Here is a 57,671-nt window from a genome sequence, read left to right as displayed (position 1 = left end):
ATGTCGTTTTCACACCCCTACGCCGCCTCGCCGCTCCGGTATGAAAGCGGCATGCCCTATCGACGCACCGGCCGTAGCGGGCTGAGGCTGCCGGCCATCAGCCTGGGTCTGTGGCAGAACTTCGGCGGAGCCGATGTGTTCGAAACGGGGCGGGCCATCCTGCGCCGGGCGTTCGATCGTGGCGTGACTCACTTCGATCTCGCCAACAATTACGGCCCGCCATATGGTTCGGCCGAAGAGAATTTTGGACGCGTCCTTGCAGCCGATTTCGCGGCCCACCGCGACGAACTCGTCATCTCGACCAAGGCGGGCTGGGACATGTGGCCCGGGCCGTACGGCGATGTCGGCTCATCCAAGAAATACCTGATCGCGAGTTGCGACCAGAGCCTCAAGCGGATGGGCCTCGACTATGTCGACATCTTCTATTCGCACCGCGTGGATCCCGCGACCCCGCTTGAGGAGACGATGGGCGCGCTGGTGCAACTCCATCGACAGGGCAAGGCACTCTACGTCGGCATCTCTTCCTACGAGCCAGGGCTGACCCGCCGTGCGGCCAAGTTCCTGACCGAGGAAAAAGTGCCGCTGTTCATCCACCAGCCCAGCTATTCGATCCTGAACCGGTGGATCGAACGAGACCTGCTGGCGACGCTGGAGGAACTAGGCGTCGGCTGCATCGCCTTCTCGCCATTGGCGCAGGGCATGCTGACGAACAAGTATCTAAACGGCGTCCCGCAGGATGCGCGCGCCACCCGTGACGGGTCGCTGTCGCAGACCTTGCTCACGGATCGGAACCTCGCCGCCATTCGTATTTTGAACGAGATCGCAGGTGCGCGCGGGCAAACGCTCGCCCAGATGGCGATCGCATGGGTCTTGCGCGATCCGCGAGTCACCTCCGCACTGATCGGTGCACGCACAGTCGAACAGCTCGACGACTCCCTGGACGCGATACAGATGCTCGACTTCGCCGCCGACGAACTCGCTGCGATCGACAAGGCAGCCGACGACGGTGGCATCAATCTCTGGTCGGAATCGTCTGACATCGCGACGCTGCCCGCAGCACAAGGGGCGCCTGCATGATATGACGTTCACCGACCAGTTCTATGCTCGGCGAAGTCATTCGTGCAGCAACCCACTTTACAACTCGAGCCGCTCGTTCATCACACGCCAGGATCGTCTTGGGCCTGACGCACTACAGTACGTCTCGAGTTCGAGTTTGTAGATTGACCGGTACGCATCGAAGCCAGCGGGCTTTTCCGCCCGCTGACGACATTCGTCAAATTTGAGCCAAGCCCCCATCGGTGAACAGCTCGCTGCCCGTCATGAAGCTGCTATCCGACGATGCAAGGAAGGCGGCGGCGGCCGCGACTTCGGACGGGTCGCCGACATGCCCGATCGGGGTGGTAGACCCCATCTCGATCATCGCGTCGCGGCCGACGACTTCGGCCGCCAGTTCGGTCAGCGTCGGTCCCGGCGACAGGACGTTGACGCGAATACCCGTACCGCGCAGATCCTGCGCCCAACTGCGCGCGAGGTTGCGAACCGCAGCCTTCGAAGCGCTGTAGACGCTGAACGCCGGCGTTCCCATCACGCCGGTGGTCGAGCCGGTGAGGATGACCGAACCACCCTCGCCCATCAGCTTCAAGCCCTTCTGCACCGTGAAGATCGTGCCCTTCACATTTATGTCGAAAGTCTCGTCATAATGCTTCGGCGTGATTTCGGTAAGCGGCACCAACGCGCCCATTCCGGCATTGGCGAACAGGATATCCAGCGTACCGCGTTCCTTCTTCACCGTATCGAACAGCCGGTCGAGATCGCCGGCATCGGTGACCGATCCCACCATCGCACGCGCGTTCGCGCCGAGCGTTGCCACTGCCGCGTCTAACTTCTCCTGCCTGCGGCCGAAGATGTAGACGAACGCCCCTTCCTCGATGAAGCGCTTCGCCGAAGCCAGGCCAATGCCTGTGCCACCGCCGGTGATGATCGCGGTCTTGCCTTCTAATCGTTTCATACATGCCTCCAGTTCTTGGTTGCATGTAGCTGGCTCACGACATACCTATCGACAAGTATGCACCTTTTAGTAAGTATAGAGAATGTCCGACGAGCTTCAACCCGCCATCTCAAATTCCCCTCCCATCGCGCCCGCGTTCACTTGCGGCCTCGACGCGACCCTCAAGGTGATTTCCGGTAAATGGAAGCCGCTCATCCTGTACTTCCTGTTACGCGGACCGACGCGCTACGGTGAGCTCAAGCGCGCTGTACGCGACGTCAGCGATAAAATGCTGATTCAGCATTTGAAGGAGCTGGAAGCGGACGGCGTGTTGCGCAGGAACGACTATAAGGAGGTGCCGCCCCGCGTCGATTACACGCTGACGCCGCTTGGCGAGAGCCTCGCCCGGGCGCTCGAGCCGTTATGCATCTGGGGAACCGAAAACATGGCCGAGATGCAGAAGATTTTCGTCGAGCGCGACAGCTGGGTTCGACAGAGGCAGGCATAACTGCCGACGCAGAGCAGGTAACATTCAACGCGGATTCTCGACTTCGAACAGCGGTTCGCTGCATTAACGGAAGAGATTGCACGAGCTATCTTCGCCGTCGTGACGCTCTGCGGCACCCGCAGGATCGACGGGCGTTGCATAGACGTAACTAGGGGAATGCACTTGCGCGGTCTCGATTTCAGTTCTTGGCAGAGCCTGCTCGTCACCATCCTAGGGCTGACGCTGGTTACGCTGTTGGGGGTCGGCATCCGTCTGCTCACCCAAATGACGTTCCAACAGCGCCGCGAGCGCATGAACCGGCAGATCAATGAGCGCCTCAAAACCCTCATCGCCGCCTACAAGGTGCTCGGCGGATCGTTCACGGGGGACCTGACCGTCGATCCGGCCCACCTGCGCGACCTGCGGCGGCGGGAGCAGGTCGGCGGCGCAGAGGAGCCCATGGCTGCGTTGGACCTCAGTGCGGAGGGCGCGGCGCGGTCGGACCGCACGCGCCGCATCCGCGACGCGGTCGAGGCCGCGCTGTCGGACATCATCCTGCTGGGTACCGAGGAGCATGTTCGGCTGGCGGACAGGGCGGTTCGCGAGCTGGTCGCGGGCCACCCGGTCCACACGCACGAGCTGGTCGTGTCGCTGCGCGCGTTCGTGCGCGACGCGCTCGACCTCGAACCGATCCCGACCGACCTGACCATCGCGATGCAGGGGCCCACGCGTCCGGCGTCGTCCGGCGGCGGCAGAGGCGGTAGCAACAAGGACAATGCCGGCAGAAGCGGCGGCGGCGGTGGTATGGGTGGCGGCGGCGGGCTTGGTGGCGGCGGCATGGGTAACGATGTACCTCGCGACGATCCGCACCATGTCGCGACGCAGAACGCGGACCGATAAGCTAAGCCTCCCCAACCTGGGTCGTGACGGAACGATAAGTCGCCGGGCAACTGGACAGGCTATGGAATGCATCGTGAACTGCGTGGCAAGGCGAGAGACATTGCCAGCTGTTCGAAGCGCATACGTACTGTCGATCAGGATCAGACCGTCGCGCCTAACACTGCCGCCCTCAACTTTCCCACCGGTTGCCCAGCGGTCTCGGAAGACAACACTACGAACAGCCGGCCGTCGGATGCCCAGACGGCCGGTGCCATTTTTTAGAACCGCATCGTCGCGCCGAACAGGACCGTGCGCCCGCTGACGGTGTTGGTCATCATACGCTTGGCATCCTTGTCGGCATATTGGACGATCGGTTCGTTGCCGATGTTGATCGCCTCCAGCGTCAGCTGTAGCTGCGACGTCACGTTGACGTAGGCCGAGGCGTCGAAATTGGTCGTGCCCTTGATATATTCGCCGATGTTGCCGTTGCCGCCGCTGCCCGAACGATACTTGCTGCGCATCGCCGCCGAACCCCGCACGCCCCAGCGACCGGTATCGTAATAGATCGTGGCGTTGGTCGACACTTTCGAAAGGTTGGTAAGCGGCAAGCTTACCGGAGTGCTGGAAAACAGCACGTCGGTCTTGCCCTCCGCCAGCGTCACATTGCCCAGGACGCCGAGGCTATCGAACGGCGCGGGAAGGAAATCGAAGTCGCGCTTGCCGGCAATCTCGATCCCCTTGATCGCAGCGCCAGGCCCGTTCACCGGCCGCGTATAATTGAACACGATCGCCGGATCCTGTCCCGGGAGCAGCAGTGATAGCGGAAAGCCGGTGGTGTTGTACGGTACCGGCGTCGTCTCGGTGGTGATGAACGACTTCATCTTCTTGTAGAACACCCCCACCGCCAATGATCCGCGCTTGCCGTCATAATATTCGAGCGATCCCTCCACCGAATCCGCGATGAACGGTGCAAGGTTGGGATTGCCCGCGCTGATCGTGCCGCCAAAAGCCGCGGTGTTGATCGTCGCTGCCGCGCGCATGTCGTTAAGCGCCGCGCGATTGACGTTGCGGTTGGCGCTAACCCGCAGCACGAGTGAACGATCAAGGTCGAACGCCAGATTGGCGGCCGGCAGGAAGCCGTCATAGCTGTTGGTGATATCCACCGGCGTCAACGTCGTGCCGGTCAGCGCCGTGCCCGACGAATTGAGCGACGTCCGATAATAACGCAGCCCGAGATTGGCACGCACGCCCACCTCCCCCAACCGGGTGTTGAGATCATATTGCGCGTAAGCGGCGAAGGTCTTCTCTCGCAGTTGGTAATCGGCGCCGGCTATCGCATTGCTCGCATCGACAATACCGCTGAGGCCGAGCGCGTTGTAAGCCCCGTCGATATCGGCAATGATGTAGGGTATTCGGCTGCTGTACGGGATCACGCGGGTCGGCACCACCGGCAGGCCAGGCTTGCCGTCATAGTTGAACTGCGCGCGGCGCTGTAGCCCGCCATTCTGGAAATTCTTGTAGCTGGCCCCAGCCTTCAGCGTCGATCCCTCCGCAACGCGCCAGGCAAGCTCGCCCTTGGCATTGTAGAATTCGCTGTCGATGCCGTCCTCGCGTGTCTCCGCGCCCTGTACGCCCCATTGCGCCGGATCAGCCGGATCGAAGCCGTAACTGTTGGTCGGGTTGTCGCCGTCGATTCCGGAAAAACTGTAGCTCTGTCCGCGACCACGGCGTGCAGCAGCTAGAAATGCGGGCTGGCGAGGTGATCGTAATAGACGCCGCTGGGGCCGGTCCCTGCAGTTAGCAACGATAGCCATCGCAGATGGTGAACTGGTCGGCAAGTGCGTGATAATAAGGAAGGTCGGCGCGGGTCAGGTGCGCCATGATCAGCGGGCCCTTCTGGTCCGCCCAGACGTCCCAGTTTCGCCAGCGCGCCCGGCTGGCCTTTTCAGCTGTAAACAAGGCCAGTGAAGCAACGCGCGTTGCTGCTGTATCACGTTGTGCGAGAACCGAATTGCGTTGCAGCCAAGATCATTGAAACGCCGCAGCCGCTAGTCCTACAGCGTATAGGACACCGCGACGCCGACTCCCGCATGATCCTGATGGTTACACGTCCTGTTGATCTTGAGCGGGCGGTCGTTGAGGTAAAACCCCGTATCGGCACCGGACCTCAGTATCCGGAAGCCGATCCGGAGCGTCTGCTCGTCGACCGTCTTTCCCGCGCGGATCAGCCTAGTCCGGAGGGTATAGAGCGTCGGCGTCTCGACCGACCAAAGCCGGGGAGCCGCTACTGGGATAGTAAGCGCTACGTCGGCCGGCTTGAGCGACGGCACCGTCCCGCCAGCGGTTTGCGTCGCGATCGCGCGCCCGTCGGGATCGTTCAGCGTCGCTTCGATCGTGACCGCGGCCGAGTCCTTGCCGATATTGCCGAGCGTCCCGGTCACCGGGGCGGACCACGCGCCGTCGGGTCCGCGGCGCGGATAGACGCAGTTACCATCGGTGGCGATGTAGGTGGCATCGCGCTTCACCAGCCAGACATGACGGTACAGGCCCGCGCCCTCGTACCACCAGCCTTCCATCGTTTGCGCATCGACGCGCACGACGATCGTGTTCAGGTCGTCGCCATAGCGTGCAAGGTCGGTGATATCGACATACACCGAATTGTAGCCGCTCCAGTTGTGCGCGACGACCGATCCGTTCAATCAGATCGTCACGTTCGTCGCGATCCTGCCGAACCGGATTTCGAGATAGCGCCCACGATCTTGCGGATCGAGCCGCAACGCACGCCAGTACCAGCCGAAACCGCGACGGCGATAGCCCCACGATACGTTGGCACTCTCGGCGACGGGCATGGCCATGGCCATCGCCCAATCGTGCGGCAATACGACCTCGGGCCAGTCCGAATCGTTATAGTATATGGCCGCAGTACCCTGTGCCTGTCCGGCCTTCGCGCTGTTGTAGGACCAGCCATGCTCGAGGATCTCGGGCATCGGTATGTCGCCGACATGAAACCGCCAGCCCCCGTCGAGCAACAACCGGCTGGGATCCTCGACCGGTGCTCGCAACGGCGGGGCGTCGCGCGTCGCGGTCATCGGCAGCGCCCCCGCGGATGCTTCTTCGGACCGCGTTACCGCCGCGCGCGCGACCGGCGCCGGTCCTACCGCCGCGCCCAGCGCCGCACATTCGCAAGAAACAGGCGGCGGCTTATCCGGGTCGTCGGCTGGTCCTGCTTCATCGTATCCCTCTCCGAAGCACGCATATAGCGGCCATGCTTACGCGGCGCGGTGCCGGGCTCGGTGATCGTCAGGCTCGGATTGAGCTGGTTGAAATCCGGGCGCGAGATGTTCTTTGACGCGGCGAAACGCAGCTGGAGCCGGTCGGCCAGGCGCCCGCGCAGATTGAGGTCCGGCAGAACCGACGTGTACTGGTTCGCCTCGTTGACCAGGCCGACGACGTCACGCCGTTCGCGCATCGGCAGTCCACCTGCCCGGCTTGGCCGGTGCGAAAGAGATCAGACGCGGCGTCATCAAATCACCGAGCCATCGCGGGATCGCCATAAAACAGGCCGCGTCCGTCCGTGCCGAGATAGACACGGCCTTCGCGCCGGGGATCGCCTGAGACCACGCGGTAGCGCCCGCCCCAGCGATGCGCATCGTCGTCGATACGCGCCCAAGCCTGCCCCCTGTTCATTGAGCGCCACACCCCCCTGACGCCGCCGCGGGTACCGACTGCAAACACTCCGTTTCGACCGAGACCGAAGAGTTCGACCTGAAGCTCTCGGCTAGCCTCAGCGAAGGTCGTGCCGCCATCGGCACTGTAGAACAGCCGTGTGCCTGCCTGCAGCCACAGGGTTCCCATCCGATCGGGATCTGCCAAGAGTGCACTTTGCGCCTCGCGGCCCTGCCGCCCGGCTGGAGCAAGATCAGCCGGCAGGCCGCGACCTGCCACGGGGACGAAACTCACCGCCGCATCGCGCGATACCAGTACCTTCCCCCGCGCTACATCCACGGCGTAAAATCGGAGTGGATCCAGCTTGTCGGCTACGACACGGGTCCTTCCGGGCAAGCCGCGTACGACCGACCAGTGACGTCCGCCGTCACGCGAGACGTGTGGAACCGGGGTGGCCACGACCATCGTCGCGCCGTTTGCCGAGACACTGATGGGCCAATCGCCGTTCAAATCTTCACGCTTGGCCGGGTTTCCCATCGGCGGCAAAACGATCTCGGCCCACGTGCGACCGCCATCTTCGGAGCGCCCCATGGACGCGCTTCGAGGCCGGTCGAGGTACAAACTGCCGCTGCGCACGATGACGTTTGGGGCAAGCCCCGCATAGTCGATCGAATTGGTGTTCGACATGTACGGATTAACGAAGGTCGGGCGCGGCGAGCGATCGAGATCGTCGTGAACGAAACCGGCGAGGTCTCCGAACCCGGAGATCAACGGCGCGCCGCCGGTAGGCGACGCAAGCGTGATGATCGCCGTCTGTTCGATACCGTCGGTCCAGGGGGCCCAATTCACGCCGCCAGTGGCGCGCAGGGCCTGGGTTGCATAGACCGTCGCGCCGGTCGTGTACGCGACGTGCGTCGGATCGAAGGGGTCGATGGCCAGCCCGGAAATCCAGTGCCCGAAATCGGCACCCTTGCCCTCGTGCAAGAGAAACGGCGTCTTCGATACGTCGCGGTGGCTACGCGGCCCCGCGTCACGCCAAGTACGGCCATCGTCCCGGCTGATCCAAAGCGAATCCCCATGCTGATAGCGGTCGACGGTCGTCACCGCGACGGTCCCCGGCACCATTGGCGATACCGCAACGCCGAGGAATGCTCCCTCCGCTCCGGTCTCGCGCCAGTCGGCCGGTGTTACGTCGCGGCCACGCCCATCGGGTTCGTAGCGCCATACAGCACCCGTCTTGATGCCGCTTGGCCCCAGACCGCTCGCGTAGCCGACCCACAGCACGCCGCGTCGATCGATCACGCCCTTGGCCGCGAGCAGCGCCGGGCCCGAGACGACCGCCCACGTCTCGCCACCGTCGTCGGAGCGGTAGAGGTGCGAAGCGCCGGGATCGGCGACCCCTGCCCATATCCGGCGGGACGGGGTACCCGAGCTGCCGCTGCTGGCGTCGATTGCAACGAAGGCGACGCCGCCATGCGTCTTGCGCCCGACCGGTTGACCTAGCCCAAGCACCGGAAAGCCCGCGACCTTGACCCAGGTTGCGCCCGCATCGTCGCTTCGCCACAGTCCGTCGTGGCGTGAGCCGAAGAACAGTCGTCGGGTCTGGTTGGGATCGATCGCGAGCCGCTCCCCAAGCCCACGGCCATCCTCGTTACCACCCATTGCGAACGGTACCGACGTGGTGCGCCAAGTCCGTCCGCGATCCGCCGATCGCAAGATTGCCGCGGGCTCGCGGGCATTCATGCCAGCCGCCATGTAGACGATCTCGGGATTGCGTGGATCGGGGGCGATGCTCTCGATTCCCATATAACTTGGCGTCGCGTTGCCGTCCTGAAGCGGCAGCCAGCGGCGCTTCTGGTCATCCCACCGATACGCACCACCCATATCGGTCCGCAAATAGGCCAGGCCACGCTCGGCCGGGCTGAAGACGATGTTGGGGGCATACCCGCCCGCCCCCACCTTCACATTGGTCCAACGATACCGGACCGCGTCCTGTGACCAGGCTGGCCCCTGAACCGCCAGCAACGCCATCATCGCTGTGATGGCGATGATCTTTAGCTGCTTCCCCGGCATCAGCCTTTTGATCCCTTACAGTGAACCCAGTTCATACCGGCTGACCCATCATTGACGCGCAGTGCTCTGCAATAAAAGCCTCATGCGTCGGCATCGCCGTCGCGGTCTTGTCGATCATGTCGCGGACATGCGCCATGAACCGTGCGGACTCGCCGGGGGGTAGCGTGGCCGCGAGCGGATCGATCGACGTTGGTCGCACGCCTTGGCCGAGCAGCACCGCGATCCAGCCGTCGGGGGTGAACAACTCCCCCTGCTCGCGGAACACCCGCGCCTTCCCCAACCACAGCGCCAGCTTAGCCGACAACGACGCTGGGATCGACATGGTCCGGCACTGGTCCCAGAATTGCGAGCCAGACCGCTTGTTCGCGTGATAATGCAGGATGATGAAATCACGGACCTGGTCGTATTCTCGCAGCATGACGCGGTTATATTCGTCGATCTCGGTCAAGCTGAACCCCAGGTCGGGGAACAGGCTCATCAGCCGCGCGATCCCGGACTGGATCAGGTGGATGCTTGTCGATTCGAGCGGCTCTAGGAAGCCGCCAGACAGTCCGATCGCGACGCAGTTCCGGTCCCAGAGACGGTCGCGGCGCCCTGCCTCGAAGTGCAATTGACGGGGCTCGCCAAGCGCCTGCCCCTCGAGCCCGGCCAGCAGCGCCTGCCGGGCATCGTCGTCGTCGATATGCGCGCTCGAATAGACATAGCCGTTGCCGACCCGGTGCTGGAGCGGAATGCGCCAGCGCCACCCTGCGGTGTCCGCGGTCGCCCGCGTGTACGGGGTAAGTATCCCTTCTCGCGCGCTCTGTACCGCCCAGGCCCGGTCGCACGGCAGCCAGTGCTTCCAGCTCGTGAACGGAACATCCAGCGCTTCGCCGAGCAACAGCGACCGGAAACCACTGCAGTCGACGAACAATTCTCCATCGACGCGGCGATCGTCCTCGAGCCGTACCGCCTCGATGAAACCCGTTTCGGCATCTTGGTCGACCGCGACCACGCGGCCCTCGATGCGGACTACGCCGCTCCGCTCGCTCAAGTCGCGGAGGAACCTCGCATACAGCGCCGCGTCGAAATGAAACGCGTAGAACAAGGACGACAGGACGGACTGGGGATTGGCGCTCGGCCGGGTGAACCGACCGCGCCGCGCCGCGACTGCGGACAGGCAATAGTCGCCGATCGGCCCCGGATCGGGGTTGCCCAAGGCTGCCTGACGGAGCCAGAGCTGGTGGAAGGATACGCCGTCGACATCGCGCCCATGCGTACCGAACGGGTGTAGATAGGAGTCACCCGGCCGCGTCCAGTCGCGGAACTCGATCCCCAACTTGAACGTCGCGCCGGTCGCGCGGACGAACGCATCCTCGTCGATCCCGAGCATGCGATTGAAATCGAGCAACGACGGGATCGTCGCCTCGCCTACGCCGACGGTTCCGATCTTCTCGGATTCGACCAGCGTCACCGACACGCCGCTCGGGACGAGCCGCGACAGCGCCGCCGCGGTCATCCATCCGGCAGTGCCCCCACCGACGATGACGACCTTTGTCACTCTGCCCGGTTGTCCGTCCCTCACGCCGCGGCCCGCGCGCCGAAACTGCGGGTCTGGGCATAATCGACGAGATCGCGGTTCGACGGGAGGTTGGCTATCGCATACGCGGCTTGCCGCCGCACCTCCGCGAACGCCTGGCGTGCCTCGTCGGCGTAGCGCAGCGCGCCTGCCTTCGCGCTCAGGTCGGTTTTCCAGCCCATGCCGTACAAGACGTATTGCCAGCTAGCTTCGGTGAAGATGTCGATCTGGCCGTCGATGTCGAGTTCGTTGGGCGGCCGGAAACGCCAGCGGTCGAGCATCTCCAGCAGACTGTCCGGCACCGATGCGTCGGCTACATTATCACGCCAGAACGCGGTGTCGCGCCGTTCCGAGATGCAATAATGCAGCTTGATGAAATCGAGCGCGCGTTCGTAGCGGCGGAGCATGTTCGCGTTGAACTGGCGCGCGGACGTCTCGTAGTCGCCGCCCCACGGGAACAGGTTGGCGATCATCCCGGCGGACACCTCGGCAAACGCTATGCCGGTCGCCTCGAGTGGTTCGAAGAATCCGCTCGACAGCCCGACCGCGACGCAGTTCTTGTACCAGTTGACCTCGCGGTAGCCGGCCTCGAACTTGAAGTGTCGCACGTCGGCCGTCTCGCCCGCCGCGCCCAGATAGCCGCGCAATACGCGCTCCGCGGCCTCGTCGTCGCTGTGATCGGACGAATAGACATGGCCGATACCGCGTCGGCGATCGAGGCCGATATCCCAGATCCAGCCCGCCTCATGCGCGGTCGAAATCGTATAGGACGCGATCGGTTCGTCGGGGCGGGTGTAGGGCAGTTGCGCGGCGATCGCGCGGTTGCAGAACAGCACGTCGCGGCACGAGCGGAACGGGATCTTCATCGCCTTGCCGATCAACTCGGCGCGAAAGCCCGTGCAGTCGATATAGAGGTCGGCGTCGAGCATCCCGTTCCGCTCGGTGCGCACGCCGCCGATCGCACCGTCGGCGTCGAGCAACACCTCGCTCACGGTATCGGTCAGGTGTCGGACGCCGTTCTTCACGCCCTGCTCGCGCAACAGCGCGGCCAATGCCACCGCGTCGAAGTGGAAGGCGTAGTTGAGCGGCCCGACATAATCGGGGTTCGTGGGCAATTTGGGCGCGCGATGCCGGTCGGCCGCCTTCTTCTGCGGATTGGAGACCTCGTCCCAATTCTCCGTGCCGCCGTGTCCCAGCAGCCAATAGGGCAGCAGGTCGAGGCCGTCGCTCGCGTCGGCGACCTGGAACGGGTGCGAATAATGATCGGTCGCGCCCTGCCCCGGCGTGTGGCGCCAGTGCACGAACTTGGCACCCTGCTTGAACGTCGCGCCGCAGCGACGGATCAGGTCGGCCTCGTCGATCCCGATCGTCGCCAGCGTTCGCCGGATCGTCGGGAACGTCCCCTCGCCGACACCGAGAATCCCGATGCCGCGCGATTCGACGAGCGTGATCGCGACGCCGCCCGGAAGGTCCGCGCCGAGCCGCTTGGCGAGATAGCCCGCGGTCAGCCACCCGGCGGTGCCGCCGCCCACGATCAATATCCGCTTGGTCATCACAGCCTCGCTTCGCCGCTCGCCGACTGGTGTCGACGAGCGGCGCATCATCGTCAGAAGGCCAGGTTGATACCAGTGCTGATACGACGATCGGCCTGGAACCAGCTACGCCCGACCAGCTTGCCACCGGGGTAACCGCCCATCAGCGTGCGCTGTGTGGAAGCGGTCAGGTTGGTCCCCTGCACGCCGAACGACAGATAGTCGGTCACCTTGAAGCGGACACCAGCGTCGATCGACCCGTAGTTTCCACCATAGATCGGCAGCGCGATCTGGGTGGTGGCATCGGGGCCGCCATCCTGGTTAACGACGGTGCCGGGGGCACTGTAATAGGTATACGTGCCGTTCGTGCCGTTGCTGTTCGTCGACAGCAGATATTGCGAACGCCACGAGTAAGCGATCCGCAGCGAGATCGGATTACGCTCGTAGAGCAGAGTCGCGTTCAGATTGTGCTTCGACAACCCCACCAGTGGCGCATCGCTCCTGCTGGCACCGGTGATATCGCGGTAGACGTCGCCCGGGTTGCTGCTCTTGATGAACGTGTAGTTGCCCTCGAACCCGATCCCGGCAAGTGCGCCCGGGAGCATGTCGAAGAAAAAGCGACCACCGACCTCGACGCCCTTGACCGTCGCCGCCTTCGTCGCGTTGCTATAGTCTGTAGCAGACGCCGGTACGTTCTCCGTCGTCCCATCGGTGAACTGGACGGTTACCTGGCGGCTCGTGAGTGCATAGATCGGCAGGTTGGTCAGCCGCTTGTAGAACGGCGCGATGTGGAAAGACGTACCCGCACGCCCGTAATATTCGAGCGACAGGTCGACGTTGTTCGACAGCGTCGGCTTAAGCAACGGATTGCCGGTATCGGCCGTGAAGTTGTTGAACGTGCCGATTCCGCCCGGTGTCGGACTGGATGTCGTCGCTACGCCAATCGAACCGGAGGCCCGCAGCGCGTTGAACGTCGGCAGATCCATCGTGATGTTGTAGCCGCCACGCACCTTGATCCTGTCCGTCGGCGCAAATTCGAGATTGATCGACGGCAGGACGCGCGTGAACTCGGCCTTGCCGCCGCGCGCAAGGAACGTGTTGGCGAGGGTCTGCTGAACGCCGTTGCGGATGAAGACGGTCCCGCCATTCTGCTGGATGAAACCGCTGCCTTCGTTCTCGATGTGCACGACGCGCACGCCCACGTTCCCGGAGATACCGCGCGCGTCCCCCTGGGGTCCGAAGCGAACCAGCGCGTAGCCCGCCATATTCTCGGTGCGGTTGTCGACCTGGTCACCCGGCAGGACGAAGCCCGGCTGGCGGATTGCCAGCGTGCCGTCCGGATTGAACTGACCGCCATAACCGGTCTTGGGGAGAGGGCCCGAGGCCGAGCAGTCGAACTCACGGCCCGTGCAGAAGCCCGCAGGCGGCGCTGTCACCAGTCCGGTGCGATTGACGTTGAACCGCGACGCCAGATCCTCCGATGCGAACAACAGGTTGCCAGGCAGTGCCGTATTGCCGCGGAAGAAGTCCTTGAACGCGTGGCTAGCGACATCGCCTGGTGCGGCATTGGCGTAGGTCAGCTGCGGATCGCCGTTCCATCCGCGGCCGAGCGCGGCCCAGTTATAGCCGTTAGACAGATCGCGCTCGGTCCGCTTGGCATAGCGGCCGCCGACCTTGACCGACCGGAAGAAGCTGTTGTCGAACTTGTATTCGGCATCGAGCTGCCCGGCGTCGAGCCGGCCTTTGTTGCGTTCGTTGTGCGGCATCGACGCCGTCCAGAAATAATTCGCCGGATCGGCGAACGATGCCTGGGTCGCCGGATTGACGCTGATCTGTGGCAGGTCACCCGTCAGGTCCATACCGAAGCTCTGGCCGAACCCGATATCGCGGAAAATGTCGATACGGTCGTAGATCTGACGTGAATCAACCCGCTGCAGTGATCCCTTGAGGGACAAATGGCTGTCTTCCGGCGCCCAGACGAACGACAGCGAGTAATCGCGCGTTCGCGTATTGCTCTCCACGAAACCCTTGTTGCCACTGCTGTTGACCGCGCCACCCGTAGGCAGGAACGTGCCCGTATCGCGATTGAACAGCGCGCTCGTCTTCGTCAGCAGGCCATTGCTGTCGAACGTGCTGCTCGCCGGATCGACCGCCAGCGTCTGCGAGTCCAACTGCGTGCCGTAGTCACTCGACTGGCTCTTGTAGCGCGACTGGAAGAAGCTGCCGGTAAAAGTCAGCGAGTCCGCCGGCTGCCACTGCGCCGCACCGTAGATGCCGTAGCGCTTGTACTGGAACGCCTCGTCGCCATACGCAAAGCCGCTGGGGACGTACCGCTCGTTGCCGTCGCTGAGCTTCGTCTTGAAATACGGGCTGACGCGGATGAACTGCGAGAGCGAGCTGAACTGGCTGAACGCAACGTCGCCGAGCAGCCCAATCCGACCGATCGGCGTCTCGAAAGAGTCGGTGACCAGCACGGAGCCTGAGGGATCGGCCTTGTTCGCCATGTCGCCAAGCGCGAGTTCGCCCGTGCCCGCGACGTGGAACTTGCCGTTGAAGTCGAACGGCAACTTAGTCCGCAGATCGATTTGGCCGCCGGTACCACCCTCGATCAAATCCGCCGTAGACGCCTTGTAGACGTCGACCGCCGACATCAGCTCGGGCGTCACGTCACTCCAGAGAATCGCGCGACCGTTGTTCGCGCTGAAGATCTCGCGACCGTTCAGACGCGATGCAACGCCAGTCAAGCCACGCACCTGTACGCCCGAACCCTGGACCGAGTAATGATCGGGATCGCCAAGTGCTGCAAAGCGGACGATCGAGACGCCCGAGACGCGCTGCAGGACTTCGGTGATCGAGTTGTCGGGCAGCTTGCCCGCATCGTCGGCAACGACGGAATCGACAATGGTCTCGCTACGGCGCTTGCGCTCGTCAGCCGCCTCGAGCGCGGCGCGACGGCCGGTAACGACGATATCGCCGCCGGTGTCGCTGGCCGCTGGCTCGCCGGCATCCTGCCCAGGCGCCGCTGCCTGCGTAGTGCTTGGTGAAATCGCCTGCGTCTCGGCTTGCGCCCAGGCATTCCCGCTGACGCTGGCAGCGAGCAGCGCCGCGAACGACACACCCGCCCGCATTGCAACTACTACGTTACGACGATGTTCGAAATTCAGTTTTAGCGCGTCCATAAAACCCTCCCCTTGCAGCAGCGTGTCCCGGGCCACCGCATTTTTAAAACCGCACCTTATCAACCTGGCGCTTGCCCCTCCGTTACTCTCCTCAAAATTATAGGACAATTAAATTCTTCGTTAGATTGATGCCCGCGCAAATGGAACGCAGCAACGGCTAATCCGCCGATGTGGCATTCCCCATGTCGGGCCTCAGGTTGGGCCCCATGTCGGACCATGTTGGTGCGAACTACTTGAACGGCCGAACGCCGTGCTGATTGGCCTGTCTCTGCCTCTTGAGGGGAATGCAATCAGCTCTCGGAGTTAGTAAGGATTGCTGTCGTAGGCATATACGATCCAAATATTCGGGACGGCGCTATTTCGTTCGTAGATATGCCGGACTGGCGCATCCCGTTCGCGCTTGCGTTTCGAGAGCTAGGCGCGGGCCATCGGTTGTACCGGTAGGACGATTATCATACACCAAGCGGAAAAGGAGCGATTGCGGCATGCATTTTCCAACACCAAGAATGGCTGCCGCGTTCGGAGCTTGCGCCGTCCTCGTCGGCACGACATCAACAGTCGCTGCTGCTCGGACCGCTGAAAGTCCTTTCACCGTAATAGACGTGCAAGGCGAAACCAAGCCGCGAACGCGGATGGCGCAGCAGTCGATCGGCGCGGATTTTCCTGGTACGCTCATCCGTCAGGACAGTTTGGCGCAATTACGGATTGCCCAACGCGAACTTCGTTTTCGCTACATCCGCTTCCACAACATCTTTGCCGATCAACTGGGCGTGTATCGGGAAGTCGAAGGCAAACCTGTTTATGACTGGCGCCGCGTAGATTATTTATACGATCAGCTTCTCGGCATGGGGCTGAAGCCCTTTGTTGAACTTGGCTTTACACCTGACGCGATGAAGCAGTCCGATCAGACGATCTTCTACTGGAAGGGTAACACGTCGCATCCGCAGCCCGACAAATGGGAGGCTTTGGTCGACACGTTCGTTCGTCATCTGGTCTTGCGGTACGGCGTGCAGGAAATACGCAGTTGGTATTTCGAGTTTTGGAACGAGCCCAATCTCGACGGCTTTTGGGAAAAGGCTGACCAATCAGCGTATTTCGACTATTATGGCCGCACGGCGCGGACGATAAAGGCAGTCGATCCCCTGCTGCGCGTCGGCGGCCCCTCGACAGCGGGTGCTGCATGGGTCCCCGAATTTCTGGCATACAGCAAGAAGCAGAACGCGCCGGTAGATTTCGTTACCACGCATACGTACGGCGTCGAAGGCGGCTTCCTCGACGAGAAAGGCGAAGGCGACAACAAATTGTCCCGCAATCCGGACGCCGTAGTGCAGGACGTCCGCAAGGTCCGCGCAGAAATGGACGCAGCAGGGCGACCCGGACTTCCCCTGTTCTTTACTGAATGGAGCACCAGCTACAATCCCCGCGATCCAATTCACGACGATTATCTGAGTGCAGCCTATATCCTGTCCAAAATACGTCGGACCGAGGAATTGGCGCAGGGAATGAGTTATTGGACGTACAGCGATCTCTTCGAAGAGCCAGGCCCGCAAACCAAACCGTTTGAAGGCGGCTTTGGCCTCATGACTCCGCAAGGGGTGCGCAAGGCGGCGTGGTTCGCGTACAAATATCTCGCCGATTTGGGCGATCGCGAATTGCCGACGGGAGACGATCAGAGCATTGCGGCAGTGAAAGGCGGAACGGTGCAAGTGTTGGCGTGGCGAGACGTGTTGCCAGAGCAACCGCTCAGTAACCGGCCATTTTTTACCAAACTCCGTCCGCCGGCCCAGGCCGCTCCCCTTAAACTTAAGCTTGCCGGTCTAAAGCCGGGACCATACACATTACGAGTACGCCGTACCGGATTCCGCCAGAATGATGCCTATTCCACCTATCTGGACATGGGCCGGCCTGCCAAGTTGACCGACACGCAACTTCGCAAACTGCAAGATCTTACCGCCGATGCTCCGGCGATAAGCAGCTTGCAGGTCAAAGCCGGGAAGCCCTACGAGCTGATACTTCCCATGCGTGAGCAAGACGTCGTGATGGTGGAACTAAGCAGTGGTGGATCGTAACGGCTTCCGTACAGATCGGCGGCCCGTATTTATTGCTTTCGTACTCATGACCGTCGCTACCGCATCTAGGAACAGATCGTAAGGTTAAATCTTTTCTGCTGTCGTCGAGAGCAAATGGAGCCGGCATATCGACTTCGCTTTCCAGTTGTAGAATGTCGCGTCACTGATCCCGTGCTCCGGCACAGCTCGGCGGTCTTCACGTCAGCCCCATGCTCGCGCAGCACGCCAATGTTCCGATCCTCGGTAAATCGGCCTCGCTGCGTCACTCGTCCCCATCTAACGAGCTAACTGAACAACGGCATGAATTCTGGGAGTACGTCAGCACCGACGCAAGTGCGGGTTTCCAATGGCTTGGATCGGCAATAGTGTGATTGACTGATCCGCTCCAGAAAGCCCACTTTGAAAGATTATTCCAGTTCCTTGCGTCTCCCTGCTTCGGACTCTCATTCGTATCCGTTCGAAAGCTGACGTCCTTGAGTAATCGGCCACTATTTCAGGAGGCGAGCAGGATTGCCCGCCACGGTCATGCCATCCGGAACATCGCGCGTCACGACACTGCCAGCGCCGACGATCGCGTTGCCGCCGACAGTAATGCCGGGCAGGATCAGCGCCGCACCGCCTATCCAGACGTTTCGACCAATGGTGACCGACCGCCCGAACTCGAGCATCTGGCCACGCTGAGCCGGATCGCGCGGATGATCGGCGGTGAGAATCTGCACTCCAGGACCGATCTGCGTGCCCGCACCGATCCGCACTGGCAAGACATCGAGCACCGTGCACCCGAAATTCAAAAACACGCCCTCGCCCAGGTGAATGTTATAGCCATAGTCGCAGTGGAACGGCGGTCGGATTGTCGCACCACTCCCCGCGTGACCAAGCCCTTCCACCAACAGCGCATGGCGCTCCGCCACGGTAGCTGTCGAAGCACGATTATAGCGATCGAGCCACGCAGCCGCGCGCGCGGCGTCCGCGACGAGTTCCGGGTCGTCGGCGATATAGAGTTCGCCTGCCAGCATCCGTTCCTTCTGCGTCATTGCCATCAACTCAGGTCGTGGAGGTCCTTGCCCAGCGGCGGGGTAATACTGAGGTCGGAGAAATGCACCTCCAGTCCGGCGCGTTCGGGCGTGCAGGCCATCGGTCCGACCTGATAGGAAGACGCGATCGGAAAAGGCGCGAGCCTGACGAGCGGCCAAACCTTGCCGTCCGCCGAGACCTGCAACCGCAGGACGCCCTTGGCGACGGTCGCGCGCATCCAGAAATCCTGCGTGTCATGCTCGTAGGGGCCGGTCGCCCAGTCGGACTTGCCGTCGGTGAGCACGCTGCTCAGCATGGCGCGTCCGTCGGACAATTCGATCCCCGCCTTGACCCAGCGTCGTTCGTCGACCCGCACCATGATGCCGGCCTGATCGTAGAGTTTCTGATACTGGCCGCGGATGCGCAGTTGGGCGGTAAACGCGGCAGGCGCGGTGAAGCCGAGGAAATGGCCGCTGTCGCGGGTGAAGCCGTAATGCGTCTCGCGCCAGAAATCGCTGCCCTTGTCGGTGACGAGCGTCAGGTCTCCGCTGGGCGCGACCTTCCAGGCCTTGGGCGCATTCAGCCAGCGACCGTCACGGCGGCCAAGTGCCGCGGTTCCCGAGCCCTGCGCGGCCGCGACGCTGGCATTGCCCGCGATCGCAAGCGCCGCCGCACCACCGATCAACGTCCGCCGGCTCACCTGATCCTCCGCCATATCCGCTGCCTTCCAATCACCATCAATGCTGTGTACATATGTACACATGTCAAGATCGAGGTAAAGAGGTGATGACCCAACAGTCCCGGCGCAACGATCCGGCACGGCGGCAGCGCATTATCGATGCGACGCTCGCGGTCATTGCGGATCATGGAACCGCGGCAACGACCCATCGTCGCATCGCCGAGGCGGCTCAGGTTCCGCTCGGTTCGGTCACCTATTATTTCGCTACGCTGGAGGACCTGCTCACGGCGGCCTTCCTCCAATTGGCCTCGGAATCCTCCGCTGCCTTTCGCGCGCGTCTGGAGGTCGCGACGGATCGCGCAACGGCGTGTACGGCAGTCATCGACATCATCGCCAACCGGGTCTGGGCGGAACCGCGCACGCTGTTGTTGAGCTACGAATTATACGCCTTTGCGGCCCGACACCCACCGGTCGGCGCGGTCATGCAAAATTGGATGGACAGCAGCCGAAGCGCCTTGGGCCGCTTCTTCGACCCGCTCACAGCGCGGGCGCTCGATGCGTTGATCGAGGGTATCGGCATCCACAATTCGATCGATCGCGCGCCCCTCGACCGCGATGCGGTCAAGGTCATCGTCGAGCGGATTGCCGCGTGTTAGCCGGTCCGATCTACCGGGCTGCCCCAGCGCATACGGCACGACTGGCAGGATCATGACCATGCCGAAAATATGCCTGCCGAATGATCGCAATCGATGCGCCATTCATGTGCGCGTCGAATTCCACGGTGGTCGGTCACGCGGCTACGGGGACGGAATAGTCCATCGCGGCAAGGTCGCTGAGGAGATCGGGACCAGTGGGCTTCCAGCCCAGCCGCGCCTGCGTCCAGCTACTCGAGGCGATCATATCGAGCGAGGCAAAGGGTGCCATCCAGCCGAAGTGATGCTGAATGTCATCGTCTCCGACCGAGCGGACCGGCAGTCCGGTACCTTTACCGATCGCCTCGGCGATGGTGCGCGCATCGACGCCCTCTTCTGCCGAAGCGTGGTATCTCGCGCCTGGCTCTCCGCGCTCGAGCGCCAGAACGTAGAGCTTGGCGACGTCGCTGACGTGTGCGGCAGCCCAGCGCGTGGTGCCCTCGCGTACATATGCCATCGCTCCGGCGCGGCGCGCCTCCGCGATCAGTGGCGTGATCAACCCGGCCTTGGTGGTGTCGTGCACCTGTGGCAGCCGAATGGTGCGTACGTCGATGCGCCGGGCGATCAGCGCTGCGGCGGCGAGCTCGGTGACGATCCGCGGATTGGCGTGGAGCGGGTTGAGTGCGTCCTCGGTCGCAGGACCGCCATTCCGCGGCGTGCCGATGCCGATCCCCGAGGTAATCAGGATCGGCTTGGCCGTCCCCGCCAGCGCATCACCCATCGCCGTGATGTTGCGTTCGTCCTTCGCGGTATTCGCGAGGAAGGTCTCGAAATTGTGGTCGAACGCGCAATGGATCACCGCGTCGGCCGCAGCCACGCCGCCGGCCAGCGTCTCCGGCTGTTCCAGGCTGCCACGATGAACTTCGACGCCGGCTCGCTCAAGCTGCCGGGCACCGGCATCGGAACGCGTCAGCCCGAGCACGTGGTGCCCACGGCCGAGGAGTTCGGGGATGACATGAGAGCCGATAAAGCCGGTCGCACCGGTCACAAAAACACGCATGGGAGATCTCCTTGTTGTCTGGCGACCATATTCACCGCACCGCTTCCGTGTTAAAGTAGTGAGCTTATCGTGGTATAACGTTCAACAGGATCGACTATAGTGAACGACCTGCCCAATCCGCTCGGTACCTATCTGCGGGATCGCCGTACCCGGCTCGACCCTGCGGCGTTTGGGTTTGCGGGTGGACGTCGCCGCACACCCGGTTTGCGCCGCGAGGAGGTGGCGAGCCGCGCGAACATCAGCCCGACCTGGTACACCTGGCTCGAGCAGGGCCGGGGCGGTGCGCCATCGGCCGACGTCCTCGATCGCATCGCGAGAGGTTTGATGCTCACCGAACCGGAGCGCGAGCACATCTACATGCTCGGTCTCGGACGTCCGCCGGAGGCACGCTATCAGCCGGTCGAGGGGATCACCCCGCGGCTTCAGCGCGTACTCGACGGGATGGTTCTGAGCCCGGCGATCATAAAGACTGCGATGTGGGACGTGGTGGGCTGGAACCGAGCGGCCGCAGTGCTGCTGACCGACTACGCCAAGCTGCCGCGGGAGGGGCGCAACATCCTATGGCTGATGTTCGGCAGCGACCACGTCCGTGCCCGCAACGCCGACTTCGACAGCATCGCCCGCTTCGTAGTGGGTGCCTTTCGCGCCGATGTCGCACGCGCGCGCGCCAGTACCAGCATCGAGGTGACGAAGCTGGTCACCGAACTGTCCCGGCTCAGCCCACAATTTCTCGCGCTATGGGAGGACAACGACGTGGTTGCTCATGGCGATGGGGTGAAGCGCATCCATCATCCGGATGCGGGGCTGCTCGCGATGGAGTTCTCATCGTTCGCCGTCGAAGGACGCCCCGAACTCGGAATGATTATCTACAACCCCGCCTCACCAGATGATGCTGAGCGGTTGCGCGTGCTGCTGGATGAACACGGAAACCGACAGGTCCCCGCATCTTCGTAATAATTTGCCCCCCTTCCAGACACACAGGCGCTGCTATTTCGTTCATTTTGAGCGAAAGGACCGCTTCAACTTCGACTATCCGCTCGCGAACGTCGCCAATAGCGGGGACGGACGCCTCACCCTTGGAGAGCCGTTCGCGATAGCCCGCCTCTCTTGGCGCTGTCATCGTGCTCGAAGAGAATCGTGAATTGGAACGTCAGTTGCGCAGCTTCCTCTCCCGATGCTTGCGATGTCGCGAAAAGACGTCAGGCGTCGAGAAACGCGATCGCAGGGTCGGCGAACAGTTCGTGATACTGGAGGATGCCGCCGTGCCCGGCGTCGGGTAGAGGACGAGATCGGCATCCGGAATGCGGCGCGCGAGTTCTCGCTGGGGACCATGATGTCGTGGTCTCCATTGGCGACGAGTACCGGCTGACGGATGACGCCCAGTTCCTGCAAGGATTGCGTTCCCCAAGCCGTAATCGCCTTGAGCTGGCGCCGGAAGACCTTTGGCGTGACGGCGGCATTGCGGGTTAGACTTGCGGGCGTTCAGGCGTACAAGAAACGCGTTTGCCGCGTGACGGCTGATCTTGGTGGCCGTGAAGAACAGGAAGGTCTTCGGATCGCGGAACGTCAGCATGCCCTTGACGATCAGCGGCCAGGAGACCGAGCCGACCGTTGCGATACCGGTCGAATATCACTTTCTGGCGCAAGTTGAACAATCTACGCCGAACCGCCGGGTATGACGAGCACGGAACCAGTGACACACGGTGCATCCGCAACGCCCCCATACCACTGCCTCCTTCAACGATAGCTCCGTAAGAGTTCGTTCCGATCGGCAACTACCGTATCGGCGCTTGCCTTCTCGACAAGGACGATCCGTCGAGACTTCTCGCTCGAACGCCACGCCCCGTTCTCGCGCCGAGCCCGCATGAACGCGACGGATACCTGCCGAACATTCCAAGTGCCGATCAAGGTCACCATCACCTTCCGCGATGCGCGTTTTCTAACAGGAGTGCGCGCATCCTGAAAGCCGAGCGAGCTTCGCTCACGTACGTCTTCGCCATCGGAAAAAGGGATCGGTGACCAAGCGGATCGAGACCGGATCGACCCATGATCCGGTCCGTCATCTGGAGCCAGCTCCCTGGCGCAACGAAGGAATGACCATGGACGTGACACGAAGAACCCTTATTGGGACTGGCGCTTTGGCTACGGCATCGTTGGCGAATGGACGCGTCTTAGCAGCCGGGGCGATCCCCGATGTCGTCATCGTCGGCGGCGGTTCGGCCGGCGCAGTTCTCGCTACCCGGCTGAGCGCCGATCCCCGGCGCAGAGTCCTGCTGCTGGAGGCGGGACCGAGCTTCGCGCCGGACCGCTACCCCGACGCCCTCACTAATGCCGGCGTAGTCGGAACGCCGGACTTCGATTGGGGATACAGCAGCGACGACAAGGCCCGGCTCGGTCACGACGTTCCCCTGCCGCGCGGAAAAGTGCTCGGGGGCAGTTCGGCGGTGAACGGAACCGTCGCGATCCGCGCCAGACCGTCCGACTTCGCCCGCTGGACCGCGCGCGGTATCGCGGGCTGGTCCTGGGACGACGTGTTGCCCGCCTTCAAGGCGATGGAGAACACGCCATCGGGTGCGGCGGAACGGCATGGACGCACGGGTCCCTTTCCGATCCGCCAGCGCTCGCTCGACGAGCTCACTCCGTCGTCACGCGCCTTCGTGGCAGCAGCGCGGGCGACCGGGCTGTCGGCAGTCGGGGATTTCAACGGCGATGACGTCGATGGCGCAGGTCCGTATCCGCTGAACGTCGTCGATGGCGTCCGGATGAATACCGGCATGGTCTATCTGACGGCGGCGGTCCGCGCCCGACCGAATTTGGTCATCCGCGGCGGCGCCGAAGTCGATCGCATCATCTTCTCCGGCAAACGCGCCACCGGTGTGCGCCTCGTATCCGGAGAGATCGTCGATGGCGGCGACATCATCCTGTCTGGCGGGACCTTCGGGAGCCCCGCCATCCTGATGCGTTCCGGGATCGGGCCCGCCGCCCACCTACGCGCGCTTGGCATCCCGGTGATCGCCGACCTTCCCGTCGGACGGCGTCTGCAGGATCACCCGTTCTTCTACAACGTCTACGCGCTGAAGACCCCGGACAAGGGGATGCTGCCCGCCGCGGGAGCGCTGGCGTGGACCGGCTCCTCCAGTGCCGCCCGGGGCGATCTCGATCTCCAGGTATCGGCCACCCACTTCATCGATCCGAAGGCGAGCCCGACCGGCGGCGCGATCGTGCTTGCGGCGGCGGTGACGCTGCCGAAATCGATCGGATCGTTCGAGCTCGCGTCGCGCGATCCGACGGTGCCGCCGCACATCCGCTACAATTTCTTCAGCGACCCAGGCGATCTCGATCGGATGCTCGAAGCGGTGAACCTGTCGCGAGAGATCGGGCGAACGGCGCCGTTTGCCGGCATGGTCGATCACGAAATGGCGCCAGGCGTGGCAGTGACGAGCGATGCCGCCTTGCGCGCCAACATCGTCGCCAACATCGCCGCCTACCAGCACCCGACATCGACGGTCCCGATGGGCGCCGACGCGGATCCGACCGCCGTCGTCGATGCCTCGGGAAGCGTGCGCGGCATGCAGGGCCTGCGGGTCGTCGATGCCTCGATCCTGCCCGACATCCCATCGGTGCCGACCAATGTGACAACCATCATGGTGGCCGAGCGGATCGCCGGACGGATCAATACCTGACGCGACGTCAGCACCTCGTTCGTCTTCCCGCAGTAACCCCATGGATCGACGACCGACTGGGTCAGTCGCCCCCTTTTTTTTGGAGACACGCAATGACGTCCATGACGAACAAGGTCGCGCTGGTCACCGGCGCATCGCGCGGCATCGGTCGCGCGATCGGCGAAGCGCTGGGCCGCGAAGGCGCGACCGTGGCGATCAATTATCGCAGCCGCCCGGAAGAGGCTGCAGAAGCCGTCCGCGCGGTTGAACAGGCCGGTGGCACCGCGCGCGCGTTCCAAGGCGATGTCGCCAAGCTCGCCGACATCGAGCGACTGTTCGACGAGGTGACGGCAGCGTTCGGCGCCCTCGATATCGTCGTCGCCAATGCCGGCCTGCCGTTCATCGGCGTACCCGTCGCGGATGTCAGCGAAGCGGACTTCGACCGCGTCTTCGGGCTCAACGCGAAGGGCTCGTTCTTCGTGCTGCAACAGGCGGCACGGCGCGTGCGCGACAACGGCCGGATCATCGACATCTCGACGTCGACGACCATGTTCGCGGGTGCCGGGATGGGCTTGCACTCGGCGTCCAAGGCCGGATCCAAGCTGATCGTAGAAGTGCTGGCGCTCGAACTGGGAGATCGCGGCGTTACCGTGAATTCGGTGATGCCGGGCGCGACCAACACCGAGTTCCTGAATGATGCCCCACAAAGCGAACGCGATCGCATTGCTGCCGGCTCTCCGCTCGGCCGGATCGGCGAAGCCGACGAAGTCGCCGATGTGGTCGCGTTCCTGGCCTCCGACCGGGCGCGCTGGATCACCGGCCAGCACCTTCTGGCCAATGGCGGGGCGCGGGTATGACGCCCCGCCATGGCGAAGGTCGGTTCGCCGCCGAGATCGCCGCAGATCCGGACCGCATCTGGTCGACGATCCGCGACTTCGGACGCGCTGCGGACTGGAACCCGGTGGCCAGCAGCAGCCGGCTGGTCGTGGGTACCGACATAACGCCCGGCATAGAACGCGAACTGCTGACCGCCGACGGTCAGTCGGTCCTGGAACGACTGACAGGACTGGACGATCACGCACACCGCCTCGACTATGAAATGTTGAGCTTCCCTATTCCGGTGATGGAACAGCGCAACCAGATCACCGTCGACCAAGCGACGAAGGGCTGGTCGCTCGTGACCTTCACAGCCCGCTTCGCTCCTGCGGACGGAGTAGCTATCGACGAGATCGCCGCGATCAACCGCACCGCGTTCGCCGCAGCGGCCGGCGGCATCGGTCGCCTGCTCGACGCCGATGTTCGCCCATCGGCCGGATCGCAGGACCGGGACCGATCCGTTCCGAGATCGGCACGTGCCGTACTGAATCAACCGAAGGACTACTGATGTCACGCTACTCCGTTCTGGTTCGCTTGGCAGCCGTCGTGCCCTTCATCATGGGAGCGGCGCCCCAAACCCATGATGCTATCGACGAGACGCTCGCGGCCAACCGGTCGGCGACGGCGCCGCAGGGGTGCGCCTGGAACGGCACGCTCGAACAGGATTTGCGCTCGATCGATCCTGATGCGCCGACGATCCTCCATTCCGTTATGGACCGAAGGACGGGCCGGTATGCCAACTGGCAATCGACCGGCCCGATGCGGACTGGTGAAGGCTTCGATGGCCGAATGCCCTGGCAACAGGAGGTGTCGGGCACCGTGCGCCCCGAAGCCGGCGGCGAGATGCCGGCGCTGGCGATCAGCGAGGCATATCGCGGAGCGAACGCCTGGTGGGCCACCGACAGAGCCGGTGCGGCGATCTCCGATGCCGGACCGGTGGTGGAGTCAGGGCGACGCTACGCGCGACTGACGGTTACCCCGCTGCGTGGACAAACCTTTACGGCCTGGTTCGATGTCAACACCCATCTGCTCGCTCAGGTGACTCAAAAGATCGGCGCTGCCACGACCACGACCGTCTACAGCGAGTACCGTAATGTCGGGGGTTGCCTGTACGCAGGGTCGATGACGATCGACGGCGGCGATGGCGAGCAGTACCGGCAGACCTTCACCCTGATCCGGACCAAGTCATCCAAGACACTGCCCAGACGCTACTTCTCACCGCCGAAGACCGACCCCAAGGATTTCGCATTCGGTGCATTGGGCAGCACGAGCGTGCCGTTCTGGCTTGAGGGGAATCATGTTCTTTTCGATGCCAGGATCAACGGCAAGGGTCCGTTCACGATGATTCTCGATACCGGCGGACTAGCGGTCCTGACGGTAGCCACCGCGAAGACGCTGGCGGTCCGGGCCACCGGAAACACCGCCGTCGGTGGCATAGGCGACAAGGTTGAGAGCTCCGGATACGTGCATGGTCTCGACGTGCAGATTGGCGAATTCATGCTTCACGGTCAGACCGCGATGGTCTTGGACCTTCCAAATACGCCTCCCCCCGCCCGCGCCATGCAAGGCATGATGGGCTATGAGTTGCTGCGTCGCGTGATCGTCAAGATCGATTACAGGACGAACATCCTGACGCTCTCGGACCCGAAAAAATTCGACCGCAAGCGCGCCGGCATTGCCGTCCCGTTCGATTATGCGGACCATATGCCCGAGGTCGCCGGATCGTTCGAAGGTATCAAGGGCCGGTTTCGCATCGACACCGGATCGGGTTCGGAACTGGTCGTCAGTTCTCCTGCCGTACAGCAACACGGGTTGCGAAAGTGTCATCCCGTCGGGGTTCAAAGAACGTCCGGGAGCGGTATCGGCGGCACCACCACCGCGTACATGACGCGTTCCGACGACCTGAAGATCGGCGCGATCAGGTTCGATCATTTCGTGGCCAACCTCTCGTCCCAGAAAATAGGCGCGTTCGCCGATCCCAGCTATACCGGCAATATCGGGGGCGGACTCCTCAAGCGCTATGTCGTGACCTTCGACTACCCGGGACAGACCATCTATTTCCAGCGACGCCCGGATGTCGTGGACGACACGGGAACCTACGAACGCGCGGGCATCTCGATCCAAGCCGTCGCTAGCGGACTTGCAATCGGCGAAGTCGTCGCAGGCGGGCCAGCGGAGGCGGCGGGTCTGCGAGCGGGGGACGTGCTGTCGGCCGTGGACGGGGCGAAGAGTGCAGTCACCGATCTATCGGGACTGCGGTATCGCTTGCGCAACGCCCCGGTCGGAACCGCCGTCACGTTTGACGTCCTGCGCGGCACCACGAAAATCTCGAAGACGATCATCCTGAAGGATCAGATCTGATCGAGCCACCCGCCGCTCGCGCCGGTTCAGTCCCAGTCGGGGGCTAGACCGCGCGGGGAAATGATCCTGCCATCCGGCGTAGCCAATTCCCCGATCGTCAGCATCTCGTTTTCCGACAATGCGAAGTCGAAGATAGCAAAATTCTCCTCCAGCCTTTCAAGCTTTGCGGTCTTCGACAAGGCGATGACGTCATTCTGCTGGATCAGCCAGCGCAACGCCACCTGAGCCGCGGACTTGCCGTGGCGCGCGCCAACCTCGCGAAGGACCGGATCGGTCGCCGATCGGCCGTCCGCCATCGCGTAGTAGGCGGTGACCGACATGCCGAGGTCACGCGCGGTGGCGAGAAGGCGATCCTGAGACAGGAAGGGATGGTATTCGACCTGGTTGGTGACCAGCGGTGCTGCGCTGAGCGCCGCGGCTTCGTGCATCTGCGCAATCGAGTAGTTCGAGATGCCGATGTGACGGGTCATTCCCTTTTCGAGCACGGCGTTCAGTTCGGCAATCTGTACGTCGCGGGGCACGTCGCTGCCGTTCGGCCAGTGCAGCAGGAGCAGGTCGACATGGTCGGTCCGCAGTTTTCGCAGGCTCTCCTCGACCGAGCGCGCGAACGCACGCGGCGAGAAATTGCCCACCCATATTTTGGTGGTCAGGAATATCTCGTCCCGTGGAACGCCCGACGACCGGATCGCGGCACCGACCGCGCCCTCGTTGTCATAGATCTGCGCCGTGTCAACGTGGCGAAAACCGGTTCTCAGCGCGGCCGGCAGAACGGCGGCAACACTGTCCTCGCTCATGCGGAAGGTGCCGAAGCCGAGGGCGGGAATCCGGGCGCCGTTTGCACTGACGATGGTCATGATGCGTCTTTCGCAACGAGATCGCCGAGAAGTGACTCCACGTCCGGGGCGGGCGCTCGCCCCGGAGAGATCTTTGCTCGGTGCCGCCTACGCGGTCAGGTGACGGAGCCTGGGCAGGAGTTCCAAGGCCTTGCCGCGGTTGATCATCGAACGCTGGGCGGGCGTGAACCCGGCATAGGCGTCCAGCTTGTCCGTGAAGCACGATGCGACGTGCGCCGGCGCGTAGGGGAAGTCGCTACCGAACAGGATGCGGTCTCCCGCGAAGGCCTTCAGCGTCGGAAACACCGCGTCGCCCGACGACAATGCCGTGTCGAAATAGAAGGATTGCAGCCCCTTCAGCAGCGCCGTCGGATCGTCGAGCTCGGGCCGGAAGACCTGCGCCAACTCGGCGAAGCGGTGCGATGCGTAGGGCAGGAACCCGCCGGCATGCGCCAGGATGATGGAGACGTTCGGATAGCGATCCACGACGCCGTTGAGCACCAGCTGCACCGCGGCCCGGGTGGTGTCGAAGGGATAGTCGACCAGCGGCCCGGCGACACCGTGGATCGTCTGCAACGGTGGCTGGCCGGGATGGATGAAGACCAGGGCGTGGCGCCGGTCGAGTTCGGCCCATAAAGGTTCGAACGCCGGATCGCCGAGATATTGCCCGCCGACATTGGCGAGCAGGATCACACCGTCGGCGTGAAGCGTATCGAGCGCATAGTCGAGTTCAAGCAACGCGCCCTCGACATCGGGCAACGGGAGCGTCGCGAAGTTACCGAACCGGCCGGGACGTACCGATACGACGTTGGCGGTGTATTCGTTGACGCGGCGCGCCATCTCGCGGCGCTCGGTGGTCGGCCATTGCACCACGCCCGGCGCGGTGAGCGACAGGATTCCCGTCGCTATCTGTTGCGAGTCCATGAACGCGATCGCGGTTTCCGGCGACCAGTCGGGCGCGACGGTGCCGGATGGATCGCCGCCATGCGCGGGGAGCGCCTTGGCCCAGAACGGCGGGACGATATGCTGGTGGACATCGATACGCGACGCATGTGTCATGTCTTGATTCCTTTGATGGCTGGCCGGGGACGCCGGAGCCCTCCCCGGCCGCGTGCTCAGAACGGGTAGGCTGGGACGGTCGTGCGCGTCGTGACCCACTGCCACTCGGTGAACTGGTCGGCGTTGGTCAGCGTGGAGTGGGCAAAGCCGTTGCCGGAGTTCCCCACCCCGCCGATCGGTCCGTAGACTTCGTGCAGCACGGTCTGGTCGTTGATGTGCACGACCCCGGAATGCAGCGCGTCGGCGATGCGCTGGGCGCGCGCGAGATCGGGCGATACGACGGCGGCGACCAGGCCGTATTCGGACACGTTGGCGAGCGCGATCGCCTGTTCGTCGGAGGAGAAAGTGGTGATCGGCGCGACCGGGCCGAAGATCTCCTCGTCGAACGCCGCCATGCCGGGCGTGACGCCGGTAATGACGGTCGGCTCGAAGAACAGCCCGTTGCGCGCGCCGCCGGCGAGCAGCGTGCTGCCCTTGGCCAGCGTCTCGCGCACGATGCGATCGACGTTCGTCGCCTGCCGCTCGTTGACGATCGGTCCGATCTGGACGGCGGGATCGACCGGGTCGCCGACGACCAGCCCCCTGGCGTGGCGGACGAGCGCTGCGGCATAGCGATCCGCGACGCTCTCGTGGACGATATGCCGCCCGGCCGTCAGACAGATCTGTCCCTGATGGAAGAACGCGCCCCAGGCGCCTGCGCTCGCGGCCGCTTCGATGTCGGCATCCTCCAGCACGATGAAGGGATTGTTGCCGCCGAGCTCGAGCGACACGCGCTTGAGCATGCCGCCGGCAACCGAACCGATCTGGCGCCCGACCTTCGTCGATCCGGTAAAGCTGATCATGTCGATCAGCGGTTCGGCGACGATCGCCGCACCGGTTTCCGCCGCGCCCGGCAGCACATGGAAGACACCCTTGGGCAGACCTGCCAATTCGAGCAGGTGCGCAAAGATGAAACCGCCGACAAACGGACTCTGAATGTCCGGTTTGAGGACCACTGTGTTCCCCAACGCCAGCGCCGGGCCGATCGCACGGGCTGCGAGGATGAAGGGCGAGTTCCAGGGCGTGATGATCCCGACCACGCCGACCGGAATGCGGCGTGCGACGCTTGTGCGCCCGGGTTCCGCAGTCGCGTTGAGAACGCCGTAGGGCTGGCTGCCGAGCGAGGCCGCTTCGAGGATCTCGCGTGCGACGACCCCGACTTCCCACTGTGCCTTAAGGCGGATCGAACCCGTCTCGCGGATCAACTGCTCCTCGATCCAGTCGCCGTGCACGAGAATGAGACGCGACAATTCGCGCAGCACGTTGCCGCGCGCCGGTCCGGTCCATGCGCTCCATGCCGGTTGCGCATCGTGCGCGGCGCTTGCAGCGATCCTGACATCCTCCGCCGATGCGACACCGGTACTGCCAAGCACGACACCGGTGGCCTTTTCGATAACGGGCTCGGTTCCGCCCTTGCTCGTGATCCAACCGGAGCTGAAGATATTGCCTGCCCATGCGTCTAGCGACGGGGCGTCCGTTAGGTTGGTCATGGTAACTCCTGCACGTTCGGCTCGGTCGAGCCTCGAGACCACGGCATGCGGTACGGATGCCGGTTCGATGGTTTTACAGTTAGGCTATTGCTGGCCGGCCGATTAGCCGGCAGGATCAAGACGGTTCATCCGAGGTTTGGGACGATCCCGACCACCCGTCACGGGATGACGGTCGACATGGTGGCGTGATGGCGAAGGCGCCGCCGTCCAACTGGTCGGAGTACGTAGCAGCGAGGCTTGCGCAACAAGCAGGGGATATTGCCTGCCCGCCCTGAACGACTGTCCCGGGAAATCTCCCAGGACTGTCGACCACTAGCCCGATACTCTTCGCGTCCCGCCTTCGCGCAGAAACTCCCGCCTTCGCGAAGAGATATTGAAAGTCCGAAGGACGAGACTCTGTGTTCCGAGATGATCAGGTTCTGGAGGTGCAGCAAGCAAACTAGACGTCTTTTTCGGAGCCATCGGCATCTCTCGCGCCTCTGCTTTAGGAAAGATCACAATGCCATCTTCATACGAACCCGTTTGGACACCCCGCTTGCTGTCGCTCTTCCGCATCGTGTTCGCGCTGCTGTTCTTCGCCCACGGGCTCGCGAAGATGACCGGTTATCCCGCCGGTGCTCAGCCCGGGCAGGTCGCGATACTCAGCCTGTTCGGCGTCGCGGGCCTGTTCGAATTCGTCGGCGGCGCGTTCCTCGTCGTCGGGCTGTTCACCCGCCCGGTGGCAATCCTTCTGTCTGGCGAGATGGCAGTCGGCTATTTCCTCGTCCACGCGCCGCAGGGGTTCTTCCCCTCCCTAAACGGCGGCGAGCGGGCGATCCTCTACTGCTTCGCCTTTCTCTTCATCGGCATCGCCGGGGCGGGAGTGTGGAGCATCGATGCCGCACGGACACGCGCGGTCCGCGGCTGAATCCCGCCGCCCGTCCCGGACGCGCCACTCTACGAGGATTTTTAATGACTACGCTTCCACGCATCGGCGTCCTGATCGGCAGCCTGCAGACCAAGGGCACCTCGAGAAAGATCGCCCGCGCGCTGCAGGACATTCTGGCACCCCGGCTGACACTCGAAATCGTCGAGATCGGCGACCTCCCGCTCTACAACCCCGAGCGCGACGCAGAGGACGTTCCCGCATGGGATGCGTTCCGCAGCGCGGTCGCACCGCTGGACGGCATCCTGTTCGTGACGCCCGAATATAACCGGTCGGTCCCCGCCGCGTTGAAGAATGCGATCGACGTCGGATCGCGGCCGCAGGGCGCGAGCGTCTGGGCGTCGAAGCCGGCCGGCATCGTCTCGCACTCCCCCGGCATGATCGGCGGTTTCGGCGCCAACCATCATCTGCGCCAGTCGCTGGTGTTTCTCGACATGCCCGCGATGCAGCAGCCTGAAACCTATCTCGGTCATTCGCCGATGCTGTTCGACGACCACGGTGCGTTGATCGACGGTCCCGGCAGAACGATACTGACCGCGTTCGCAAACGCGCTCGTGGCATGGGTCGCACTTCATCGACCTGCCGCCGTCTAGAGGCAGGTGACGGCTGCCGAGGGTATTCCTTTGCAGCCGTCGCGGGCTCTTCAGACCGTGCGGAGGAAGCGCGATGTCGTGCCGATCACCTCGCCCGGATATTCGATGTGCGCCATGTGCGAGGCGTTCTTGAAGACCGACAGCCGGGCGTTGGGCATCAGCTTGACGATCTTGGTGCCGACCCAGGCGGGCACTTCGTCGAACTCGCCGCAGGTGACGAGCGTCGGCACCGGGATGCTCGCCAGGCTCCGGCTTATGTCGAGATTCTTCAGCGTGCCCGTGAAGTCGATCTCGCTGGGACCGTTGAGATGGATGTAGACCGGATTGGACGCCAGCGCCTCGCCACCCTCGTTGAAGAAGGCCGGCCAGGGATCGATGCGCAGCATGTGGCGCTGGTAATAGGCCATCATCAGCGCGTCATAAGCCGGGTCCGATCGTGCGGGGTCGGCGGAATGGCGCGTGACGGTGGCGACGGCCGCCGTTCCGAACGCCGTCATCCAGCGGCTGGCGGCCTCGGTGAAATCCTGCGTGGACGTCGCCGAGCCTGCCAGGACGAGCGCCTTGACGCGTTTGGGGTAGGCGGTCGCGTATAACGGCCCCAGGAAGCCGCCCCAACTGTGGCCTAGCACCGCGATCTTCGGAAAACCCAGATGATCGCGCAGCATCTCCAGTTCGGAGACGTAGCTGTCGGGCGTGTATTTGGTCAGATCGTCCGGGCGCGCGGACCGTCCGCAGCCGGTCTGGTCGTACAGGACCACCTGACGGTCGGTTGCGAGCCCCGCATAAGGCCGCGTGTAGATCTCGCCGGCGGCGGGGCCACCGTGCAGGACCACGACCGGGGTACCGCCCGGTTTGCCGTAAACCCGGTAGTAGACGGCGCCGTTCGGTCCCGGCGCCATGCCTTCATGCTCCGGCGGCGTATCGATGTGCCATTGGGCCGTATCGGGATAGGGCGATGTTGCTTTTGCGAGGGCAAGAGTCGGAACGGCGGCGGCGGCGAGCAGGCCTATGGTAAGGGTACGACGATCGAGGATCATGGTCGGAACTCAGCTTTTCGCGACAGGAGGGCGTGGTTCGCGGCGGGGCCGCACGGCGCGCTCAATTCGGACCGGCGGGCCCTTCAAGGATCGTGATGCCGAACTCTGTCGCCAGCGTCAGGAGATGTCCCATCTCGGCCTCGGTCGGCGGCTTGCCGGCAGGGATGCTGTCAGTGTCGGACAGCGGGATGCCGGCTTGCGCGATGAAGCGATCGAACCCGCCGGGCGTGGTGACGACAAGGCCACGCGCCGGTCGATCGGTGCGATTGTGCAGACCATGCGGAACGTTTCGCGGCGCGAAATACGTCTCCCCGGCGCGCAAGGCGAAGGTCTCGCCGCCGATCGTCACGTCGAGTTCGCCTTCCAGAAGATGCATCGTTTCATCTTCCAACGCATGGACGTGAAGCCCGCCGCCGCCGCCGGGGGGCACGATCCCCTGGATGAGCGAGAATTGCCCCCCATTGTCCTTCGACGACAAGAGTATCCGCATATCCACGCCATTGAAGATGAAGCGGCGGGGGAGAAAATTGTGAAACATGATGTTCTACTCGAACGAGGGAAACTGATAATGTCGGATGGTCTTGGCCGGCGTCAGACTTCGGCTTTGAGCGGCGCGTAGGTCTGTCGATACCGTCGCGGGCCGATGACCGGGAGCAGGGCGTTGCGGATCAGGTTCGGCAGCTTGGCGGCCTTCGACATGGCATCGGTCAGACGCTGCACATGCGCGACCCGCTTCCACCTTTGGTGCTGATAGTCTGCCAGCGCGGTCTCGATATCGGGGTGTTCGCCGATCGATCGGACAAGGACGATCGCGTCTTCCAACGCGAGCGCGGCACCCTGCGCCCACACCGGAGCCGTCGCGTGCGCCGCGTCGCCGACGAGCACCGCACGACCGCGATGCCAGTTCGGCAGGCGCACCTCTTCCAACGGGGAATGATAGAGGCTGCCCTCCGGCGAAAGTGCGTGCCTCAGGGCGCGCCGAACGCGTTCCGGAAAGCCGTGCTCCATTCGGGCGATAGCATCGGTTGGACTGCCGCCCGGATGCGGTCGCGTCGTGGCCACCCATCCGTACACGGTATCGCCGTCCACCGGGACGAGCAGGACCATGCCGTCGGCCCCCGTCCAAAGGCTCCAGCAATCGACACCCGGATTGGGCGCCATGAAGCGCCAGCTCGATTGCGCGATCAACGCGCCCGTCACACCGCTGTCGCCCCCGAAGGCCTGCGCGCGGATCGTCGAATGAACGCCGTCCGCGCCGACGACGAGCCGGGCGCCCAGGCTGGCACCGTTGGTCAGCGTGACTTCGGCATGCGTCGCATACGACGCCATCGCGGCCACGCTGGCATCGTGCCAGACCGCGTGGTCCGGTAGCCCGTCCGCCAACATGGCCAGCAGCGCCGCACGGCGCACGCTGCGCGGCCGGCGCGCCGGGCCCCAGAAGGCATCCTCGTCGATCTCGCACAGCAGTCTGTCATTCGCCGCGCGATACTGCCGTCGACCTATCGGATGACCGATCGCTTCGATCTGATCCCGGAGCCCGAGCGTAGCCAGCGCCTGTACCGCGTTACCCGGCAGGACGATGGCTAGCCCGCCGTCGCTGGGTGCCGTGCGGCGCTCGACGACGGAGAACGGCAACGACCGTTCCTGCAGCGCACGCGCCACGGCGAGCCCCGCTATCCCGGCGCCGACGATAAGTATCTGTCCGGATGCTGACTGCACCAACGGCTCCTTTATAATGATTTTTGGCGAGACCTGCCGTCAGTACGGCATGTGAAAATGCCAGAACCGCGCCATCTTCGACCGGCGTGGCAAGCGATCCCGGAACTCCGACGACGTCGAAGCGGGCAGCTTTCCGCCCAACTCCCGCAGGTCTCTTCCGTAGATATTGTAGATCTTGTTGACCTTGCTGTTGATCGTCTCCGCGATCGACCGCATTCCCTTGTTGTCGTCGAGGATCCAGCCAATCTCGCTCCGCGTCGCGCCGTAGTTGGCGACCGCTGCGGATCGGATATTCTCGATCATCATGAAGGCAAGCTGGCTGGCCATGCGCGACGCCTGAAGTTCCTTGATCACACCCATCAGGGGCACGCGTATCGTTCGAACCTGCGGCTTACGCAGCCACCAGAGCAACTTCGCCCAGCCAAACGGCAGCAAGGAGCCGTTGAGCGGTTTAATGGCCTCGTTCAGATCGGGAAGCGCGATCATGAACGCCACGGGTCTACCGTCCAGCTCGGCTATGCTGATCAGGTCGTTGAACACGATGGGTTTGAGTTTGATGCCGACATCGTCGATCTCGGGATCCGTGAGCGGAACAAAGCCCCAATTGTCCGACCAGGCATCGTTGAGGATGGCCAGTATGAGCGCCGCCTCGTCCTTGAACCTGGATTTGTCCACCGGACGGATGCGGATCCGCGGGTTCGCCCGACCCGACGCGACGATCCGCTGAACGATCTTTGGAAAACCCTTTGTAATATCGAGATCGTAGGTCAGCAGTTCTTTGACCCGCCGATACCCGGCCCGCTCGATCCATTCGCGATATACGGGTTTGGCATGACCCATCATGATCGTCGGCGGATGGTCGAAGCCGTGGACGAGCAGGCCCGGGTCTTCCCAGATCGACATGCTGATCGGACCCAGCGCGCGCGTCATGCCCTGCTGGCGGAGCCAATCCTCGGCTTCCGCGAGCAGCGCCACGAACACCTCCTCGCGTTCGGCCTCCATCAGGCCCCATTGCCCTACCCCCGGACCGAACCCCTGCTCCGCCGGCATGGTGAGCGCCAGCGTATCGATGTGCGCCGATATCCGCCCGACCACCCGTCCGCGCTCATACGCCAGGAACAACTGCGCCTTGGCATGGCTGAACCAGCCGTTCTTTGCGGGTGTTATCAAACCCAGCGCCTCGCCTTTCAGCGGCGGGACCCAGGATGGATCGTCGCGGTACAAACGAAATGGTAGATCGACGAACAACTTCCGATCGTAATTATTCGTGACGAGGTCGATGGTTATTTCGGTCAAAATGTGAGCTCGGTATGATTAGGTCAGTGCATCGTCGCCGAACGTCATATTTTTGACTGCCTCGACATGGACGAATTGCGAACCTGGAACGCCCCTTCACCTGATCGACGGCTTCGGCTCGCCGGCTTTAGTATTGCTATTGAATTGGTACTACGCTGAAACGGTTACAGACGTAGCTCGACAGGCTGATCGTCGACTGCGCGAGCGGGAGGGCGCGCGCGGGCGCGCAATCAGGCAAGTCGGACGTTTGTATCGAAGACATATCCTATTCCGCGCTTCGATCGGATCAGCGTTCCATGCGGCGCCCCCTCCCCGAGCTTGCGACGAAGACGCAACACCTGGACGTCGATGCTGCGATCGGAGATGTCGTCGTGCCGCCGTGTGACGCGCAGCAGATGCTCCCGCGACAACACCTTTCCCGAAGCGACCACGAACGCGCTGAGCAGCGCAAATTCTGTGTTCGTCAGCGGTTGCTCGGTGCCATCGATCCGTTCGAGCCGTCGCTGACGCTGATCGAACAGCCAGTCCGCGAACCGGTATCGACGATAGACGTTTCGCGGCTTCTGCGTATTCGCAATATCGCGGCGACGGATCACCGCACGCGTCCGCGCCAGCAATTCGCGCAGGCCGAGCGGCCTCGACAGATAGTCGTCGGCGCCCGTCTCCAATCCGATGACGCGGTCGCCCTCGTCCGTCGCACTGCCGCCAACGAGGATGACCGGGACAGCGCTCTTGCGGCGTATGACCGGCAGGAGGTCCAGGCTATCGACGGACTCGAACCGCTTTTCCAGAATTATGGCATCGGGATCCTGGAAATCGATGCTCCGAAAAAGATCGGATCGCGCGGCGACTACCATGGCCTGTATGCCGTTATTCTCGAGATACGAAACAACTTCGCTCCGGTTTGCGCCGGCCTCGTCGGCGACGATGACGCGCAGCAACGACGACGTGTTCATTCCGCACGTACAGCAAAAGCGCGCGGGTCAGCCATCGGGGACAGTATAGCCACAGCCCGGCCTGGGCTTATCGCCTTGTAACAACGTACAAACATCACGAATTTTCCCGAGATGGTAGCGGCAGACAGCCGATCAATGATCCCTGATCTATGATCGATTGCCGCCGCCCAACACCCGGTGATCGAGGAACTTAACGTCCCAACCTTTGGACAATGAGTCTCGACGAAAACCCGTCCGCGTCCGTCATGTGTAACCGTTCACACGCGCGCGCACGTCCTGTCCCAGCAGCGCAATCGAACGCAGCATCGCGTCGTGATCGAGCCCCGCGGAACTCATCTGGAACGTAATCCGATCGATCCCACCAATATCGAGATTGGCGCGCAGGATCTTGGCCGCGACAGTCTCCGGGTCCCCGACGAGAAACGCACCATTGGGGCCGACAAGCGCGTCGAACTGCGCACGCGTCGCGGGCGGCCAACCGCGCTCGCGACCGATCTTGGTGAACATATTATGCCACCCCGGAAAAAAGCGATCCGCGGCTTCCTGCGTCGTATCGGCGACGAACCCCATCGCATGGATCCCGACCTTCAAAATCTTCGCATCGTGACCGGCGCTGGCACCCGCCTGCCGGTACAGATCGATCAGCGGACGGAAGCGTGCGATCTCGCCGCCGATGATCGCCACCATCAACGGCAACCCGAGCGTGCCGGCGCGCACGAACGATTGCGGCGTGCCACCGACGCCCAGCCAGATCGGCAGCGAAGCCTGATGCGGGCGGGGGTAGACGCCCTGCCCCGTCAGCGGCGCCCGGAAGCGCCCCGACCATTCGACCTGCGCGTTGTCCCGCACCTTCATCAGCAGGTCGAGCTTTTCGGCGAACAACGCGTCGTAATCCTTGAGATCATAGCCGAACAGCGGGTACGCCTCGACCGAAGAGCCGCGCCCGACGACGATTTCGGCGCGGCCTCGCGATATCAGGTCGAGTGTCGCGAACTGCTGGAAGACACGCACCGGATCGGCCGCGCTCAGGACCGAGACGGCGCTGGTAAGCCGAATGGTCGACGTGCGTGCCGCTGCGGCCGCAAGGATCACGGCTGGCGCACTGTCGAGATAATCGCTTCGATGATGTTCGCCGATCCCGAACACGTCGAGCCCGGCACGATCCGCCTCCTCGATCTCGTCGAGCAGGAACGCCATCCGATCGGCGTCGCCGACCGGATGCTCGCCGCCCAATATTTCGGACGTGGCCGCAAAGCTATCGATGCCAATTTCCATGTCAGACCCTTCCTTGATTTCGACCCTCATGCCACAATCAGCGGCGGTTGGCTGGCGATGCGCCGATCACGACCAGAACCCAGAGCGCCAGGATCAACGTGAAGATCAGCGAAACGACCTGGTCGTCGATAACTCGCAGGAATCCAGAATAGATCGCGAACGCTCCGACCAGTACCGCGGCGCCATAGGCCATGCGGCCGACGAGGGTGCGAGGCTCGACGCCCCCTGCCCTCGATGACATCGCAGCGACAGATTTCGGGAGGTGGCTCATCGCCCACCCTGAAGCTTCGGTCGAGCGAGCGTGATTGTCTTCGTCATGTGTGCCCTATGCGCCAATACTGAAAAGCTGATTAGGACGCCTGCGTTAGATTCTATGTCCGGCCTGTTGGACGATCGGCACGATTCATCCGCATAGTCTTGCCGGAATACTTGGCAGACTTCAGCCGCGCTGCTCGAATGCTGGCTGGTCGGAAATGTCCGTGCTACGCCAGCGCGTGTTTTCCTTTATTCTTCCGATACTCGTTATTGGCGCGGTCACGGCCGGGCTGCTGGTCGTACGGCAACGATCGGCGTCGATCAGAGCCGTGTTCTTCCTGACGGTGACGATGCTCCTGGGCTGGGCGCTGTACCGGTACGATACCTCGCCGCTGCTGACCGGCCGAAGGGTACCGCTGGGACCCGAAGGGCATTTTCTGCGCGCGGTGGCGATCGCGTGGTGGTTCGCGGCGGCGAACCTGGCGGCGTTGATCGTCGACCGCATCCTGGGCCACGACGAGGCGTCGCGGGAAGCGTGCATCACCTCCGACCTGGTGTCCGGCGCGATCTATATCGCGGCGACCTTGATCGTCCTGAACTTCGTCCTGCTTCTGCCGGTCAACGGCCTGTTGGCGACGTCTGGCATCATCGCGGTCGTCGTCGGGCTCGCGTTGCAGAACACCCTGTCGGACGTCTTTTCGGGCATCGCCGTCGGCATCGAGCATCCGTTCCGGGTCGGTCACCGGATAACGCTGGGTGACGGCGTCGAAGGCGTCGTGGCCCAGGCCAACTGGCGGTCCATCAGGATCCTGACCGATGGCGGCGACATCGCGACGATCCCGAACAGCGTCGTGGCCAAGGCGCAGATCGTGAACCGAAGCTTTCCGACCGAAAGACGCTCGACGCGGCTTCAGCTGATCAGGCCAGCCGACGAGCCGGTCGATCACGTCCTCCGCATCCTCGACCACGCGACGTTGCTATGTCCCGATGTCCTCCTGTCGCCGTCGCCGTCCGCGACGATCCTGCGTCTCGGCATTCGGACCAATGCGTATGCGATCGACTTCTTCGTGTCGGCGACGTCGAAGATCGCGCGCACGAAGAGTGTGCTACTGGCGCGCATTGCGCTTCAGTTGCGGTACGCGGCGCCCGCCGCCGATGATGCCACCATAGCCGAAGCGCTGATCAGCCAACTTCCGGTGTTCGGGCCGCTTGGCCGGGACAAACGGTCTGACCTCGCAAAGCAGATGCGGCCGCGTTCGCTGCACCCGGGCGATACGCTCTTTCGGGAAGGTGCCGGCGACGACCGTCTCTACGTCATCGCGGCGGGCGTTCTCGAGATCACGCGTGGCGCCGAGCACGGAGCCAAGACGCTCGTCGGGAGGATCGGTGCCGGCGAATATATCGGCGAGATCAGCATGCTGACCGATGCCCCGCATGCGGCCAGCGCCACGGCGTTGACGGCGAGCGTCGTCTACGAGATCACCCGCGCCGCGCTCGCGCCGCTGCTTCAGGGCGACCACAATCTCGTTCGGGAATTCGAGCGATCGGTGCAACGCGGCCTCGGCTTGGTGGACAGAGCGGTTGCGGCGCAGGCAGGCGCCCCGCCACCGGAACCGAGCGCCATGTTGAACGGTATCCGCAGGCTTTTCGGGCTCAGTCCGGCAGGCGCGCGGTCGTAGGGTTCGCGCCGTTGCCGGCGAGTACCTGCATCGCTTCGGCCACGAGGACCGCCGTCAATTCTTGCGCCGGCAGGGCGCGCGCCAGCGCCACGGCCTCCCCTGCCCAGAACGCGGTGAAGTCGGTGTCGCCCTGCCGCGCTGCCTCCGCAGCCAATTGCCGCGTTGCGGTCATCGCTGACGGAAATGCCGGAGCAAGGCGCGAGATCGGCCCGAGGTCGCGCACCAGGCGGTTGACGATCGCGCGAGCGGGACGCCCGGTAAAGACGTTCGTGACGACCGTGCTGTCGCTCTCAGCGCGCTCCAAAGCGTGGCGATACGATGGGGATATCGCGGCCTCCGGACACCGCAGATAGCCGGTGCCGATCTGTACGCCATCTGCTCCCAGAGCGAATGCCGCGGCGATCCCGCGCCCGTCTGCAATCCCTCCCGCGGCAACGACCGGTATGCTCACCGCATCGGCGATCTGTGGCAACAGGGTGAACGTCCCATGCTCGCTGCCCCCGCTTCGGGAGGGATCACGTGCGAGGAACGAGCCTCGATGACCACCTGCCTCGACGCCCTGTGCGATGACGATGTCCGTACCATTCGCCTCCAGCCAGCGTGCCTCCTCAACGGTGGTCGCCGAGGACATCAACCGACACCCGAGCGCTTTCAGCCGGTCGACCAGATGCCGGGCCGGCAAGCCGAAATGGAAACTCACCACGGCCGGCGGCGCGCGCTCGACGACGTCGCACATCGCATGGTCGAACGGCGTGATCGTGAGCCTCTCCCGTGACGGCTCGAACGGGATGTTCCACGCGCGATAATAGGGCCGCAGCGTATCAACCCAGATGCTCTCGGCTGCAGGATCGACTGCGGCTTCGAGATGACAGAAGAAGTTGACCGCGAACGGCCTGTCGGTGGACGCATGCATCGTGGCGATCTTGCGGGCGGCCTCGTCAGGGGTGCTTACGGCACACCCGATCGAGCCGAGTCCGCCGGCAGCACAGACGGCGAGCGCGAGACTTGGGGATTCTCCAAAGGGCATGGGCGACAGGATGATCGGATGCTCGACCTTCAGCAGGTCGATCACCCGACGGCTTGGCCAGACGGGGGCCGCGCCTCGATCCCGCGTCAAGACCGCACCTCCGCCTTGCTCGACACCACTGACGTCGCTTCGTCGGCGAAGAGCCTCGTGGTCGGAATATAATATGCAGGGCGTCCATAGTCATACGCCACACGATCCCGCGCGATCGTTGGATGATCGCTTACGCCGCGGTGGAGTTCAGGGGCGTAAAGCGGAGCGGCCGACATGCCCTCGGCATGGGTTCTGGCTATCCCATCGCAAGCCGCACACCGGGCTGGCGCGCCCCATCCGACTGCCAGCAATCCACCGGCCAGGATCGTGATCATCGGCGGCTCCGCGTTTTCCGGAAAAGTGCTCATGACCGTAATGTGGTCGGGACAGCGATACGTCATCGGCGGTGCTTCTCGTTTGGTCATGACTAAATATTGCGGCGGACCTGACGTGAGACGCGGCAACCGGATATTTCCGTCGTCATGGTTGGCACTTGGATGCCATCCCAAGCGCCGCTTGGCCCACGCTGTATTCAGCCGCCATTTAGCTCCGTTTTTATCCGAGAAAAGAGCATCGAGCGTACAATAGGTTACAGATGTAGCAATCTCACTCCCATCATGTGGCAGTAAAACCCTAAAAAGGATAAGCGCTATGCCTAGTGACTTTCAGTAATAAAATTAATCATCGATTAGCCGTCAGAGATATTTTGCAGATGCCTTACTACGATTGACCATTTCAACTGCACCGACCCCCGGCTGCTCACTGGTTGCTGCCTTCAAACCTACAGGTCACATGCTCGATGAAGAAGGAACACATCTTGACCGACAGCGGATATCCCGAAGTTGCGAACCACGCGAGCGGAGACGGCCAACCCCATGGCGCATTCGCCGCGACGCGTCGGGAAGCGCTGGGTGGCGCCGCTGCACTGACGGCCGGCGCTTTGGTGCCAAACGCCGGCATGGCCCGCCCCGCGCCTGTGGAGCATGTTGCCGCGCCTTACGCTACGGTGTCTGGTCACAAGACTTCTGTCCGACCGACGATCAATGGGCAGGCGATGCGCGTGGAGATCGACACGCGCACGTCGTTGCTCGATCTGCTGCGTGAGCGGATCGATCTCACCGGCGCGAAAAAGGGCTGCGATCATGGGCAGTGCGGTGTGTGCACGGTCCATGTCGACGGGCGCCGCGTGCTCGCGTGCCTGACGCTAGCGGTGAAGGTCGACGGGCGTTCCGTTACCACCATCGAAGGACTGTCGGAGGGCAAGACCCTGCACCCGATGCAACAGGCGTTCATCGATCACGACGCGCTGCAATGCGGCTATTGCACACCGGGACAGATCATGGCGGCGGTCGCCTGCGTGCGGGAGGGCAATGCCACCTCGCACACCGACATCCGCAGGTTCATGAGCGGCAACATCTGTCGGTGCGGTGCCTATGCCGGGATCGTCGCGGCGATCGAAGATGTCGTGGCGAAGGGAGTGCGGGTCTGATGCGCGCGTTCAGCTATGTCCGCCCTGAGACCGCCGCGGCTGCGATAAAGGCCTTTGCCGCGGCGGGCGCCGGCGCACGGTATATCGCCGGCGGCACCACGCTCTACGACCTGATGAAGCTCGATATCGAGCGACCAGCGCATCTGATCGACGTGACCGCGGTGCACGGGCTGGATGCGATCGAAACGGACGGTGATCGGCTGCGCTTCGGGGCGTTGGTGCCGATGAGCGCGATCGCGGCGGACCCCGCGGTACTGCGGGAATATCCCCTGCTGGCGGAGTCGCTCGCCAGGGCGGCGTCGCAGCAGTTGCGGAACATGGCGACCGTCGGCGGCAACCTGCTGCAGCGAACACGGTGTCTGTATTTCAGGAACGGCGCAGGCGGCACGTCCGCCGGCAACACCTATCCGTGCAACAAGCGCGATCCGGGATCCGGTTGTGCGGCGATCGGTGGCGCGGACCGCGGCCAGGCCGTGCTCGGACAGAGCGAGGCCTGCACCGCCGTATCGCCCGGTGATTGGCCGGTCGCCTTGGTCGCGCTCGACGCCCATGTCGAAGTGCTCGGCGAGAGCGGCGCGCGCACCATAGCCGTCGCCGATCTCTATTGGTTGCCCGGTACCACGCCGCACCGCGAATTCTCGTTGCGTGCCGACGAGATGATCACCGCGATCGTCGTACCGAAGACGCCCGCAGGCGCACGGTCGACCTATTACAAGATCTGCGACCGCGAAAGCTACGCGGTTCGCGCTGGCCTCCGCTGCCGTGGCGCTGGAAATAAAGGAAGGCATCGTGAAGCACGCGCGGATCGCACTCGGCGGTGTAGCGACCGTGCCTTGGCGTGCGACCGCCGCCGAAGCGTCCCTGGCAGGGCGAATCTTGACGCCAGAACTCGCGCTCGCAGCCGGGCATGTCGCGTTTGCCGACGCGAAACCGGGCCGCGACAATGGCTACAAGATCGAACTCGGCGCGCGCACGGTCGCCGATGCTCTCATGATCGCCGCTGGAAGGATTCCCGCTTGAGCAATGTTCTTTTCCCCGACCGCGCCCGTGTCGATGCCCGTGAAAAAGTGCTGGGCACGGCGAAATACGGCGCCGACTTCGCGATCCACGACATGCTCTACGCGATGCAGGTTCCCGCTACGATCGCCAGGGGACAGGTCACCGCCGTGTCGATCGACGCCGCGATGCGCGTTCCAGGGGTGGTGCGCGTTCTGACCGCGACCGACTTCCCACCGCCGCCGCCTGCGGTTCCCGGCGCGGGACCGCCGCCGCCGATGATCGTCACCGACATCAGCTATCGGGGACAGCCTGTCGCGCTGGTCGTGGCGGAGTCGATCGAAGCCGCGATCGAAGCCGCCGAGGCGATCCGCCCGGTGTATGAAAGCGTCGGGTTCGCCGCGGTGATCGATGCGCCCGGCGTCCCGCACGAACGCGCCAAGGACGTCGTGGCGGGCGATGCCGTCGCAAAAATGGCGCGCGCGACGACGCGCCACGAAGCCGAGTATGTAAGCCCGGCGCAGCACCACAATCCGATGGAGCTGCTATCGACCACCGCGCACTGGCAGGGCGGCGTGCTGACGGTGTACGAGGGGACGCAGAGCACGAACCTGGTCAAGGGCGTGCTCATGCGCAACCTGCGCCTGACATCCGATCAGGTCGTGGTCAAAAGTCCGCAGATCGGCGGCGGCTTCGGTCAGAAGGGCTCGGTCCAGCGCCAGACCACGCTGGTCGCGCGCGCCGCGATGCTGCTCGGTCGCCCCGTCAAGATGGTTGCGCCGCGTGGTCAGGTGTTCCACAACGCAACGTTCCGACCCAGGAGCCGGCACCGGATCGAGCTCGGCTCGGACGCCTCGGGCAGGATCAGCGCGATCCGATACGACGTCGATCATCAGGCATCCCGCAGCAGTCAGTTCGGCCCCGACTATCACGAACATGTGCCGCAGATGTACGGCGTCGCCGACTATCTCGGTACCGCCGCCGACATCCGGCTGGATACGCAGGATCCGGGCTATATGCGCTGTCCCTATCCGCACCCGGCGGCCTTCGCGTTCGAAAGCGCGGTGGACGAACTGGCGTTCAAGCTGGGCGAGGATCCGGTCGCGTTCCGGCTCAAGCATCACGCCGAGGTCGATCCGCTCAACGGCAAGCCGCTGTCGTCCACCTTTCTCAACGACTGCATCACGGAGGGCGCGCGCCGCTTCGGTTGGGACGAGCGCACCGCTGCCCCGGGTTCGATGCGCCTGCCCGACGGCACGCAGATCGGCTGGGGCATGGGGTGCGGCGCCTATCCGGTCCTCACGCATCCCAGCATCGCGACCTTGCGCGTCCGCGCGGACGGGACATCGCGCTTCGCCGTTGCCGGGCACGAGATGGGCCAGGGTATCCGCTCGATGCTCGAACAGGTGCTGATCCGCGACCTGGCGATTGATCCGGCCGGACTCGAGCTCGCGATCGGGGATACCTCGGTCGCCCCGCAACATACCACGGCTGGCTCCTGGGGAACGGCGAGCGGCGCACCGGTCGCGGCCGAGGCGGCCGCCAAGCTCAACCTGGCCATGACCGATCTTCTGGCCGGTCGAAAGATCGTCGGTAATCTCCACCAACAGCTTGCCGCCATCCGTCGTCCGTACTTGGAGATCGAAGTGTCGCACGTCGGACCGGGACAAGGGGCGAAGGATCTCACGACGTTGCGCGCGGGTGGGTACGCGATCACCGGGCCCGAATATCCTGCGTTCACGACCTTCAGCTACATCGCGCATTTCGTCGAAGTGCGTGTCGAACCGCGGACGCGCCGGATCCGGGTCCCGCGCGTCGTGTCGGTGGTCGATTGCGGTCGCGTGGTGTCGCCGCGAACCGCCGAAAGTCAGGTCCGCGGCGGCGTGGTCTGGGGCGTCAGCGCAGCGCTGCGCGAGGCGACCGAGGTCGACCCGCGCTATGGCGGCTGGCTCAACAACGATCTCGCCGATTACTACGTCGCGGTGAACGCCGACATCGGCGACATCGAGGTCGGGCTGATCGACAAGCCCGATCCTCTAGTGAACGCGCTTGGCGTCAAGGGATTGGGCGAAGTGGCGATGTCAGGGGTGTCCGGCGCGGTGGCGAACGCGATCTTCCATGCGACCGGCAAGCGGCTGCGCGAGATGCCGTTTCGCATCGAGGATTTGCTGTAAACGACAAGAAGGGGGCACCGATCGAGGCGCGCCCCCTGGACGACGTGTGTGATCAGAACTGCGTCCCCACGTTGAACGTGATGAGCTTGGGATCGTCGCCCTTCTGCTTGAGCAGCGCTTTGGCGACATCGATCCGGAGCGGGCCGAACGGCGAGTTCCAGTTGACCCCGACACCGACTGTCAGACGCGGGCTGGCAGAGTTGCCAAGGAAGCTTTCCTGATAGATCGTGCCGTTCAGCGCCTTCGCATTGACGGTCGTACCCACACACGCACCCTTCGCATCGGGCGTTCCGACCGCGCAGAATGTCTGCGCGCCGTTCGCTCCCGGTGTCGTGTAGATAAGCTGCCCCCCCTGCGTCAGCTGATTTGGCAAAAGCGTCGGAGAGCCGTCGGGATTGAAGAGTTTGACCCCGCTCGCGTTGACCGCCTGCTCATAGCTATAGGTCGGACGGGGTTTGGTAACGCCGAACAGGCTGCCCACCTGCGCGTAGATCGACGGTCGCAGACCCAGTTCGCGCGCGCCCGAGCCGAGCGGAATCTCGATCTCGGCACGCGCGAGATAATAGGCGTGCCCGCCCAGCGCGTCGTCCCTCACGACATTGGGGTCGGTCGACACCGACTGCGTGCCGTCCGCTGCGGTGTCGTACGGTTTGAGCAGGATGCGCGGCCCGACGCCACGGATGTCGAATCCGCGGAACTGCGGCTCGCCGAGATAGAAGCGATCGGTAAGACGAACCCGGTCCTCGCCTGCCTTGCGACGGCCCTCCAGCGAGTGGATATAGCCGCCCTCTGCAATGATCGAGCCGATGAACCCGCTACCGAGATTGGCGTATTTCGCGCCTTCGAGGCGCGTGCGGATATACTTCACGTCGCCGCCGAGCCCGGCGAAGTCCTGGCTGAACGAGAAGCGCGACCCTGCGGTCGGTCGCAGGCGGCTGTTGAGCGTGTCGCGGCTCAGCGAATAGCCGACCGACGATGTCCATCGGTTGCCGTACGCATCGCAAAGATAGCTAGTCGCCGCCTGGACGTTGCACGAGCCGTCGGCGTTCAGATATTGGCCGTCGAGGCTGACCTGATCGTAGGACAGGCCATAGCGACCCGACAGCGACCAGAATTCGGTCAGCGGTACGCCAGTACGAAGCTGGAAACCGGTCGAGACCTGCGAATAATTGTCCTGCCGATCATTCCCGCTGTAGCTGAACGAGTTGTAGTCGCGGCGGAAGATATCGCCGCCGATCGCGATGTTCTTGTCGAACAGATACGGCTCGGTGAAGCCCAGCTCGACCGACTTCGAATAGCTCGAATAGTTCACGCCGGCGCGCAGTTCCTGGCCCTTGCCGCGGAAGTTGCGCTGCGTGATGTTCGCCTGGATGATGAAGCGTTCGAGGCTCGAATAGCCTGCCGACAGCTGGAGCTCGCCAGTCGACTTCTCTTCGAGGTTGGTCTCCAGGATCACGCGATCGGGTGCCGATCCCGGCAGCTGCTTGATCTCCATCTTGTCGGCGAAATAGCCGAGCGAGTTGATGCGATCCTGCGAGCGCTTGACCTGGAAACTGTTGAACGCGTCGCCCTCGGCCAGACGGATCTCGCGGCGGACGACCTTGTCCTGCGTCTGCGTGTTGCCGTTGATCTCGATCCGCTCGACATAGGTACGCTTGGCTTCGGCGATGTTGAAATTAATCCCCATCGTCAGCGTCTCGGCGTCCTTCTGGAACTCCGGGTTCACCTCGGTGAACGCATAGCCGAACAGGCCCGCGGTCTGGCTGAGGTTGTCGACCGAATCCTCGACGAGCTTGGCGTTGTACCAATCGCCCTTCTTCAGCGGCAGCGAGGCTGCGAGCTTGGTGTTGTCGAAGTCGCGGATCTGACTGTCGACCGTCACGTCGCCGAACTTGTAGCGCTTACCTTCTTCCACCACGTACGTGATGATGAAGTCCTTCTTGTCCGGCGTCAGCTCGGCGACGGCCGACGTGACCCGGAAATCGGCATAGCCCTGCGTCAGATAGAACTGGCGAAGCTTCTGCTGATCGTAGGACAGGCGATCCTGATCGTAGCTGGTGGCCGACGACAACAGCCGGAACAGGCGCGACTGCTTGGTCGCCATCTGGCCGCGGATCTGGTCGTCGGAGAACACCTCGTTGCCGAGGATGTTGATCTGGCGGACCTTCGACTTCGGGCCTTCGCTGACTTCGAACACGACGTCGACGCGGTTCTGGTCGAGATTGACCATCTTCGGGTCGATCACCGCGGCAAAGCGGCCCTGGCGACGATACAGCTCGATGATCCGCGCGATATCCTGGCGGACCGCGGTGCGCGTGAAGATCTGGCGCGGCGCGAGCTTGATCTCTTTCGTGATCTTGTCGCTTTTCAGCGCCTTGTTGCCCTCGATGATCACGCGGTTGATGATCGGGTTCTCACGTACGCGCAGCACGATGTTGCCGGTCTCGACGCCCGCGATCGAGTAATCCGCGAACAGGTCGCTGGCCTGAAGGTCCTTCAGCGCCTGATCGAGCGTCTCCGCGGTGTACGGGATGCCGACGCGCAGCTTGGTATAACTGAGCACCGTCTCGCCTTCGATGCGCTGCGATCCCTCGACGCGCAGAGTCCTTATCGTTCGCCCTACCGACGGCTTGTCGGCATTCGCCGCCGGACCTGGAGCCGGGGTCATGGAAACCCCCTGCGGGACCGGCAGCCTAGGGGCGAGCGTCGCGGGCGCATTCTGCGCGATCGCGGGTATTCCCGTTAAAGCCGTTCCTGCGAACAGCAGCGCACCGCGTCGAGCAAAATTAAAATATTTTACTGAATTCACTAGGGCCGCCCCAATTGTTTTCTGACGAAGCCCGATATCTATCGAACGCTTCGCCCGATTAAGACGGAGTTCAAATCTTTTACCAGGACGCCACTAAGTTGATCCGTCTGCACGGCTCACCCAGTCTCTACAAGATTCCGCTACCTTCCGGCTGGCTTTACTGCAACGATATGCCGCGTAATGTTACCGTTGAAACGAAGTATGGAACTTCGGTCACTCCAGCAGCGAAGAAGGGCGCGTGGGGAGCGCGGATGGTCGCTGACGTCGACCAGTCTCGGGCGTCGTCTATAGGGGCTTGATCATGGTGTCGTAGCGGCCGTCCTCCGACACCATGCGATACCCGAGCCGATCATAGAGGTTCCTCGCCGGATTGTGCCGCACGAAACCGATTTCGGCGATAAGCAATCCGGCCTCGCCCGCCTCGTCCTCGAACCTTTTCAACAGGATCGTGGCGACGCCCTTCCTCCTGTATTCGGGTGCCACGTTGACGGAGGCAACCACGGCCCTGCCCTCTCGCACTTCCCAGAATACATAGCCGGCCTGGTCGCCTGCGTACTCGGCAACGCTGGTACGGGGGAGGTCATCCACCCATTGGCGAAGATGATGCTCAATACTGTTCTGCCAGCCTTGGAGCTGGTCGTTTTCCAGATCCTCCATGTATTTTCGCTCGAGCCGGTAGATGAAGGGCAAATCGCGCGCCTCCCCCCGACGTAGTTGGATGCCAACAGTCACGTGTTGACGATCTTCGGAAACTCGCGGGACAAATGGTCGAGAAACAGGCGAACCGCGGGCATCATGCCGTCGCGGACCGGATAGACCGCGGTGATCGCCGCCTTTCCGGCAATCCAGTCGGGCATCAAGCGGACCAACGTCCCGCTGCGCTCTTCGCTTCGACAGATCCAGCCCGGCAATGCGACGACGCCTAGACCATCCTGCGCGAATTGCTTGAGCATAGGCAGATCGTTTCCCGTGAACCGCGGTTTCACGGGCACGATGCGCTCGCCGCTCTCGGCATGGTTGAGCTTCCAAGTCGTGGCATGTCCGGGCCGCAGGATTGCCAGCAGATCATGGTTAGCCAGATCTTCCGGTGTGGTCGGGGGCCCACGGCGTTCGAGATAGGTCGGCGACGCGAACAGGTGCCACGGGGCATGGGCGAGCACGCGTTGCACGAGGTTGGAGTCGGTCAAGGCGCCAATGTGCGACCGGATCGCGAGATCGTAGCCACCGCCGATGATGTCGACCTGATCGTCGCTGGTGTGCTGTTCGAACTCGATCTTGGGGTGCGCCTGGGCAAAACTCGGCATGATGTGGCGCATCGCAAAGAGCGAGGGGACGACGCCGATCGTGAATTTGACGACGCCGATCGGCGCCGCGAGCCGCTGGCGCACGCCATTTTCGGCGAGGTCCGCATGCTGCAGCATGTCGATGGCATGCCGGTAGAACAGCGATCCGGCGTCGGTTATGCTCTGGCTGCGCGAGGTGCGGTTGAGCAGACGCACGCCCAGCGCGCCCTCGAGTTGCTGGAGCCGGTGGCTCAGCGTCGACTTGGGCGCGTTCATCTTCCGACTGGCGGCCGTCAGCCCACCGGCATCGACGACACCGACGAAATATCGGAAGTCGTTAAGGTCAAGCACGCTGCGCCAGCCCGCCGATGCCGCCCGCTATGCGGTCGAGGCCGGACGAAGCGCCGGTAATCCGTGCCGCGATCCGCTCGGCCACCATAATGGTGGTGACGTTGGTGGGCACCGACGGAATCTCGGGCAGGATCGAGGCATCGACGACGCGCAGGCCCTGTATGCCGCGCACGTTTCCCCAGGCATCGACGACGGCGGTCGGATCTGCGTCGGCGCCCATCGGGACGGTCGACGTCGGGTGCTGATACGAGGCGATGTTGGCGACGATGTTCGCGCGGAGTGCGGCATCGCTCGTCACACCCACGCCCGGCGCCATCTCGTGATCGACCATGCCCGCGAAAGGTGCCGTCCGTCCGATCTCGCGCGACAGGTTCACCGCCTCGACCATCCGGTCGAGATCGCTTGGGTGGTCGAAGAAATTGGCGCGGATGCGTGGGGGGATCCGCGGATCCCGCGAGGCGAGCTCGAACGATCCGATCGACTTCGGCAGAGTCACCGCCGCGGCCAACACGATCGCGCCACCGGTTGGGCTCGCCTTCGGATCGATGAAATGCGTCGCGGTGACCTGCAGATCGAGATCGCCGTTCGTGGCGGCCTTGGAACGCGTCCAGGCCATCGACCCCGCTGCCGGAAACATGGACGTAAAAGGCGGCTTCAAAGCGTAGATATTGAAGAAGAACGGATGATCCTGGAGACGCCGTCCGACGGGAAGGTCGGCAACGACCGGGATGCCGAGTGCGCGAAGATTGGCGGCGGGGCCGATCCCGGAGCGCATCAGGATCGCCGGGCTCCCGAATGCACCACCCGACAGGATGACCTCGCCGCCCATCACGCTCTCGCCGGTCACGAGCCGCACGCCGGTCGCGCGGCGGCCAGAGAGGATCAGGCAGTCGACCTCGGCGCTGCCGCGGATCGTCAGGTTCGGGCGAGCACGGACGTCGGCGGTCAGGTAGACCATGCCGGTGTTCATCCGAACGCCGTCGACCACGTTCAACGAATGCGCACAGGCGCCATCAACGAACTCACCATTAAAGTCGTCGACGTTGCCGAGTCCGGTCGCGCGCCCTGCTGCCACAAAGGCGCGTGCCGACGGCGACAGTTCGGCCAGCGTGCGCTGCCGGATCGGGAATGAGCCGGACCGGCCATGCCACGCGTCGGCACCGGTCGGCGTGTTTTCGAGCGCCTTGAACGCGGGCAGCACGTCGCCCCAGCTCCATCCCTCGATACCGCGCGCGGTCCAGCGTGCAAAGTCGGCCGGACGGGCGCGGATTGCTATCGCAGCGTTGATCGCCGAACTTCCACCCACGACCTTGCCGCGTGGCAAAGGAATGGCGTGTCCCAGTTTCGCCGTGTCGTCGCTCTTGTAGTTCCAGTTGAAGTCGGGGGTGCCGACTATGCCGGGATCGGTCAGCGGCCTGGGATAGGTCTCGGGCGCGAACACCGGCCCCGCCTCCAGCAGAACGACATGGCGCCGCGGGTCCGCGCTCAAGCGCGCGGCCAACACCGCTCCTGCCGACCCGCCACCGACAATAACGACGTCGGCGGGCGATTGTGCGGCGAGGCTCCGGCTCTTGGTCAGTGCCGTCGCGGCAATCGCCCCGGCCGCCAGGACGCTTCGTCGTGTTACGATCATGGTTCGTTCCTTTGGAGGGATCCGGTACAGGGGAAGCGGACGATGATGCGTAGTGTCTTGAGGATCGGACGGCGCATCAGACGCGCCGCGACGACAGGAACAGCATAAGGCTGCGGACCGGCGTTTCATATTCCACCGGCAACAGGATGATTGCCGTCGTCACGAAGCTTGCCAGACCGGTCACCCATGACTGGTTGGCGTAGTGGAGCACACGCGCAGTGAATCCGTGTCGCTGTCGCTGTCCGTCAATCGTTGCGGCGGATGCTGAAACGCTCATGTACACGCTTGGTGGAAGAACGGACAGGAATTGCATCACAGGTCTCCGGGAGGGGAAGTATGCGGGAAATCGAGCCGGAGGGTTGGCTGACGGCCTGGTCGATGAGCCGTCAGCCGCTGCTCGCTACGTCGTCAGCGAGCGATGAAGCCGCCGTTGATGAAGAGCGTCTGCGCCGTGACCCAGCTGCCGCCCGGGCCCACCAGGAACTCGATGAGCGGCGTGATCTCGTCGATCTCGCCGAGACGGTTTTGCGGGGCCATGTGCGAGAGGAACGCCTTGGATTCGGCCGTTTCCACCGGGTAGAAGAAGGACGTGTTCAGCGGTCCGGGCGCGACGGTGTTGACCGTGATGCCGCGATCGCCGATCTCCTTGGCAAGCGCGCGCGTAAAGTGTTCGAGCGGCGCCTTGGACCCGGCATAGACCGCGTAGAGGCCCGTCGTTGCCGCCTGCAGCGTCGTGCCGATGGTGATGATCCGGCCATTGTCCTCGATCCGCTTCGCCGCTTCCTGCATGCAAAAGAAGGCAGCCTTGCTATTGATCGCGAAGCTCTGGTCGAAATCAGCCTCGGTGATCTCGACGAAGGGCTTCTTCACCACCTTGCCGACCGTGTTGACCACGATATTGAGGTGGCCGAATTTCTGCTCGACGGCGTCGAACAGCTTAACCACCTCGCTGACATGCGTCAGGTCAGCGCTGACCAGGAGCGGCTCGGCACCGAGATGGGCGATCTCGGCGGCGGTCTCTTCCGCTTCACCCCGAGACACCTCGTCGTGATAATGGACGGCCACCCCACGACAGCCGTTTCGTGCCAGCATGACGGCATAGGCGCGCCCTTGGTTGCGTGTCGCGCCCATCACTACCGCAATTTGGCCGTCGAGGTTTTTGGTACAATCGTCCGTGGTCATCGCTATTCTCCTGGTTGATGACCAAGAGGTAGCTGGCAGACAGATACGCAGCTTTCAGGATACGCGCATCGCTGGTAGAAAATCCGCAAGCAATGCGGAGAATGACGATATATCGATATCAAGCGCGACTTGGCCGATGCTGCCAAGGACCAAGCTGGCGGATCGCGACCTGATCAGCCCCGCAACGCTCCCGGGGTCAGACCATCTTCCCGGCGCATGATCGAGGTGAGGTGACTTTGGCTCGAGAAGCCACATTCGAGCGCGATCTCGGCTAGGGCCAGCGGCCCGCTGACGATCATCGTTCGCGCCTGATCAAGGCGCAGGCGCATGAAATACTGGTGCGGGCTGGTGCCCGTTGAGCGACGAAAAGAACGCATCAGCTGGCTGGACGAAAGGCCGATCAGACCGGCGACCTCCTCAAGCTTCACACCATCGGCAAGGTGCGCCGCCATATAGTCGCGCACCTTGCCGAGTTGCCGGTCCGACAGACCGCCCAGGTCTTTCTGGGGTTTGATGGCGCCATATTGCCTGATGAGGTGAATGCCCACCAAGTTGAGCAGCGAATCCAGCTCGAGCATGCCCATCGTCGCGTGCGAACCTGTACGAAGTTCGTCGCGGACCATCGCGCCCAGCAATGCCACGCGACGGTCGACGAGGGGCAAGGCGTCCGAGTTCACGGTGGCGCCCGGCAGATCCAGATCAGACTGTGCCAGACGGTCAAGCCAGACTTGCGACAGTGAGAATGCCGCAACTTCCTTGGGGTCATGCCAGCGCGCCCAATGGTCCGCGCCCGCCGGAATGATTTCACACGCTCCGCTTGCGGCCGAAGCAGTGCGCAGCCGTGTTCCGCCAAGCCGTGACTCGCGGTTGTTGATAGGTTTGAACGACAGCAGCACGATATGGTGAGGGATCGTCTGGCTGATCTCGTCAGCGTCTCGCCGGTTCCACGAAGCCGTACCGAATTCAGATACAACCTGTCGCCCCCAATTTGGGACCGGAATATCAGCCGTGGCGATATGCGGCGTTCCGGCGGGGCGGGCGTCTAACATGGTTATTCTCGATGTTACCTGCAGACTTCTGTCAGCGATGCGCGGCTTCTAGAAGCCGCGCCAACGGCTGTCGGCCAGATTTCGTCCATCAGCAAGGAGAAACGCGATGGCCAATGAGCGCGTATCCAAGACAAAGGTGCCGCGTGGCAGGGGCGAAACACGCGAAGACATCATTTCCTTCCGACATCAAGCACCGTTCTAATCGCCCATCGTCATTAAGATTGCATACTCAACTAGTATGGCACGCACGTTATTATTGCATCTTATACAACAACTTAACTATATTTTCGGAAGTCCCCCGACAGCAGGGGAATGAATCTGAAGAAGCTGGATCGGCTAGATCGCGACGGGCGTCTAATGTTGACCGACGCAGCAGCCGGTAACGCGCACTGGGCACGCGGCACCGATGGCGCCCCCCCCGCAGAAACTCCACCAGCATCAATCACTAGACTTCGTATAGGACTGATTTTCATGCGGTGGACCATTCCGAACGCGTTGGCGTCATCGACGACTAATGTCGTGATACCTGCAGTGCATTGTCGAAACCTCGTTGCCGGGCCACCCGGTCATCCACGAGTTGAGCGCCATCGCCGAACGTCGTGAGATGTAGTGCGAGGTGGCTAGAGATTGCTATGCGCTTGGGGCAAACAAGAAAAAACCCCGGAGAGGATGGCTGCCGAGGCGTTGCAAGTTAAGATGGTTGCAGGGACAGGATTTGAACCTGTGACCTTCAGGTTATGAGCCTGACGAGCTACCGGGCTGCTCCACCCCGCGACGGTTCTCGTTGGAGAACGTGGGTAGAAGACATGGTGAATGGGTTTTCAGCGTTTCCTGTTACGTATCGCCGCACGGGCTTCAATGCCTGGCGACGACCTACTCTTCCATCGCTTGAGCGATAGTACCATTGGCGCAGGCGGGTTTCACGGCCGAGTTCGGAATGGGATCGGGTGGGACACCGACGCTATAGCCACCAGGCAATGGAGCCGGTGCGACGATACGTTGGGAATGCTTTGGGTACCCCACCATGCTTGACGCCTGGTGGGGTTTTAAAATCGATACCGTGCAAGGTTGTAGTGGTATTTGGACCAATCCCTCGACGGCGAGGGGATTGGCAATCTGGCGTTCGACTTAATCATCCGCACGCATCTGACGCGTTGGGTTACCCCAGTGTTGTCATTGATGGTGTGAGACTCTCAAGCGCGAATAGAGCAATTAGTATCGGTTAGCTCCATGCGTTACCGCACTTCTACATCCGATCTATCAACGTCGTGGTCTCCGACGGCTCTATGAAATCTTATCTCGAGGGAGGCTTCCCGCTTAGATGCTTTCAGCGGTTATCCCGTCCATACATAGCTACCCAGCTGCGCTCCTGGCGGAACGACTGGTACACCAGAGGTATGTTCAACCCGGTCCTCTCGTACTAGGGTCAACTCCTCTCAAATTTCGACGCCCACGGCAGATAGGGACCAAACTGTCTCGCGACGTTCTGAACCCAGCTCACGTACCACTTTAATTGGCGAACAGCCAAACCCTTGGGACCTGCTCCAGCCCCAGGATGTGATGAGCCGACATCGAGGTGCCAAACAACCCCGTCGATATGAGCTCTTGGGGGTTATCAGCCTGTTATCCCCGGCGTACCTTTTATCCGTTGAGCGATGGCCCTTCCACGAGGGACCACCGGATCACTATGACCGACTTTCGTCTCTGCTCGACTTGTCAGTCTCGCAGTCAGGCGGGCTTATGCCATTGCACTCTAACAGACGGTTTCCGACCGTCCTGAGCCCACCATTGCGCGCCTCCGTTACTCTTTAGGAGGCGACCGCCCCAGTCAAACTACCCGCCACAGAGGGTCCCTGTTCCGGCTTACGGAACGAGGTTAGACATCAGAAACAAACAGGGTGGTATTTCACCTATGGCTCCACATCAGCTGGCGCCAATGCTTCAAAGCCTCCCACCTATGCTACACAGTTTCTTCCTAATGCCACTCTGAAGCTGCAGTAAAGGTGCACGGGGTCTTTCCGTCTAACCGCGGGTACTCCGCATCTTCACGGAGAATTCAATTTCGCTGAGCATGTCCTGGAGACAGTGGGGAAGTCGTTACGCCATTCGTGCAGGTCGGAACTTACCCGACAAGGAATTTCGCTACCTTAGGACCGTTATAGTTACGGCCGCCGTTTACCTGGGCTTCATTTCAGAGCTTGCACCCCTCCACTTAACCTTCAGGCACCGGGCAGGCGTCAGGCCCTATACGTCGTCTTGAAGCCGACTTAGCAGAGCCCTGTGTTTTTGCTAAACAGTCGCTACCCCCTGGCCTGTGCCCCCTCAAAGTGCTTGCGCATAGTGAGGGCCTCCTTCTTCCGAAGGTACGGAGGCAATTTGCCGAGTTCCTTCAGGACACTTCTCTCAAGCGCCTTGGTATACTCTACCTGACCACCTGTGTCGGTTTCGGGTACGGTCTATACGGTGGGGCTATTTCCTGGAACCATTTCGAAGCACGTCCAATCCGATAAGGACGCACAACACACATGATCCGTCACACACCACCAGGCCCACGAATATTAACGTGGTTCCCATCGACTACCCCCTTCGGGCTCGTCTTAGGGGCCGGCTCACCCTGCGCGGATTAGCCTTGCGCAGGAACCCTTGGTCTTTCGGCGAGAGGGCATCTCACCCTCTTTATCGCTACTCATGTCTGCATTCGCACTTCCGATACCTCCACGACCCATTACCAGATCGCTTCACAGGCTTACGGAACGCTCCGCTACCGCGTACCACATA

The 57,671-nt window shown here is 63.0% G+C and carries 46 protein-coding genes, 1 tRNA gene, 2 rRNA genes and 1 pseudogene (1 of these 50 only partly in view); 15 read left to right on the top strand and 35 right to left on the bottom strand.

The window, feature by feature from the left end:
* Positions 1-1,077 carry an L-glyceraldehyde 3-phosphate reductase gene (mgrA, locus tag QFZ54_RS04300; RefSeq protein WP_307084734.1) on the top strand — a complete coding sequence of 359 codons (1,077 nt, stop codon included), beginning with the start codon at positions 1-3 and terminating at the stop codon, positions 1,075-1,077.
* A 196-nt stretch (positions 1,078-1,273) separates the two neighbouring features.
* Here the strand turns inward: mgrA and QFZ54_RS04295 are convergent, their stop codons facing one another.
* Positions 1,274-2,008, bottom strand: coding sequence for an SDR family NAD(P)-dependent oxidoreductase (locus QFZ54_RS04295; RefSeq protein WP_307084733.1), 735 nt, complete (start codon positions 2,006-2,008; stop codon positions 1,274-1,276).
* Positions 2,009-2,090: 82 nt separating this feature from the next.
* Between QFZ54_RS04295 and QFZ54_RS04290 the strand changes: the two genes are divergently transcribed.
* Together QFZ54_RS04290 and QFZ54_RS04285 are read left to right on the top strand one after the other, a co-directional pair.
* A complete protein-coding gene (locus QFZ54_RS04290) occupies positions 2,091-2,495 on the top strand; it encodes a winged helix-turn-helix transcriptional regulator (protein WP_307084731.1) in 405 nt (134 codons plus the stop codon).
* A 156-nt stretch (positions 2,496-2,651) separates the two neighbouring features.
* Positions 2,652-3,374, top strand: coding sequence for a hypothetical protein (locus QFZ54_RS04285; protein ID WP_307084729.1), 723 nt, complete (start codon positions 2,652-2,654; stop codon positions 3,372-3,374).
* Between the two features lie 257 nt (positions 3,375-3,631).
* Here QFZ54_RS04285 and QFZ54_RS04280 read toward each other — a convergent pair whose 3' ends face one another.
* The 9 genes from QFZ54_RS04280 to QFZ54_RS04240 form a co-directional block, all read right to left on the bottom strand.
* Complete coding sequence (locus tag QFZ54_RS04280) at positions 3,632-5,167, bottom strand: TonB-dependent receptor domain-containing protein (protein ID WP_307084727.1); 1,536 nt, start codon at positions 5,165-5,167, stop codon at positions 3,632-3,634.
* Positions 5,151-5,312 (bottom strand): alkaline phosphatase family protein, encoded by a 162-nt coding sequence (locus QFZ54_RS04275; protein WP_307084724.1) that lies wholly within the window; start codon positions 5,310-5,312, stop codon positions 5,151-5,153. The genes QFZ54_RS04280 and QFZ54_RS04275 overlap by 17 nt, the downstream gene beginning before the upstream one ends.
* A gap of 95 nt (positions 5,313-5,407) precedes the next feature.
* Positions 5,408-6,052 (bottom strand): hypothetical protein, encoded by a 645-nt coding sequence (locus tag QFZ54_RS04270; RefSeq protein WP_307084722.1) that lies wholly within the window; start codon positions 6,050-6,052, stop codon positions 5,408-5,410.
* Positions 6,053-6,442 carry a hypothetical protein gene (locus QFZ54_RS04265; protein WP_307084720.1) on the bottom strand — a complete coding sequence of 130 codons (390 nt, stop codon included), beginning with the start codon at positions 6,440-6,442 and terminating at the stop codon, positions 6,053-6,055.
* Between the two features lie 65 nt (positions 6,443-6,507).
* Positions 6,508-6,822 carry an outer membrane beta-barrel protein gene (locus QFZ54_RS04260; protein WP_307084718.1) on the bottom strand — a complete coding sequence of 105 codons (315 nt, stop codon included), beginning with the start codon at positions 6,820-6,822 and terminating at the stop codon, positions 6,508-6,510.
* Between the two features lie 59 nt (positions 6,823-6,881).
* Entirely contained in the window at positions 6,882-9,092 is a 2,211-nt protein-coding gene (locus tag QFZ54_RS04255) for a hypothetical protein (RefSeq protein ID WP_307084717.1), read from the bottom strand.
* 31 nt (positions 9,093-9,123) lie between these two features.
* Positions 9,124-10,632 (bottom strand): tryptophan halogenase family protein, encoded by a 1,509-nt coding sequence (locus tag QFZ54_RS04250; protein ID WP_307084715.1) that lies wholly within the window; start codon positions 10,630-10,632, stop codon positions 9,124-9,126.
* 20 nt (positions 10,633-10,652) lie between these two features.
* The gene (locus QFZ54_RS04245) at positions 10,653-12,203 is read right to left on the bottom strand and encodes a tryptophan halogenase family protein (RefSeq protein ID WP_307084713.1); all 1,551 of its coding nucleotides are present in this window, start codon (positions 12,201-12,203) and stop codon (positions 10,653-10,655) included.
* 53 nt (positions 12,204-12,256) lie between these two features.
* On the bottom strand, positions 12,257-15,361 hold the full coding sequence (locus tag QFZ54_RS04240) for a TonB-dependent receptor (RefSeq protein WP_307084711.1): 3,105 nt from the start codon (positions 15,359-15,361) through the stop codon (positions 12,257-12,259).
* Between the two features lie 485 nt (positions 15,362-15,846).
* Here QFZ54_RS04240 and QFZ54_RS04235 point away from each other — a divergent pair, with 485 nt between their 5' ends.
* On the top strand, positions 15,847-17,430 hold the full coding sequence (locus QFZ54_RS04235) for a GH39 family glycosyl hydrolase (RefSeq protein ID WP_307084708.1): 1,584 nt from the start codon (positions 15,847-15,849) through the stop codon (positions 17,428-17,430).
* Between the two features lie 132 nt (positions 17,431-17,562).
* Here the strand turns inward: QFZ54_RS04235 and QFZ54_RS04230 are convergent.
* The 3 genes and pseudogenes from QFZ54_RS04230 to QFZ54_RS04220 all read right to left on the bottom strand — a co-directional run.
* Positions 17,563-17,696 (bottom strand): annotated as a pseudogene (locus tag QFZ54_RS04230) (transposase); the annotation flags it as partial.
* Between the two features lie 222 nt (positions 17,697-17,918).
* Positions 17,919-18,470, bottom strand: a complete 552-nt coding sequence (locus QFZ54_RS04225; protein WP_307084706.1) for a sugar O-acetyltransferase — start codon at positions 18,468-18,470, stop codon at positions 17,919-17,921.
* The gene (locus QFZ54_RS04220; RefSeq protein ID WP_307084704.1) at positions 18,470-19,159 is read right to left on the bottom strand and encodes a DUF1349 domain-containing protein; all 690 of its coding nucleotides are present in this window, start codon (positions 19,157-19,159) and stop codon (positions 18,470-18,472) included. The genes QFZ54_RS04225 and QFZ54_RS04220 overlap by 1 nt, the downstream gene beginning before the upstream one ends.
* Before the next feature lie 71 nt (positions 19,160-19,230).
* Here QFZ54_RS04220 and QFZ54_RS04215 point away from each other — a divergent pair, with 71 nt between their 5' ends.
* Positions 19,231-19,779, top strand: coding sequence for a TetR/AcrR family transcriptional regulator (locus QFZ54_RS04215; protein ID WP_307084702.1), 549 nt, complete (start codon positions 19,231-19,233; stop codon positions 19,777-19,779).
* 133 nt (positions 19,780-19,912) lie between these two features.
* Here the strand turns inward: QFZ54_RS04215 and QFZ54_RS04210 are convergent, their stop codons facing one another.
* On the bottom strand, positions 19,913-20,815 hold the full coding sequence (locus QFZ54_RS04210; RefSeq protein ID WP_307084701.1) for an SDR family oxidoreductase: 903 nt from the start codon (positions 20,813-20,815) through the stop codon (positions 19,913-19,915).
* Positions 20,816-20,911: 96 nt separating this feature from the next.
* Between QFZ54_RS04210 and QFZ54_RS04205 the strand changes: the two genes are divergently transcribed.
* The gene (locus QFZ54_RS04205) at positions 20,912-21,769 is read left to right on the top strand and encodes a helix-turn-helix transcriptional regulator (protein WP_307089257.1); all 858 of its coding nucleotides are present in this window, start codon (positions 20,912-20,914) and stop codon (positions 21,767-21,769) included.
* Positions 21,770-21,965: 196 nt separating this feature from the next.
* Here the strand turns inward: QFZ54_RS04205 and QFZ54_RS04200 are convergent, their stop codons facing one another.
* Positions 21,966-22,388, bottom strand: a complete 423-nt coding sequence (locus tag QFZ54_RS04200) for a hypothetical protein (protein ID WP_307084699.1) — start codon at positions 22,386-22,388, stop codon at positions 21,966-21,968.
* Positions 22,389-22,953: 565 nt separating this feature from the next.
* On the opposite strand from QFZ54_RS04200, the gene QFZ54_RS04190 reads away from it, so the two are divergent.
* The 4 genes from QFZ54_RS04190 to QFZ54_RS04175 all read left to right on the top strand — a co-directional run bounded on the left by QFZ54_RS04190 (position 22,954) and on the right by QFZ54_RS04175 (position 27,714).
* On the top strand, positions 22,954-24,498 hold the full coding sequence (locus tag QFZ54_RS04190; protein ID WP_307084698.1) for a GMC family oxidoreductase: 1,545 nt from the start codon (positions 22,954-22,956) through the stop codon (positions 24,496-24,498).
* Positions 24,499-24,590: 92 nt separating this feature from the next.
* On the top strand, positions 24,591-25,334 hold the full coding sequence (locus QFZ54_RS04185) for an SDR family oxidoreductase (RefSeq protein ID WP_307084696.1): 744 nt from the start codon (positions 24,591-24,593) through the stop codon (positions 25,332-25,334).
* On the top strand, positions 25,331-25,861 hold the full coding sequence (locus QFZ54_RS04180) for an SRPBCC family protein (protein WP_307084694.1): 531 nt from the start codon (positions 25,331-25,333) through the stop codon (positions 25,859-25,861). Before QFZ54_RS04185 ends, QFZ54_RS04180 begins: the two co-directional genes overlap by 4 nt.
* A complete protein-coding gene (locus tag QFZ54_RS04175) occupies positions 25,861-27,714 on the top strand; it encodes an aspartyl protease family protein (RefSeq protein WP_307084692.1) in 1,854 nt (617 codons plus the stop codon). Before QFZ54_RS04180 ends, QFZ54_RS04175 begins: the two co-directional genes overlap by 1 nt.
* Positions 27,715-27,740: 26 nt before the next feature.
* Here the strand turns inward: QFZ54_RS04175 and QFZ54_RS04170 are convergent, their stop codons facing one another.
* From QFZ54_RS04170 to QFZ54_RS04160, 3 genes are all read right to left on the bottom strand, one after another.
* Entirely contained in the window at positions 27,741-28,568 is an 828-nt protein-coding gene (locus QFZ54_RS04170; protein ID WP_307084690.1) for an aldo/keto reductase, read from the bottom strand.
* Positions 28,569-28,655: 87 nt separating this feature from the next.
* Complete coding sequence (locus tag QFZ54_RS04165; protein WP_307084689.1) at positions 28,656-29,606, bottom strand: amidohydrolase family protein; 951 nt, start codon at positions 29,604-29,606, stop codon at positions 28,656-28,658.
* A gap of 56 nt (positions 29,607-29,662) precedes the next feature.
* The gene (locus QFZ54_RS04160) at positions 29,663-31,135 is read right to left on the bottom strand and encodes a benzaldehyde dehydrogenase (RefSeq protein ID WP_307084687.1); all 1,473 of its coding nucleotides are present in this window, start codon (positions 31,133-31,135) and stop codon (positions 29,663-29,665) included.
* Between the two features lie 535 nt (positions 31,136-31,670).
* On the opposite strand from QFZ54_RS04160, the gene QFZ54_RS04155 reads away from it, so the two are divergent.
* Both QFZ54_RS04155 and QFZ54_RS04150 read left to right on the top strand, forming a co-directional pair.
* Positions 31,671-32,042, top strand: a complete 372-nt coding sequence (locus QFZ54_RS04155; RefSeq protein WP_373458437.1) for a DoxX family protein — start codon at positions 31,671-31,673, stop codon at positions 32,040-32,042.
* Positions 32,043-32,086: 44 nt separating this feature from the next.
* On the top strand, positions 32,087-32,653 hold the full coding sequence (locus QFZ54_RS04150; RefSeq protein WP_307084684.1) for an NADPH-dependent FMN reductase: 567 nt from the start codon (positions 32,087-32,089) through the stop codon (positions 32,651-32,653).
* Between the two features lie 50 nt (positions 32,654-32,703).
* Here QFZ54_RS04150 and QFZ54_RS04145 read toward each other — a convergent pair whose 3' ends face one another.
* The 7 genes from QFZ54_RS04145 to QFZ54_RS04115 all read right to left on the bottom strand — a co-directional run bounded on the left by QFZ54_RS04145 (position 32,704) and on the right by QFZ54_RS04115 (position 39,207).
* Complete coding sequence (locus QFZ54_RS04145) at positions 32,704-33,690, bottom strand: proline iminopeptidase-family hydrolase (protein ID WP_307084682.1); 987 nt, start codon at positions 33,688-33,690, stop codon at positions 32,704-32,706.
* Positions 33,691-33,751: 61 nt separating this feature from the next.
* Complete coding sequence (locus QFZ54_RS04140; protein WP_307084680.1) at positions 33,752-34,228, bottom strand: cupin domain-containing protein; 477 nt, start codon at positions 34,226-34,228, stop codon at positions 33,752-33,754.
* Between the two features lie 53 nt (positions 34,229-34,281).
* Positions 34,282-35,409, bottom strand: a complete 1,128-nt coding sequence (locus tag QFZ54_RS04135) for an FAD-dependent monooxygenase (RefSeq protein WP_307084678.1) — start codon at positions 35,407-35,409, stop codon at positions 34,282-34,284.
* A 39-nt stretch (positions 35,410-35,448) separates the two neighbouring features.
* Entirely contained in the window at positions 35,449-36,705 is a 1,257-nt protein-coding gene (locus QFZ54_RS04130; RefSeq protein ID WP_373458436.1) for an N-acetyltransferase, read from the bottom strand.
* Positions 36,706-36,935: 230 nt separating this feature from the next.
* Entirely contained in the window at positions 36,936-37,661 is a 726-nt protein-coding gene (locus QFZ54_RS04125; RefSeq protein WP_307084676.1) for a winged helix-turn-helix domain-containing protein, read from the bottom strand.
* Between the two features lie 243 nt (positions 37,662-37,904).
* On the bottom strand, positions 37,905-38,936 hold the full coding sequence (locus tag QFZ54_RS04120; RefSeq protein ID WP_307084674.1) for an LLM class flavin-dependent oxidoreductase: 1,032 nt from the start codon (positions 38,934-38,936) through the stop codon (positions 37,905-37,907).
* A gap of 37 nt (positions 38,937-38,973) precedes the next feature.
* Complete coding sequence (locus QFZ54_RS04115) at positions 38,974-39,207, bottom strand: hypothetical protein (protein WP_307084672.1); 234 nt, start codon at positions 39,205-39,207, stop codon at positions 38,974-38,976.
* Positions 39,208-39,415: 208 nt separating this feature from the next.
* Between QFZ54_RS04115 and QFZ54_RS04110 the strand changes: the two genes are divergently transcribed.
* On the top strand, positions 39,416-40,870 hold the full coding sequence (locus tag QFZ54_RS04110) for a mechanosensitive ion channel family protein (protein WP_307084671.1): 1,455 nt from the start codon (positions 39,416-39,418) through the stop codon (positions 40,868-40,870).
* Here QFZ54_RS04110 and QFZ54_RS04105 read toward each other — a convergent pair.
* A complete protein-coding gene (locus tag QFZ54_RS04105) occupies positions 40,845-41,987 on the bottom strand; it encodes an NAD(P)H-dependent flavin oxidoreductase (RefSeq protein WP_307084668.1) in 1,143 nt (380 codons plus the stop codon). The two genes, QFZ54_RS04110 and QFZ54_RS04105, sit on opposite strands and share 26 nt — an antisense overlap.
* A 757-nt stretch (positions 41,988-42,744) precedes the next feature.
* Between QFZ54_RS04105 and QFZ54_RS04100 the strand changes: the two genes are divergently transcribed.
* Together QFZ54_RS04100 and QFZ54_RS04085 are read left to right on the top strand one after the other, a co-directional pair.
* Entirely contained in the window at positions 42,745-43,416 is a 672-nt protein-coding gene (locus QFZ54_RS04100) for a (2Fe-2S)-binding protein (RefSeq protein ID WP_307084667.1), read from the top strand.
* Positions 43,416-46,586 (top strand): molybdopterin cofactor-binding domain-containing protein, encoded by a 3,171-nt coding sequence (locus tag QFZ54_RS04085; RefSeq protein WP_444965513.1) that lies wholly within the window; start codon positions 43,416-43,418, stop codon positions 46,584-46,586. Before QFZ54_RS04100 ends, QFZ54_RS04085 begins: the two co-directional genes overlap by 1 nt.
* A 52-nt stretch (positions 46,587-46,638) precedes the next feature.
* On the opposite strand, the gene bamA is transcribed toward QFZ54_RS04085, so the two are convergent.
* From bamA to QFZ54_RS04040, 9 genes are all read right to left on the bottom strand, one after another.
* Positions 46,639-49,395 (bottom strand): outer membrane protein assembly factor BamA, encoded by a 2,757-nt coding sequence (bamA, locus tag QFZ54_RS04080; protein WP_373458435.1) that lies wholly within the window; start codon positions 49,393-49,395, stop codon positions 46,639-46,641.
* Positions 49,396-49,680: 285 nt separating this feature from the next.
* A complete protein-coding gene (locus QFZ54_RS04075) occupies positions 49,681-50,085 on the bottom strand; it encodes a GNAT family N-acetyltransferase (protein ID WP_307084662.1) in 405 nt (134 codons plus the stop codon).
* 38 nt (positions 50,086-50,123) lie between these two features.
* Positions 50,124-51,029, bottom strand: coding sequence for a LysR family transcriptional regulator (locus QFZ54_RS04070; protein ID WP_307084660.1), 906 nt, complete (start codon positions 51,027-51,029; stop codon positions 50,124-50,126).
* Positions 51,022-52,662 carry a GMC family oxidoreductase gene (locus QFZ54_RS04065; RefSeq protein ID WP_307084658.1) on the bottom strand — a complete coding sequence of 547 codons (1,641 nt, stop codon included), beginning with the start codon at positions 52,660-52,662 and terminating at the stop codon, positions 51,022-51,024. The genes QFZ54_RS04070 and QFZ54_RS04065 overlap by 8 nt, the downstream gene beginning before the upstream one ends.
* Before the next feature lie 408 nt (positions 52,663-53,070).
* Positions 53,071-53,844, bottom strand: coding sequence for an SDR family oxidoreductase (locus tag QFZ54_RS04060; protein WP_307084656.1), 774 nt, complete (start codon positions 53,842-53,844; stop codon positions 53,071-53,073).
* Positions 53,845-54,017: 173 nt separating this feature from the next.
* Positions 54,018-54,893 carry a helix-turn-helix domain-containing protein gene (locus QFZ54_RS04055; RefSeq protein WP_307084654.1) on the bottom strand — a complete coding sequence of 292 codons (876 nt, stop codon included), beginning with the start codon at positions 54,891-54,893 and terminating at the stop codon, positions 54,018-54,020.
* Between the two features lie 697 nt (positions 54,894-55,590).
* Positions 55,591-55,667, bottom strand: a tRNA-Met gene (locus tag QFZ54_RS04050).
* Positions 55,668-55,753: 86 nt separating this feature from the next.
* Positions 55,754-55,868, bottom strand: a 5S ribosomal RNA gene (gene rrf / locus QFZ54_RS04045).
* Between the two features lie 217 nt (positions 55,869-56,085).
* A 23S ribosomal RNA gene (locus QFZ54_RS04040) occupies positions 56,086-57,671 on the bottom strand (it continues 1,210 nt past the right edge of the window).

It is taken from the genome of Sphingomonas faeni, assembly GCF_030817315.1.
GTDB classification, from domain to species: Bacteria; Pseudomonadota; Alphaproteobacteria; order Sphingomonadales; family Sphingomonadaceae; genus Sphingomonas; species Sphingomonas faeni_C.
This window is presented reverse-complemented; position numbering and strand designations above follow the sequence as displayed.

Coding starts and splice junctions, on each gene's coding strand:
- mgrA (WP_307084734.1), top strand. CDS start 1: ATGTCGTTTTCACACCCCTACGCCGCCTCGCCGCTCCGGTATGAAAGC.
- QFZ54_RS04295 (WP_307084733.1), bottom strand. CDS start 2,008: ATGAAACGATTAGAAGGCAAGACCGCGATCATCACCGGCGGTGGCACA.
- QFZ54_RS04290 (WP_307084731.1), top strand. CDS start 2,091: ATGTCCGACGAGCTTCAACCCGCCATCTCAAATTCCCCTCCCATCGCG.
- QFZ54_RS04285 (WP_307084729.1), top strand. CDS start 2,652: ATGCACTTGCGCGGTCTCGATTTCAGTTCTTGGCAGAGCCTGCTCGTC.
- QFZ54_RS04280 (WP_307084727.1), bottom strand. CDS start 5,167: ATGGCTATCGTTGCTAACTGCAGGGACCGGCCCCAGCGGCGTCTATTA.
- QFZ54_RS04265 (WP_307084720.1), bottom strand. CDS start 6,442: ATGACCGCGACGCGCGACGCCCCGCCGTTGCGAGCACCGGTCGAGGAT.
- QFZ54_RS04260 (WP_307084718.1), bottom strand. CDS start 6,822: ATGCGCGAACGGCGTGACGTCGTCGGCCTGGTCAACGAGGCGAACCAG.
- QFZ54_RS04255 (WP_307084717.1), bottom strand. CDS start 9,092: ATGCCGGGGAAGCAGCTAAAGATCATCGCCATCACAGCGATGATGGCG.
- QFZ54_RS04245 (WP_307084713.1), bottom strand. CDS start 12,203: ATGACCAAGCGGATATTGATCGTGGGCGGCGGCACCGCCGGGTGGCTG.
- QFZ54_RS04240 (WP_307084711.1), bottom strand. CDS start 15,361: ATGGACGCGCTAAAACTGAATTTCGAACATCGTCGTAACGTAGTAGTT.
- QFZ54_RS04235 (WP_307084708.1), top strand. CDS start 15,847: ATGCATTTTCCAACACCAAGAATGGCTGCCGCGTTCGGAGCTTGCGCC.
- QFZ54_RS04225 (WP_307084706.1), bottom strand. CDS start 18,470: ATGGCAATGACGCAGAAGGAACGGATGCTGGCAGGCGAACTCTATATC.
- QFZ54_RS04220 (WP_307084704.1), bottom strand. CDS start 19,159: ATGGCGGAGGATCAGGTGAGCCGGCGGACGTTGATCGGTGGTGCGGCG.
- QFZ54_RS04215 (WP_307084702.1), top strand. CDS start 19,231: ATGACCCAACAGTCCCGGCGCAACGATCCGGCACGGCGGCAGCGCATT.
- QFZ54_RS04210 (WP_307084701.1), bottom strand. CDS start 20,815: ATGCGTGTTTTTGTGACCGGTGCGACCGGCTTTATCGGCTCTCATGTC.
- QFZ54_RS04200 (WP_307084699.1), bottom strand. CDS start 22,388: ATGCTGACGTTCCGCGATCCGAAGACCTTCCTGTTCTTCACGGCCACC.
- QFZ54_RS04185 (WP_307084696.1), top strand. CDS start 24,591: ATGACGTCCATGACGAACAAGGTCGCGCTGGTCACCGGCGCATCGCGC.
- QFZ54_RS04180 (WP_307084694.1), top strand. CDS start 25,331: ATGACGCCCCGCCATGGCGAAGGTCGGTTCGCCGCCGAGATCGCCGCA.
- QFZ54_RS04175 (WP_307084692.1), top strand. CDS start 25,861: ATGTCACGCTACTCCGTTCTGGTTCGCTTGGCAGCCGTCGTGCCCTTC.
- QFZ54_RS04170 (WP_307084690.1), bottom strand. CDS start 28,568: ATGACCATCGTCAGTGCAAACGGCGCCCGGATTCCCGCCCTCGGCTTC.
- QFZ54_RS04165 (WP_307084689.1), bottom strand. CDS start 29,606: ATGACACATGCGTCGCGTATCGATGTCCACCAGCATATCGTCCCGCCG.
- QFZ54_RS04160 (WP_307084687.1), bottom strand. CDS start 31,135: ATGACCAACCTAACGGACGCCCCGTCGCTAGACGCATGGGCAGGCAAT.
- QFZ54_RS04150 (WP_307084684.1), top strand. CDS start 32,087: ATGACTACGCTTCCACGCATCGGCGTCCTGATCGGCAGCCTGCAGACC.
- QFZ54_RS04145 (WP_307084682.1), bottom strand. CDS start 33,690: ATGATCCTCGATCGTCGTACCCTTACCATAGGCCTGCTCGCCGCCGCC.
- QFZ54_RS04140 (WP_307084680.1), bottom strand. CDS start 34,228: ATGTTTCACAATTTTCTCCCCCGCCGCTTCATCTTCAATGGCGTGGAT.
- QFZ54_RS04125 (WP_307084676.1), bottom strand. CDS start 37,661: ATGAACACGTCGTCGTTGCTGCGCGTCATCGTCGCCGACGAGGCCGGC.
- QFZ54_RS04120 (WP_307084674.1), bottom strand. CDS start 38,936: ATGGAAATTGGCATCGATAGCTTTGCGGCCACGTCCGAAATATTGGGC.
- QFZ54_RS04115 (WP_307084672.1), bottom strand. CDS start 39,207: ATGAGCCACCTCCCGAAATCTGTCGCTGCGATGTCATCGAGGGCAGGG.
- QFZ54_RS04085 (WP_444965513.1), top strand. CDS start 43,416: ATGCGCGCGTTCAGCTATGTCCGCCCTGAGACCGCCGCGGCTGCGATA.
- QFZ54_RS04065 (WP_307084658.1), bottom strand. CDS start 52,662: ATGATCGTAACACGACGAAGCGTCCTGGCGGCCGGGGCGATTGCCGCG.
- QFZ54_RS04060 (WP_307084656.1), bottom strand. CDS start 53,844: ATGACCACGGACGATTGTACCAAAAACCTCGACGGCCAAATTGCGGTA.
- QFZ54_RS04055 (WP_307084654.1), bottom strand. CDS start 54,893: ATGTTAGACGCCCGCCCCGCCGGAACGCCGCATATCGCCACGGCTGAT.